The 54,818-nt window shown below is 70.0% G+C and carries 64 protein-coding genes and 3 pseudogenes (1 of these 67 running past the window's edge); 24 read left to right on the top strand and 43 right to left on the bottom strand.

What is annotated here, in order from left to right:
* Both ATM97_RS12205 and ATM97_RS12200 read left to right on the top strand, forming a co-directional pair.
* Positions 1–391, top strand: the final stretch of a protein-coding gene (locus ATM97_RS12205) for an alpha/beta fold hydrolase (RefSeq protein ID WP_218718106.1). The gene continues 479 nt to the left of window position 1, outside the view; only the last 391 of its 870 coding nucleotides appear in the window; its start codon lies off the left edge, out of view; its stop codon occupies positions 389–391.
* A gap of 152 nt (positions 392–543) precedes the next feature.
* Positions 544–1,512 carry a hypothetical protein gene (locus tag ATM97_RS12200; RefSeq protein ID WP_255587604.1) on the top strand — a complete coding sequence of 323 codons (969 nt, stop codon included), beginning with the start codon at positions 544–546 and terminating at the stop codon, positions 1,510–1,512.
* A 28-nt stretch (positions 1,513–1,540) separates the two neighbouring features.
* Here the strand turns inward: ATM97_RS12200 and ATM97_RS12195 are convergent, their stop codons facing one another.
* The 9 genes from ATM97_RS12195 to ATM97_RS12155 form a co-directional block, all read right to left on the bottom strand.
* A complete protein-coding gene (locus ATM97_RS12195; protein WP_218718105.1) occupies positions 1,541–2,113 on the bottom strand; it encodes an alkaline shock response membrane anchor protein AmaP in 573 nt (190 codons plus the stop codon).
* Positions 2,110–2,646 (bottom strand): DUF6286 domain-containing protein, encoded by a 537-nt coding sequence (locus tag ATM97_RS12190; protein WP_218718104.1) that lies wholly within the window; start codon positions 2,644–2,646, stop codon positions 2,110–2,112. Before ATM97_RS12190 ends, ATM97_RS12195 begins: the two co-directional genes overlap by 4 nt.
* A complete protein-coding gene (locus tag ATM97_RS12185; protein WP_218718103.1) occupies positions 2,643–2,960 on the bottom strand; it encodes an Asp23/Gls24 family envelope stress response protein in 318 nt (105 codons plus the stop codon). Before ATM97_RS12185 ends, ATM97_RS12190 begins: the two co-directional genes overlap by 4 nt.
* Positions 2,957–3,145: a hypothetical protein gene (locus tag ATM97_RS12180; protein WP_019050519.1), complete on the bottom strand. Its 189-nt coding sequence runs from the start codon at positions 3,143–3,145 to the stop codon at positions 2,957–2,959. Before ATM97_RS12180 ends, ATM97_RS12185 begins: the two co-directional genes overlap by 4 nt.
* A gap of 1 nt (position 3,146) precedes the next feature.
* Complete coding sequence (locus ATM97_RS12175) at positions 3,147–3,626, bottom strand: Asp23/Gls24 family envelope stress response protein (protein ID WP_218718102.1); 480 nt, start codon at positions 3,624–3,626, stop codon at positions 3,147–3,149.
* A 73-nt stretch (positions 3,627–3,699) separates the two neighbouring features.
* Positions 3,700–4,035, bottom strand: a complete 336-nt coding sequence (locus ATM97_RS12170) for a hypothetical protein (RefSeq protein ID WP_218718101.1) — start codon at positions 4,033–4,035, stop codon at positions 3,700–3,702.
* Positions 4,032–4,409, bottom strand: a complete 378-nt coding sequence (locus ATM97_RS12165) for an Asp23/Gls24 family envelope stress response protein (RefSeq protein WP_218718100.1) — start codon at positions 4,407–4,409, stop codon at positions 4,032–4,034. The genes ATM97_RS12170 and ATM97_RS12165 overlap by 4 nt, the downstream gene beginning before the upstream one ends.
* Entirely contained in the window at positions 4,406–4,981 is a 576-nt protein-coding gene (locus ATM97_RS12160; RefSeq protein ID WP_218718099.1) for an Asp23/Gls24 family envelope stress response protein, read from the bottom strand. The genes ATM97_RS12165 and ATM97_RS12160 overlap by 4 nt, the downstream gene beginning before the upstream one ends.
* The gene (locus ATM97_RS12155; protein ID WP_218718098.1) at positions 4,972–5,538 is read right to left on the bottom strand and encodes an RNA polymerase sigma factor; all 567 of its coding nucleotides are present in this window, start codon (positions 5,536–5,538) and stop codon (positions 4,972–4,974) included. The genes ATM97_RS12160 and ATM97_RS12155 overlap by 10 nt, the downstream gene beginning before the upstream one ends.
* A gap of 217 nt (positions 5,539–5,755) precedes the next feature.
* Between ATM97_RS12155 and ATM97_RS12150 the strand changes: the two genes are divergently transcribed.
* The 5 genes and pseudogenes from ATM97_RS12150 (at position 5,756) to ATM97_RS34330 (ending at position 8,435) form a co-directional block, all read left to right on the top strand.
* Positions 5,756–6,076 (top strand): plasmid stabilization protein, encoded by a 321-nt coding sequence (locus tag ATM97_RS12150; RefSeq protein ID WP_218718097.1) that lies wholly within the window; start codon positions 5,756–5,758, stop codon positions 6,074–6,076.
* A gap of 20 nt (positions 6,077–6,096) precedes the next feature.
* On the top strand, positions 6,097–7,056 hold the full coding sequence (locus tag ATM97_RS12145) for a TIGR03557 family F420-dependent LLM class oxidoreductase (RefSeq protein ID WP_218718096.1): 960 nt from the start codon (positions 6,097–6,099) through the stop codon (positions 7,054–7,056).
* Positions 7,057–7,105: 49 nt separating this feature from the next.
* Positions 7,106–7,717 (top strand): UdgX family uracil-DNA binding protein, encoded by a 612-nt coding sequence (locus ATM97_RS12140; RefSeq protein ID WP_218718095.1) that lies wholly within the window; start codon positions 7,106–7,108, stop codon positions 7,715–7,717.
* A 105-nt stretch (positions 7,718–7,822) separates the two neighbouring features.
* Positions 7,823–8,083, top strand: a pseudogene (locus ATM97_RS34995) (ATP-binding protein); the annotation flags it as partial.
* A gap of 136 nt (positions 8,084–8,219) precedes the next feature.
* Positions 8,220–8,435 carry a hypothetical protein gene (locus ATM97_RS34330; protein WP_255587603.1) on the top strand — a complete coding sequence of 72 codons (216 nt, stop codon included), beginning with the start codon at positions 8,220–8,222 and terminating at the stop codon, positions 8,433–8,435.
* Between the two features lie 6 nt (positions 8,436–8,441).
* Here ATM97_RS34330 and ATM97_RS12130 read toward each other — a convergent pair whose 3' ends face one another.
* Positions 8,442–8,633, bottom strand: a complete 192-nt coding sequence (locus ATM97_RS12130; protein ID WP_218718093.1) for a DUF1508 domain-containing protein — start codon at positions 8,631–8,633, stop codon at positions 8,442–8,444.
* A gap of 105 nt (positions 8,634–8,738) precedes the next feature.
* Here ATM97_RS12130 and ligD point away from each other — a divergent pair, with 105 nt between their 5' ends.
* Positions 8,739–9,689: a non-homologous end-joining DNA ligase gene (gene ligD / locus ATM97_RS12125; RefSeq protein WP_218718124.1), complete on the top strand. Its 951-nt coding sequence runs from the start codon at positions 8,739–8,741 to the stop codon at positions 9,687–9,689.
* Positions 9,690–9,708: 19 nt separating this feature from the next.
* On the opposite strand, the gene ATM97_RS12120 is transcribed toward ligD, so the two are convergent.
* The 5 genes from ATM97_RS12120 to ATM97_RS12100 form a co-directional block, all read right to left on the bottom strand.
* Positions 9,709–9,876, bottom strand: a complete 168-nt coding sequence (locus ATM97_RS12120; RefSeq protein ID WP_218718092.1) for a hypothetical protein — start codon at positions 9,874–9,876, stop codon at positions 9,709–9,711.
* A gap of 295 nt (positions 9,877–10,171) precedes the next feature.
* Positions 10,172–10,636, bottom strand: coding sequence for a CinA family protein (locus tag ATM97_RS12115; protein WP_218718091.1), 465 nt, complete (start codon positions 10,634–10,636; stop codon positions 10,172–10,174).
* 58 nt (positions 10,637–10,694) lie between these two features.
* Positions 10,695–11,282: a hypothetical protein gene (locus ATM97_RS12110; protein ID WP_218718090.1), complete on the bottom strand. Its 588-nt coding sequence runs from the start codon at positions 11,280–11,282 to the stop codon at positions 10,695–10,697.
* 58 nt (positions 11,283–11,340) lie between these two features.
* A complete protein-coding gene (locus ATM97_RS12105; RefSeq protein WP_218718089.1) occupies positions 11,341–11,595 on the bottom strand; it encodes a hypothetical protein in 255 nt (84 codons plus the stop codon).
* Positions 11,592–11,888, bottom strand: coding sequence for a three-helix bundle dimerization domain-containing protein (locus ATM97_RS12100; RefSeq protein WP_218718088.1), 297 nt, complete (start codon positions 11,886–11,888; stop codon positions 11,592–11,594). The genes ATM97_RS12105 and ATM97_RS12100 overlap by 4 nt, the downstream gene beginning before the upstream one ends.
* A 266-nt stretch (positions 11,889–12,154) precedes the next feature.
* On the opposite strand from ATM97_RS12100, the gene ATM97_RS12095 reads away from it, so the two are divergent.
* Together ATM97_RS12095 and ATM97_RS12090 are read left to right on the top strand one after the other, a co-directional pair.
* The gene (locus ATM97_RS12095) at positions 12,155–12,787 is read left to right on the top strand and encodes a hypothetical protein (protein WP_218718087.1); all 633 of its coding nucleotides are present in this window, start codon (positions 12,155–12,157) and stop codon (positions 12,785–12,787) included.
* A 125-nt stretch (positions 12,788–12,912) separates the two neighbouring features.
* Positions 12,913–13,167 carry an SHOCT domain-containing protein gene (locus ATM97_RS12090; RefSeq protein WP_218718086.1) on the top strand — a complete coding sequence of 85 codons (255 nt, stop codon included), beginning with the start codon at positions 12,913–12,915 and terminating at the stop codon, positions 13,165–13,167.
* A 101-nt stretch (positions 13,168–13,268) separates the two neighbouring features.
* Here ATM97_RS12090 and ATM97_RS12085 read toward each other — a convergent pair whose 3' ends face one another.
* Positions 13,269–14,177, bottom strand: coding sequence for a universal stress protein (locus tag ATM97_RS12085; protein WP_218718085.1), 909 nt, complete (start codon positions 14,175–14,177; stop codon positions 13,269–13,271).
* A 225-nt stretch (positions 14,178–14,402) separates the two neighbouring features.
* Between ATM97_RS12085 and ATM97_RS12080 the strand changes: the two genes are divergently transcribed.
* Entirely contained in the window at positions 14,403–15,734 is a 1,332-nt protein-coding gene (locus ATM97_RS12080; protein WP_218718084.1) for a wax ester/triacylglycerol synthase family O-acyltransferase, read from the top strand.
* Between the two features lie 64 nt (positions 15,735–15,798).
* Here the strand turns inward: ATM97_RS12080 and ATM97_RS12075 are convergent, their stop codons facing one another.
* From ATM97_RS12075 to ATM97_RS12055, 5 genes are all read right to left on the bottom strand, one after another.
* A complete protein-coding gene (locus ATM97_RS12075) occupies positions 15,799–16,311 on the bottom strand; it encodes a GNAT family N-acetyltransferase (RefSeq protein ID WP_218718083.1) in 513 nt (170 codons plus the stop codon).
* Positions 16,311–17,366 carry a zinc-dependent alcohol dehydrogenase family protein gene (locus ATM97_RS12070; RefSeq protein ID WP_218718082.1) on the bottom strand — a complete coding sequence of 352 codons (1,056 nt, stop codon included), beginning with the start codon at positions 17,364–17,366 and terminating at the stop codon, positions 16,311–16,313. The genes ATM97_RS12075 and ATM97_RS12070 overlap by 1 nt, the downstream gene beginning before the upstream one ends.
* Before the next feature lie 12 nt (positions 17,367–17,378).
* Positions 17,379–18,017 carry an SRPBCC family protein gene (locus ATM97_RS12065; protein ID WP_218718081.1) on the bottom strand — a complete coding sequence of 213 codons (639 nt, stop codon included), beginning with the start codon at positions 18,015–18,017 and terminating at the stop codon, positions 17,379–17,381.
* Positions 18,014–18,931 (bottom strand): universal stress protein, encoded by a 918-nt coding sequence (locus tag ATM97_RS12060; protein ID WP_218718080.1) that lies wholly within the window; start codon positions 18,929–18,931, stop codon positions 18,014–18,016. Before ATM97_RS12060 ends, ATM97_RS12065 begins: the two co-directional genes overlap by 4 nt.
* Positions 18,932–19,565: 634 nt before the next feature.
* Positions 19,566–20,012, bottom strand: a complete 447-nt coding sequence (locus ATM97_RS12055; protein ID WP_218718079.1) for an NUDIX hydrolase — start codon at positions 20,010–20,012, stop codon at positions 19,566–19,568.
* A 202-nt stretch (positions 20,013–20,214) separates the two neighbouring features.
* On the opposite strand from ATM97_RS12055, the gene ATM97_RS12050 reads away from it, so the two are divergent.
* From ATM97_RS12050 to ATM97_RS12035, 4 genes and pseudogenes are all read left to right on the top strand, one after another.
* Positions 20,215–20,484: a hypothetical protein gene (locus ATM97_RS12050; protein ID WP_218718078.1), complete on the top strand. Its 270-nt coding sequence runs from the start codon at positions 20,215–20,217 to the stop codon at positions 20,482–20,484.
* Positions 20,481–21,728, top strand: coding sequence for an SMI1/KNR4 family protein (locus tag ATM97_RS12045; protein ID WP_218718077.1), 1,248 nt, complete (start codon positions 20,481–20,483; stop codon positions 21,726–21,728). Before ATM97_RS12050 ends, ATM97_RS12045 begins: the two co-directional genes overlap by 4 nt.
* A 46-nt stretch (positions 21,729–21,774) precedes the next feature.
* Positions 21,775–21,906 (top strand): annotated as a pseudogene (locus ATM97_RS12040) (VOC family protein); the annotation flags it as partial.
* 48 nt (positions 21,907–21,954) lie between these two features.
* Positions 21,955–22,842 carry an aminoglycoside phosphotransferase family protein gene (locus tag ATM97_RS12035; protein WP_218718076.1) on the top strand — a complete coding sequence of 296 codons (888 nt, stop codon included), beginning with the start codon at positions 21,955–21,957 and terminating at the stop codon, positions 22,840–22,842.
* A 13-nt stretch (positions 22,843–22,855) separates the two neighbouring features.
* Here the strand turns inward: ATM97_RS12035 and ATM97_RS12030 are convergent, their stop codons facing one another.
* The 12 genes from ATM97_RS12030 to ATM97_RS11975 all read right to left on the bottom strand — a co-directional run bounded on the left by ATM97_RS12030 (position 22,856) and on the right by ATM97_RS11975 (position 32,634).
* Positions 22,856–23,290: a VOC family protein gene (locus ATM97_RS12030; protein WP_218718075.1), complete on the bottom strand. Its 435-nt coding sequence runs from the start codon at positions 23,288–23,290 to the stop codon at positions 22,856–22,858.
* Between the two features lie 70 nt (positions 23,291–23,360).
* Positions 23,361–23,948, bottom strand: coding sequence for a CPBP family intramembrane glutamic endopeptidase (locus tag ATM97_RS12025; RefSeq protein WP_308248454.1), 588 nt, complete (start codon positions 23,946–23,948; stop codon positions 23,361–23,363).
* A 68-nt stretch (positions 23,949–24,016) separates the two neighbouring features.
* The gene (locus tag ATM97_RS12020) at positions 24,017–24,913 is read right to left on the bottom strand and encodes an NAD(P)H-binding protein (RefSeq protein ID WP_218718073.1); all 897 of its coding nucleotides are present in this window, start codon (positions 24,911–24,913) and stop codon (positions 24,017–24,019) included.
* A gap of 166 nt (positions 24,914–25,079) precedes the next feature.
* The gene (locus tag ATM97_RS12015) at positions 25,080–25,604 is read right to left on the bottom strand and encodes an OmpA family protein (protein WP_218718072.1); all 525 of its coding nucleotides are present in this window, start codon (positions 25,602–25,604) and stop codon (positions 25,080–25,082) included.
* Between the two features lie 310 nt (positions 25,605–25,914).
* Positions 25,915–26,835, bottom strand: coding sequence for a TAXI family TRAP transporter solute-binding subunit (locus tag ATM97_RS12010; protein ID WP_218718071.1), 921 nt, complete (start codon positions 26,833–26,835; stop codon positions 25,915–25,917).
* Positions 26,832–28,271: a HAMP domain-containing sensor histidine kinase gene (locus ATM97_RS12005; RefSeq protein WP_218718070.1), complete on the bottom strand. Its 1,440-nt coding sequence runs from the start codon at positions 28,269–28,271 to the stop codon at positions 26,832–26,834. The genes ATM97_RS12010 and ATM97_RS12005 overlap by 4 nt, the downstream gene beginning before the upstream one ends.
* Before the next feature lie 16 nt (positions 28,272–28,287).
* Positions 28,288–28,947: a response regulator transcription factor gene (locus ATM97_RS12000; RefSeq protein WP_218718069.1), complete on the bottom strand. Its 660-nt coding sequence runs from the start codon at positions 28,945–28,947 to the stop codon at positions 28,288–28,290.
* Positions 28,948–28,993: 46 nt separating this feature from the next.
* Positions 28,994–30,364 carry an MFS transporter gene (locus ATM97_RS11995; protein WP_218718068.1) on the bottom strand — a complete coding sequence of 457 codons (1,371 nt, stop codon included), beginning with the start codon at positions 30,362–30,364 and terminating at the stop codon, positions 28,994–28,996.
* A gap of 140 nt (positions 30,365–30,504) precedes the next feature.
* Entirely contained in the window at positions 30,505–30,891 is a 387-nt protein-coding gene (locus ATM97_RS11990) for a hypothetical protein (RefSeq protein ID WP_218718067.1), read from the bottom strand.
* A gap of 91 nt (positions 30,892–30,982) precedes the next feature.
* The gene (locus ATM97_RS11985) at positions 30,983–31,351 is read right to left on the bottom strand and encodes a VOC family protein (RefSeq protein WP_218718066.1); all 369 of its coding nucleotides are present in this window, start codon (positions 31,349–31,351) and stop codon (positions 30,983–30,985) included.
* Positions 31,352–31,614: 263 nt separating this feature from the next.
* Entirely contained in the window at positions 31,615–32,082 is a 468-nt protein-coding gene (locus ATM97_RS11980) for an SRPBCC family protein (RefSeq protein WP_218718065.1), read from the bottom strand.
* 141 nt (positions 32,083–32,223) lie between these two features.
* A complete protein-coding gene (locus ATM97_RS11975; protein WP_218718064.1) occupies positions 32,224–32,634 on the bottom strand; it encodes a hypothetical protein in 411 nt (136 codons plus the stop codon).
* Positions 32,635–32,795: 161 nt separating this feature from the next.
* Between ATM97_RS11975 and ATM97_RS11970 the strand changes: the two genes are divergently transcribed.
* From ATM97_RS11970 to ATM97_RS11950, 5 genes are all read left to right on the top strand, one after another.
* Complete coding sequence (locus ATM97_RS11970; RefSeq protein ID WP_218718063.1) at positions 32,796–33,881, top strand: mechanosensitive ion channel family protein; 1,086 nt, start codon at positions 32,796–32,798, stop codon at positions 33,879–33,881.
* A 59-nt stretch (positions 33,882–33,940) separates the two neighbouring features.
* Positions 33,941–35,407, top strand: a complete 1,467-nt coding sequence (locus ATM97_RS11965; RefSeq protein WP_308248453.1) for an FAD-dependent oxidoreductase — start codon at positions 33,941–33,943, stop codon at positions 35,405–35,407.
* Positions 35,408–35,728: 321 nt separating this feature from the next.
* Positions 35,729–36,949: a fused response regulator/phosphatase gene (locus ATM97_RS11960; protein WP_308248452.1), complete on the top strand. Its 1,221-nt coding sequence runs from the start codon at positions 35,729–35,731 to the stop codon at positions 36,947–36,949.
* A 26-nt stretch (positions 36,950–36,975) separates the two neighbouring features.
* Complete coding sequence (locus tag ATM97_RS11955; protein ID WP_218718122.1) at positions 36,976–38,589, top strand: CHASE3 domain-containing protein; 1,614 nt, start codon at positions 36,976–36,978, stop codon at positions 38,587–38,589.
* Positions 38,586–39,047: a response regulator gene (locus tag ATM97_RS11950; RefSeq protein ID WP_218718061.1), complete on the top strand. Its 462-nt coding sequence runs from the start codon at positions 38,586–38,588 to the stop codon at positions 39,045–39,047. Before ATM97_RS11955 ends, ATM97_RS11950 begins: the two co-directional genes overlap by 4 nt.
* On the opposite strand, the gene ATM97_RS11945 is transcribed toward ATM97_RS11950, so the two are convergent.
* From ATM97_RS11945 to ATM97_RS11925, 5 genes are all read right to left on the bottom strand, one after another.
* Positions 39,044–39,406, bottom strand: a complete 363-nt coding sequence (locus ATM97_RS11945) for an STAS domain-containing protein (RefSeq protein WP_218718060.1) — start codon at positions 39,404–39,406, stop codon at positions 39,044–39,046. The genes ATM97_RS11950 and ATM97_RS11945 overlap by 4 nt on opposite strands.
* Before the next feature lie 173 nt (positions 39,407–39,579).
* Positions 39,580–40,251, bottom strand: a complete 672-nt coding sequence (locus ATM97_RS11940; protein ID WP_218718059.1) for a PAS and ANTAR domain-containing protein — start codon at positions 40,249–40,251, stop codon at positions 39,580–39,582.
* A 67-nt stretch (positions 40,252–40,318) separates the two neighbouring features.
* Positions 40,319–40,501 (bottom strand): hypothetical protein, encoded by a 183-nt coding sequence (locus tag ATM97_RS11935; protein ID WP_218718058.1) that lies wholly within the window; start codon positions 40,499–40,501, stop codon positions 40,319–40,321.
* On the bottom strand, positions 40,498–40,968 hold the full coding sequence (locus tag ATM97_RS11930; protein WP_218718057.1) for an STAS domain-containing protein: 471 nt from the start codon (positions 40,966–40,968) through the stop codon (positions 40,498–40,500). Before ATM97_RS11930 ends, ATM97_RS11935 begins: the two co-directional genes overlap by 4 nt.
* A 131-nt stretch (positions 40,969–41,099) precedes the next feature.
* Complete coding sequence (locus ATM97_RS11925) at positions 41,100–41,879, bottom strand: SigB/SigF/SigG family RNA polymerase sigma factor (RefSeq protein WP_218718056.1); 780 nt, start codon at positions 41,877–41,879, stop codon at positions 41,100–41,102.
* Between the two features lie 286 nt (positions 41,880–42,165).
* Between ATM97_RS11925 and ATM97_RS11920 the strand changes: the two genes are divergently transcribed.
* Positions 42,166–42,600 carry an anti-sigma factor gene (locus tag ATM97_RS11920; RefSeq protein ID WP_218718055.1) on the top strand — a complete coding sequence of 145 codons (435 nt, stop codon included), beginning with the start codon at positions 42,166–42,168 and terminating at the stop codon, positions 42,598–42,600.
* Positions 42,601–42,710: 110 nt separating this feature from the next.
* Positions 42,711–43,127, top strand: a complete 417-nt coding sequence (locus tag ATM97_RS11915; RefSeq protein ID WP_218718054.1) for an ATP-binding protein — start codon at positions 42,711–42,713, stop codon at positions 43,125–43,127.
* Between the two features lie 386 nt (positions 43,128–43,513).
* Here the strand turns inward: ATM97_RS11915 and ATM97_RS11910 are convergent.
* Positions 43,514–43,909: pseudogene (locus ATM97_RS11910) on the bottom strand (SDR family oxidoreductase); the annotation flags it as partial.
* 86 nt (positions 43,910–43,995) lie between these two features.
* Between ATM97_RS11910 and ATM97_RS11905 the strand changes: the two are divergent.
* On the top strand, positions 43,996–44,217 hold the full coding sequence (locus tag ATM97_RS11905; protein WP_218718053.1) for a hypothetical protein: 222 nt from the start codon (positions 43,996–43,998) through the stop codon (positions 44,215–44,217).
* Between the two features lie 58 nt (positions 44,218–44,275).
* Here the strand turns inward: ATM97_RS11905 and ATM97_RS11900 are convergent, their stop codons facing one another.
* From ATM97_RS11900 to ATM97_RS11885, 4 genes are all read right to left on the bottom strand, one after another.
* Complete coding sequence (locus ATM97_RS11900) at positions 44,276–45,829, bottom strand: acyl-CoA carboxylase subunit beta (RefSeq protein ID WP_218718052.1); 1,554 nt, start codon at positions 45,827–45,829, stop codon at positions 44,276–44,278.
* A 167-nt stretch (positions 45,830–45,996) separates the two neighbouring features.
* A complete protein-coding gene (locus tag ATM97_RS11895) occupies positions 45,997–47,184 on the bottom strand; it encodes a lipase family protein (RefSeq protein WP_218718051.1) in 1,188 nt (395 codons plus the stop codon).
* 35 nt (positions 47,185–47,219) lie between these two features.
* Entirely contained in the window at positions 47,220–48,428 is a 1,209-nt protein-coding gene (locus ATM97_RS11890; protein WP_218718050.1) for a lipase family protein, read from the bottom strand.
* Positions 48,415–49,320, bottom strand: a complete 906-nt coding sequence (locus ATM97_RS11885) for an oxidoreductase (RefSeq protein WP_218718049.1) — start codon at positions 49,318–49,320, stop codon at positions 48,415–48,417. The genes ATM97_RS11890 and ATM97_RS11885 overlap by 14 nt, the downstream gene beginning before the upstream one ends.
* Positions 49,321–49,505: 185 nt before the next feature.
* Here ATM97_RS11885 and ATM97_RS11880 point away from each other — a divergent pair.
* Positions 49,506–54,818 (top strand): type I polyketide synthase (locus tag ATM97_RS11880; RefSeq protein ID WP_218718048.1); only part of this gene is annotated, 5,313 nt, incomplete at its 3' end.

Raw genomic sequence — 54,818 nt, 5'->3', positions numbered from 1 at the left:
TTTCATCGCGATGACCTCCTGGCAGGGCGAATTCACCGACGACTACTTCGCCGCGCCCGCCGCGGATCCCGCGTTGTTCGGCCTGCCGGCCGAAGACGACGGCGCCCGCGACCACCCGCTGCTCTCGGAGCGATCCCGCCCGGTCCTCGACTTCCGCGCCGACCTCCCCGCGCTCACCGCGGCGCCGACCCGGATCGTGCTCGGCTACGGCGAGGAGTCGACGGGCACGGTCACCGAGCGCACCTCGACGGCGATCGCCGATCGACTCGGCAGCCGACCGGTCGTCTTCCCGAGCCACCACGGCGGCTTCACCGGTGCGGAGTCCGGCTATCCGGGGCAGCCGGAGGCTTTCGCTCGTACCCTCCACGGAGTCCTCGACAGCATCCGGTGATCCAGTGTGTCCCGACGTCGCCGCCACGCCGGGCGAAGCTCACCACGGGTGTCGAGTTCCCCGCGATCGGTTCGGAAGCGCGACGTCGGGTATGCGCGAGGTGACGCCGCTGGATTCGGCGGCGTCGCCGACGGCCGATAGAGGAGGTCGAATTGGATATCGAACGAGGCAACACCAAGCATGGACCCGCCCACGACGCGGAGTTGGCCGACGAACTGGACAAGGCTCTCCGAGGCACGGGCCGGGTCGAGGACTGGCGTGAACCGGAACCGCTCTCCGGCGACGACACCGAGAGCGACATCGGATCCGACTACCGCAACCGTGCGTTCCCCGCCCCCACTGCTTCGCCGCGGCCTCGCGCGAGCACGCCGACGAAGGCGGACGGCGACGAGCGCAAGAAGGCACCGCTGATCGATCTCCGCGGGCTCACCGACCTGCCGAACGCCGTCGTGTCCGCCGCGTTCCAGACCGCGGCGCGGGTGCGGCACGCGCGGGTGTTCCACCCGCGGGGAATCCGCCTGGCCGGGCGATTCCGGCCGACGCAGCAATACGAACAGTGGTTCGGGGCCGGTGATCGGGCGGTCATCGCCCGACTGTCGAAGGGACTGGGTAGTCCGGTCGGGGTGCCCGACGTGCTCGGGTTGGCGTTTCGGGTGCTCGATCGCGACGATCACCCGTGGGATTTCGCGCTGGCGACCACGGGCCGCGGCACCCTCGGCCGATTCGTCTTCACACCGGCGCGCGGCTGGTCGACGGCCTGTTTCGGCTCGCTGTTGCCGTACCGGTTCGCCGACGCCTCACCGGCGTGGTTGTTCGCCGAGCCGCTCGACCCCGAGGCGCTGCCGAACACCGCGTCGTTGCAGGCGGTGGGCGACTACCTCGACAGCCAGGTGATGCGCTACACCCTCACCGCCGACGGGCTGGGCGGCCCCGCCGAGACGATCGGTGAGCTGGACCTGCGCCGCGCCGAACCGGGGGAGCACCGCACGGACTTCTTCGACCCGGTCCTCAACCATCCCGCCGAGGTGGCGTTGGTCCCGAACATGGTCAACCGGATCCGCGAGAGCGCCTATACCGGCAGCCGGCGCGGCCGCGATGACGAGGGACCGCGGCCCGGCTGAGGCGAACGTGGCCGCGGCCCCACAACGGCTACAGCGCGCGCCGGGTCCGGCCCCGATCCGCGATGCGGAATTCGACGGTGACGGGGATGGCGGCGAGGTCGAGCGCGGTGCGCAGGCGCGGCACGGCGTGGCCGAGGATGCGCCTGCGCAGGGCGGGCAGGTCGGCGGCGGGATCGGTGTCGATGAGCAGATGCAGGTCGGGGGCCGTCGCGCTACCCGCGAGACGTGCTGTCGCGGAACGGACTCCCTCGTAGGTCGCCACATCGGCGGCCACCGCGTCGGCGGCGGTGCCGGAGCCGAGAATCGTGCCGCCGTGCCCGGCGGTGTCGCCGAGCTGCCACACGGCACGCTTGGGCAGCCGGGTGAACTGGGCAGCCAGCCAGCGCAGCGAGATCAGTGCGAGCACCACCGCGCCGGCGATCACGAGGTAGAAGACGATGCTGGGCGGCTCTTCGGTGCCGGGAACCAGCGGGGTCGCGGGGGAGACCCGGAAGGCACCGAAGTGCGCCGCGATCAGCAGTCCGCCCGCCGTGGCGAGCACGATGCCGAGCAGTGCGAGCACACCGCGGTTCAGCCGGGCCGGCCGGTTGGCGGTGGTCATCGCGCACCCCCGGGGCCGATGGTGCGCAGGCTGGTGCGCAAGCGGGGGACCTCGGCCGGCTTGATCCGGTCGAGCCGCTCCGCGACCGCCACCCCGACGTCCTGGGCGGTCTGCTCGGCCGTGTGGTGGGTATGGCCCGACACCTGGATCTTCTTGCGACGCAGTCGGACCCGGGATCTGTCCAGGCCGTCCACCCCGCCGGTGGCGTCGGCGAGCGCGTTGCGCAGGCTGCGGCGGGCGATGCCGGCGTCGATGCCGTCCCCGGCTTCGAGCGCCAGCACCACCGGCTTGCCCGGCAGCGCCGCTACCGCCAGCAGGGCCAGGCCGAGTACCGCGACGACGATGCCGACGCCGAGCACCCATCCGCTACCCCACGCCGTCTGGTGCAGCCGGGTGGCGATGCTGTCGTAGGAGACCCATTCCCGTGTCCCGGTGAGCCGCTGGACCAGCGACACCACCACGAGCACCGCGACGGCGCACAGCGCCAGCGCGGCGACGACGGCCGGGACGACCCGGCGTGGGCGGCGTGTCATCGGACTCTCCTTTCGGGCGGTTCCGGCACCATGGCCGAGACCTCGATGTCGACTCGTGGCACGGTGAGCCCGGTCAGCTCCTCGGTCCTGGTGATCAGATGCGCGCGGCACTGCTCGGTCACGCCGCGCACCGACAGCGGATAGCGGACGGGGAGCCGGACGCGCAGGGTCGCGCCGGTCCCGACAACCTGCGCGCTCACCTGCACCTCGGGCCCGACTCCGGTCACCTCGGCGGCGGCCCGCTCGGCGATGCGGCGTACCGCGCGCTCGCCGATCGTGGTCGTGCCGGGGAGCGGGGCGGCGGCGCTGGTCACCGCCTGCCCCGATCCTGCGCCGAGCGCAACAGCCCGGACAGGTCGACCTCGCCGTCGAGCCAGCGCCCGATCAGCAGGCCGAGGCCACCGAAGATCAGCACGACAGCGAACGCGCCCAAGCCACCGAAGGCGGCGGCGAATCCGAGGGACAGACCCATGACGAGGCAGATCGTGGTGGCGTTCATGTCACTGCACCCGGTCGCGGCTCGGCGCCTGCTGCTCGGCGGAGTCGTCCTCGATGTAGACATCGTTGACGTTGATGTTGACCTCGACGACCTCGAGCCCGGTCATCTGCTCGATGGCCGTGATCACGTTGCGGCGCACCGCGATCGCCAGTTCCGCGATGGCGACGCCGTATTCGACGACGAGTTCCAGGTCGACGGCGGCCTGCTTCTCACCCACTTCGACCGAGACGCCCTGGCCGATGCTCGAGGACGCGCCCGGAATGCGGTCGCGCAGTGCGCCGATCGCGCGAGCGGTGCCGCCGCCGAGGTCGTGGACGCCCCTGACCTCCCGCGCCGCCAGACCCGCGATCTTCTGGACGACGGCGTCGGCGATCGTGGTGGTGCCCTGATCGGTCACCAGGGCGCTCGGGCGGTTCGACCCGTCCCGGCCGGCCCCGGCCTTCTCCACGGCCTTGGCGTTCTCGGTGGTCGTGCTGGACATGATGCCTCCCGATTGTCTTGTGTTCCAAGGGTTGACGAACTGTCATAGGTAGGACACCGCCGTCGGGCGATCGTCACGGTCCCGATGAGTGATCTGGATCGCTGTCGGCGGCGAAGGCGTCGACGTCGAGATCCACAACGTGCACGCGCAATCCGGCGCCGGCCCAGCTGGTTCCGGCCAGGACCGGCCGCACGGCCGAGTCCAGCTTCTCGAGCAGGGGCGCCAGCGGCAGCGTGGTGGCGACGACCCGGATCTCGACCGTCTCCTCGCCCAGGTCGACGGCGGCTCTGCCCGCGTTCCACGGCAGCCAGCGGCTGTTCTGCAGACCCATCGGGACCGCGGGGTGGGCGCCGTCGATGGCGTCGATCGCCGCGATGATCCGGTCGGTCAGGTCCTCGTCGCCGCTCACGGCCGCCCCGGTTCGATGTCGAGCACGTACACCCGCACCGAGTCGACCTCGGCGCCGGTGGATTCGGTGACGGCCTCGGCCACGGCCCGCTGCACGGCGCCGCCGACCTCGACGACGTTGCCCGATGCCGAGAGCGCCAGATCGATCTGGATGTCGAGCAGGCCACCGGCGCGGCGCACCCTGACTCCGGCCGACGCGGCCGGTTCGCGGCCGATCCACAACTGCCGCCCGGAGCGGGCGAGATGCCCGACCAGTCCGAGGACGCCCGGTTCGAGCCTGGCCACGCCCGGCACCTGCGCCGCCGCTCGGGCGGCCACGCCGGCGATCACCGCGTCCCCGACGACCAGCTCGGTCGCGGGGGCCGGGCCCGTCACCTGTCCTCCTCGTAGAGGTCGACCACGGTGATGTCGAGCCTGCCGAGCCGTACCCCGACCCGCGCGGTGGTCGCGGCCCGCGCGCGTTCACGCACCGCGGCGACCAGTGTGTCGATGGCGTGGGCGCCGTTGCGGACGGCGATGGTCATCTCGACCGTGATCTCCTGTTCGCCGTCGGATCCGGGTTCGCTGCTGCGCACCCGGCAGCCGCGTGCGCGCACGCCGTCGACGGTGTCGGCGGCGAATCGCAGCACGGTGGCCACGGCCTGCTCGCTGACCTGGACGGCGCCGGGGTGGGGCGTGTCGACGGACAGGGTGCGGCCGCGGCGCACATCGGCCCGCACAGCGGACATGATCCGGCCGAACAGGTCGGGCGGCGGCGGGTCGGGTTCGTCGATGAGCTCCCTGGTGGCGTTGCGCAGGGTGAGCAGGCTCTCCCTGGCCCCGGCGCAGTGCGGGCACGAGGCCTCGTGCTGGTCGGCGTCCGGCGCGTCGAGCCGATCCCAGACCTGCTCCAGGCCGCGTCCGCAGGGGAGCAGGTAGTCGTTGTCGGTCTGGTTGGTCACCGCCATGGCTTCATCACCTCTGCCAGTTGGGCTCGGGCACGTGCGATCCGCCCGCGCACCGCTGTGCTGTTGGCGCCGACGATCTCGGCGATCTCGTCATAGGACCGGCCGTGGACCTCGCGCAGCAGCCAGCACGCGCGCTGCTCCGGCGTCAGCTGCTGCAGCGCGTCGGTGAGCGCGGCCATCTGGCTGTTCACCTCCGTGGCGTGCTCGGGCCTGGTGTCGGTGCGGGTCGAGGCCGTCGTGTCGGGGTCGACATCGGCGGGGACCCGCCGTGCGCGCAGGACGTTGAGGCACCGGTTGGTCGTCATCCGGTACAGCCAGCCCGCGAAGGCCGCGTCGTCCTGTAGTCGGGTGATCGTGCGCCAGGCTTTGAGGAACACCTCCTGGGTCACGTCCTCGGCCTCGGCCCGGTCGGCCAGCATCTTGGCGGCCAACCGGAACATCGGTCCCTGGTAGCGCAGCACCAGCTGCTCGTATGCCCGGACATCGCCGTCACGCGCTCGCCCGGCCAGGGTCGCGTCGTCCAGCTCTGTCTCGGGTGCGGGCGACGTCGTGGTCACACCGGCACCTCCTCCGCTGCTCCTGTGATGGACACCGATGCGCAGGAATTCGTCACGGCAAACTATCAGTGATCGTCGTCTCACTCCGGCTGCCGACGAGTTCCGGGGGTGTCGCGGTCACCGGCCCTCGCGCCGGTGCACGAGCGGCGGTTTCCCGGGCGGATCCGCGGGTAGGCGCGGAAGAGAACGTCGTTCCCGGACCCAGGAGGTGTATGTCATGCCCCAGCAGACGTGGAGTGCGAAACGCGAACGGCAGTACAAGGACATCAAGAAGTCCGAGCGTGACCGTGGTCGCAGTGAGAAGCGCGCCGAGGAGATCGCCGCGGCGACGGTCAACAAGACGCGATCCCGGCACGGCGAGACCAAGGGCTCGGGCGGCAAGTCCGCTTCGGGGGCGTCGTCCAAGCGCGGCGGGCAGCGGGCCCAGGGGAGTGGGAAGACCCGCGATCAGCTCTACGAGGAAGCCCGCCGCCGCAATATCGACGGCCGCTCGAAGATGAACAAGCAGGAACTGGCCCACGCCCTCGGTCGCGCCTGACCCGCTGCGAAAGGTTCGCCATGCAGATCGGATTCAAACTGGCGGCCGAGGCCTTCGACCCGAACGAACTGGTGCGCCAGGCCGTTCGGGCCGAAGCGGTGGGCTTCGACTTCGTCGAGATGAGTGACCATTTCCATCCGTGGCTCGACAACCAGAACCACTCACCGTTCGCGTGGACCGTGCTGGGCACGATCGCGGCACGCACCGAACGGATCGGCTTGGCCACCGGCGTGACCTGCCCGATGATCCGCTATCACCCCGCGATCATCGCCCAGGCCGCCGCGACGACCGCGCTGCTCTCCGACGGGCGGTTCACCCTCGGCATCGGTTCGGGCGAACGGCTCAACGAGCACATCGTCGGCGGGGACTTCCCGCCGGTGCGGGTGCGGCATCGAATGCTGCGCGAGGCGCTCGAGATCATCCGGTTGCTGTGGCGGGGTGGCTATCGCAGCTACGACGGGCGATATCTGTCGCTGTCGGACGCCCGGGTGTTCGATCTGCCCGAGACCCCACCGGAGATCGCCGTGGCCGCCGGTGGTCCGCGCGCGGCCGAACTCGCCGCCGAGCTCGGCGACGGGCTGTTCGCCACCGAACCGAAGCCCGAGCTGGTACGGGCCTATCGGCAGTCGGGCGGTGACGGGCCGCGCTACCTCGAGGTGGGCGTCGCCTTCGCCGACGACGAGCGCGCGGGCGCGCAAGCCGCGCTGTCGACCAACCGGTGGTCGGTCGGCGGCTGGAAAGTGATGAGCGAGCTGCCCAACCCGGCCAACTTCGCCGCCGCCACGACCACCGTGCGCGTGGACGACATGCTCGATGCCATGGTGTGCGGCAGCGACCCGAAACCCTATGTCGACGCGGTGCGCGACGCCGTCGAGGCCGGCTACGACCGGGTGGTGTTGATGAACGCCGGACCCGACATGGACGCGTTCCTCGATTTCTACCAGGGCGAACTGAACGATCTGCTGCGCGCGGAGGTCTGAGGGAGGCGGGGATGGCGATGCCGATCGGCCCGGCCGAGGCGGTGGCGTCGTGACGGTCTACCCCGGCGCCGCCGAGTACGTACCCGACACGGACGACCTGGAAGCGGTCCGTGCGGCAGCGGGCACGTGTCATGGTTGCGACCTCTATCGCGACGCCACGCAGACCGTCTTCGGTGCCGGCACGCCGCACGCGCGCACGGTCCTGGTCGGCGAGCAGCCCGGCAACGACGAGGACCTCGACGGCCACCCCTTCGTCGGTCCGGCCGGCCGACTGCTCGACCGCGCCCTCGACGACCTCGGCGTCGACCGGGCCGCACTGTATCTCACCAACGCGGTCAAGCACTTCCGCTTCGAGCGGCGCGGGAAACGACGCATCCATCAGCAACCCCGCCGCACCGAAATCGTCGCCTGCGCCCCCTGGCTGCGCACCGAACTCGACCTGGTCGCTCCCGACCTGGTGGTCTGCCTCGGCGCGATCGCCACCCACGCGGTCCTCGGCCCGCGGGCCGAGGTCACCGAACTCCGTGGCCACACCGTCGAACTCGACGACTTCCGGGTGGGCGTGACCGTCCATCCGTCCGCCGTCCTGCGAGCACCCGATCGCGCACGGTCCTACACCGAATTCGTCGACGACCTGGCGAGGGTATTCGAGATGCGATGACCGTGCGGCGGTGAACCTTGCATCACGTGCAATTCGGCAGTGTCGGCACCGAGTTCGGAGCAGCGGGCCGGGAAAGACAAGACTGCTTCTCGCCTGGTCGGGTGAATGGGGTCGGTGGACCTGAGTGGTGAAGTGTTCGTCCTGACCGGACCTCCCGCCGCGGGAAAAACGTCAGTCGCCCGGTTGCTCGCCGGGACGGCCGATGTCCCCACGGTCCATCTCGAGACCGACGTGTTCTACCGCTCGATCCGTACGGGGTTCGTCCTGCCGTTCCTCCCCGCAGCGCATCGCCAGAACGAGGTCGTGATCGAGGCGATCGTCGCGGCGGTCGAGGCGTACTCACGCGGCGGCTACGACGTGGTCGTCGACGGCATCGTCGGGCCGTGGTTCCTGCCGCTGTTGCGCGCACTCGCAACGGACGTGATTGACGGAGCTGCAAGTGGGAATAGCCGCGTCGATACAGGCCACCACAGTAGGGGGGTGGCCGCAGCAGGAGGTCATCATGCAGTTCGTGACGCCCGAGGACACCCCGTCCGACGAGGCCGACCCGCAGTCCGACCACGCTCTGGTGACAGCACTCCACGATCACCATCTGCGCGGCCTGCTGGTCACCGCGGCGGGACTGTCGACCGAGTCGCTACTGCGCGTCGGCGCCGCGGCCGAGACACTGCGCCGGACCGAGGGCCTGCATCCACTCGGCCTAACCGCCCAGCTCTGACCGACGTCAGGTGGCCGCGACGGTGAGATCGGTGATCGTGGCGCCGGGGGCGCTGTTCTGCACCGAGGCGATGCCTTTCTTCGCACCGTCCTTGGACTCATAGGCCTGCGACTGCGCGACGACCTCGTTGTTGCCCGCCTTGAGCCGCCACCGGAACTTACCCGCCGCGTCGGCGAAGATCTCGAACTTTCCTGCCATGACCGGGCCTCGCTTTCGTTCGCCGGGAAAACGTGCCTACCAGGGCAGAATACCCACTCGGACGGGTCTATTCTCGATCTTGTGGGTCTGGCGGTGCCGGCACCGATGCTGGCCACACCCGGACGGCCCCCGCGGCCGCCAGGTGGCTGGTGCGCGGAGATGAAGTGGGACGGCGTCCGCGCGATCGCTCGCTGCACCGGCGACGGGGTGAGCTTGTGGAGCCGGAACCTGCGCGAGATCACCGCCTCCTACCCCGACGTCGTCGCGGCGCTGACCGAGCTCACCGACGGACGAACCCTGCTGATCGACGGCGAGCTCGTCGCCCTCGATGCCGCCGGGGCCCCGTCGTTCTCCCGCCTGCAGCGGCGAATGCATGTCCAGCGGCCCGCGCCCGCGCTGCTCGAGCAGGTGCGCGTGGACTACCTCGGTTTCGACCTGCTCGCCCTCGACGACGACATCCTGCTCGCGGACCCGTACTCGTCGCGACGGGCCGAGCTGGCCGATCTGCGCCTCGACGACGGTGTGCGCGTGCGGGTTCCGCCGAACTGGTCGTTGGCCGAGGTCGACGCCGAGCGGCTGCTGCGCACCGCCGCCGAAACCGGTCTGGAGGGCATTGTCAGCAAGCGGATCGACTCGATCTATGAGCCTGGTCGCCGCTCCTCGGCCTGGATCAAGACCGTGCTGCGCGCCACGACCGAGGCCGTCATCGTCGGCGCGGTCCCCGGAACCGGCGCCAACGCCGCCACTTTCGGCGGTCTGATCCTGGCCGGACACACCCCTGACGGACACCTGCGCTGCATCGGCGGGGTCGGGACCGGATTCACCACCGAGGCCCGCCGCAGCCTCCACGCTGCCCTCGAGAAGGTCCGCCGCGACACCAGCCCGCTCGACGACCCGCCGCCTGCCGCGGCGGTGCGGGCCGCCTGGTGGGTCGAGCCGGTGTTCGTCGCCGACATCGAGTACCGCGAGATCAGCGCCGACGGAATGCTGCGCCACCCCAGCTTTCGGGGGATCCGGACCGACAAGACACCCGACGACGTCGCCGTGCCCTTCTAGGACCCGCGCGGTGCGCTCGTCACCAGGGCACGATTCCGGCGTAGTCGAAGAGTCCGCCGTCGGGCTGACCCAGCTGATCACGCTCGGACGGGCCTGCGCGAGTGGTGCCCGAGTCGTTGCGGGCGCAGCTCCGCGACGGCCACGCCACCGTGCCGGTGCCGGACGCACCGTCCGTCACCACCGTCATCGCCTGGCCGTCACACAGCAGATCGCGCGCCGTCGCGATCTCGTGCGGACGGCGATACGCCGGTAGCGGCGGCTACGAGCAGCTGTCGGGCGGCCGGGGAGCGAGCCGAGCACACCGCCCGCGACGACGCCGTTGGCGTCGCGAGTAGTGCGCGTCGGCTCACTCCCGCGGTCTATCCGGTGTCGACACCGTCCAGCGAAACGCAGGGAGCGGTCGGTGCCGTACGCATCCGGTCGACCGGCTCCACACAGCCGGGATGCCCGCTCGGCGTGGTGTGAAACGACGAAGCGGAGAGTTATGTCGCGATCGTTGTCGCCATCGACAACAGCAGCTCGAGCGCGTACCGCACCGATTGATCGAGCACCTGCGCCGGATCGCCGTCGAAGTGCCGATGGCTAGCTCGCGCGGCGCTGCGCGAAACGACGCAGAACCACACCGATCCGGCGGGTTCCCCGTCCTGCGGCCCCGGACCACCGACACCGGTGGTGGCGACGGCGATGTCGGCGTCCATCAGGGCCCGGACGCCCTCGGCCATCGCGGTGGCCGCGACCTCGGAGACCACCGGAACATCGGGAACACCCAGGACACGCTGCTTGACCTCGGTGGCGTAGGCGACGACGCCACCGCGGAACCATACGGCCGAATCGGGCGCGGCCCCCAGGGCGGCCGCGACATTGCCCGCTGTCAACGATTCGGCGACGGCCACCGTCAGGCCCCGCCGTTCGGCCAGATCTGCGAGCTGACGGGCGATCGCGCTCATGATCTCCTTCGACGATCGAGTCGTATCGGTGCGCTCCGTCAGCCTAGTGCGCCGGCACTCACGCTCGCGGCTGCCTGACGCCCGGCAGGAAGGTGGTCCAGTCGATTCGGGTGAGTCCGACGACCGCGGCGAGCAGCGCGATCTGAACGGCGATCCCGGCCGGCGAGGTCAGCGAGGAAACGAGCGTGGTACCGAGACTCCGCTCGGCCACCCCGGTCGCGCCGACATAGAAGGCGAAGCTGACCGTTCTTCCCGCGACGTGCGCCGCGGTGAGCGGAAGCAGGCGAAGCCCCATCAGACCCGCGGCCACGAACATCTGCGCCGACGGCAAGGGGGAGACGAGGAAGACCCCCAGCACCGCGACGGTGCGACCGCGCCGCCGCGTGAGATAGTCGCCGGCCGTTCGCAGGTTGGCTCGTCGGCGTGCACCGAGATGGTCGCCGAGATGATGGGTGGCGGTGGCGAGGAGGTAGCGACCCGCGCCGGACGCGACAGCGGCGACGACGACGAGCGGGACCGGATGGAGGTGCCAATTCAACGCGAAGAACACCACCAGCACCGCATTGGGCGGTCCGAACGCGGGCAGCAGATTCACCGCGAACACCACGGCGACAACGATCAGGAAAGGCAGGACTGTCACGTTCATGACGAGACCGTGGTGATCGGCGCGCGGCGGCGAGACAACTCCGCGGCCCGCGACCGGATCAGCGGCGCCGGGCGAGCCGGCGCAACCGCTCGTGCTCGAGAACGAACACCGCGACGGCGGCGGTGAAGCACAGCGCGGTGGCGATGGCGCCGAGCCACGCCCAGCCGGCGAAGCCGTAGCCGGCGGCGGTGAGTGTCGATGCCAGGCCGACGACGCCCGCGAGAAAGAGCAGAATGCCGGGGATGTTGTAGGGATCGGCGAGGCTCTCGCCCGGCTTGCTGTGGTAGACCGCGTCGGACGTGGTGTCGCTCATGGTGTTTCTCCGATTTCGTCGTCTTGCGCCAACCGCGACCTGGACAGGTTGAGGGTCAGCGGTATCAGGTGGGAATGGATGCGTGCCGTCCGGGCGAGTTCGCGATAGGTCGACTCGACCACGTAGCGCACGTACGTGCCGGGAACGTCGGGGAATCTGCGGGTTAGCAGTTGCGCGATGGCTTCCAGTTCGTCGGATGCCATCGGCGGTACCGTTTCCGCGACGGTGGAGACAGGCGCCGATCTCGGCGTCGCGTCCGTGGTGAGCGACTCGTCGACCGTCGGCGTGCTCATGAACTGTCACCTCTGCCGTCGGCGTGGACAATCCGTTTCGCGTACCCGGCGGTGTTCATCTCGGCCCCTTTCTGCCGGTCTCAGCGTGCACCGGGCGGCGCTTGCCCCGGCAGGGTCCGGAGACCCCGCGCGGGGGGCCTTTCGTCGTGTCCATCGGTGATGTCGGCAGGGACCCGCACGGGGCGAACGGCACTGCCGCCGGGGCTGCCCGAGAAGCGATGGTGACAGGGACGAATACCGATTGTCCGACCGTCGAGGAGGTCCCGATGCGCATCGAGACGGGAAAGCCGATGTGGCACCGCTGGATCGCCTTCGTCACCGTGGGCGAATTCCTCGGCTTCTCGCTACCGGCGATCGTGGCGACGGCGGTGTGGGAGCGCGGCGGATGGCCGGCGACGACGGCCCTACTGGCGGCAGGCCTGGGCGAGGGCATCGTGCTCGGCTGGTTCCAGGCGCGGGCACTACGCCCCGCGCTTCCCGAACTTCCCGGCCGCGCCTGGATCGCGGCGACCGCGCTCGGCGCGGCGATCGCCTGGTCCGTGGCGATGGTGCCGGTGGGCACCGACGGTTTCCGTGGCTGGCCGACAGCGGCGGCGATACCGGTGCTGTGCGCGGGCGGCGCCGTGGTGGTTTCGGCTATCGGGGTGGCTCAGTGGAGCGTGCTGCGCCGATATCTGGCACGGGCAGGCTGGTGGATCGGCGCGACCGCGCTGTCGTGGGCGGCGGGCCTGGTCGCGTTCGCGCTCTTCACCAGCCCCCTGTGGCAGCCGGGCCAGCAGCCGGCCGAGATCGCCCTGATCGGCCTGGCCGGGGGATTGCTGATGGCGTTCGTGATGGCCGGTGTCTCGGGCGGATTCCTGGTGTGGCTGTTGCGTGCACAGGCCGAGGACGGGCGCTGATTCGACCCCGCAGCGGGGGCCTTGGTACTCGCTCATGGTGCCTGTCGACCCTTCTCCCGGCAGCTCCCGCCGGCACATGGTTGACGGAGTCGGCCGGTCGGCCGCGATTCGGTAGGAGGCGGAGAATGTACTGGTATGACCACGACGTCAACGGTTGGGGATACGCGTGGATGGGAGTCGGGATGGTCTTGTTCTGGGCCCTGTTGATCGTCGGCTTCGCGCTCGCGCTGCGATACCTGTTCCGAATGGACGGCGAGCACCGGCACCCGGCACCACCCGGTCCGGAACATGTCCTGGCGGAGCGGTTCGCGCGCGGCGAGATCGATGCGAAGGAGTACGCGGACCGCTTGTCCGTCCTCCGGTCCGTCGACCGTCGATGAGCCGGTCCCGAACGCCTCCGGCACCCTGTCCGCCCCGCCTGCCGTGACAGGTGGGGCGGACAGGGTACCGGTGGCCCTTCGGGAGCCGGACAGTACGGGGGTCAGTCGTGGTGGACGACCATGACCGGGCAGTCGGCGTGCTGCACGAGCCAGTGGCTGGTCGATCCGAGCAGCAGGCCCCGGAATCCGCCGCGACCGCGGCTGCCGACGACGAGCAGCTGGGCGGTTCGTGACCAGCGCGCCAGGTTTTCGCGTGGACCGAACACCTCGACCTCGCGGCGCACGTCCACCTCGGGGAACTGCTCGGACCATCCCGCCAGGCGTTCGGCCAGCAGCGCTTCCTCGGCGACCGTGAAATCGTCGATGGGCAACTCGAGGTAACTGGTGCCGGCGAACTGGCCCTGGGCCAGATCGCTCCAGGCGTGCACCGCGACCAGTCGACTGTGGCGCAGCGCGGCTTCGGCGAACGCGGCGCCGATGGCGGGCTCGCCGACGCTGCTGCCGTCGACACCCACGACGACAGGACCGCTGTCGCGCTCGGGATCGGACCCGCGCACGATGACGACCGCGCCGTGCGCGTGCGCGGTCACCGCCAGCAGCGTCGAACCGAGGTGGGCGATCGGACCGACCGCAGCCGCCGCGCCGAGCACCAGCAGATGCGCGTGCGCCGAGGCATCGATGAGGGTGCGCGCGGGGTTGCCGGTGGTGAGTTCGGTGGTCACCGTGACCGACGGCGCGGCGGCGAGCGCGTCCTGGCGGGCGGTGGCCAGCGCCTGCTCGGCGGCCGACCGGATGTCGTGCATCGTGGTGTAGATGAACGCGTCGTAGGCGCTGCGGGGTGTGCGGTCGGCGACCGGGTCGGTGCAGTGCACGATGTGCAGGGCACGGCCGCGCGCCGCGGCGGTGCGGGCGGCCCAGCGCACGGCGGCGGTCGATCCGTCCGATCCATCGATTCCGACGACGACCGCCGCCGAGGCGACGCGGTGGGGGTTCTCGCTGTGCTCGGTCATGGCCTCAGCGTGGCACGCGGGCACTTCGCCGGTCAGAGCCGTGGTGCCCGGAACACGGGGACCAATGGCATCGGCTGGACCGCCGGCCGTGGGGGAGGAAGAGCAGTTCGGCCGCTGTTCGTCGACCATGGTCTCTCGCCGTTTCCGACTGTCCCGGCGAGGATCAGATCACCGGCTGCGCACCAGAAACGGGCCGGGCACCACATCGCCTACGTCGAGGTCGAGATGACAGAGCTACACCCCCTGGACTGGGGATTCATGGAACTGGAGGACGCTGATCGCCGCATCAGCCTCGGCATCGGCGCCGTCGCGATCGTGGCCGGGCCCGCGCCGACGCGCGCCGAGTTCGTCGCGTGGCTGCGGGAGCGGATCGACCACGTCGAAATCCTGCGCAGGCGAGTGCGCAGAAGGCCGCTGGACCTGTCCGCACCGGTGTGGGAGCGCGACCCCGGTTTCGACCTCGCACACCACATCCGGTGGACCGCTGTGCCCGGCCCGCGGGACGAGTCGGCCTTGCGGGAGCTCGTCGCCACCGAACTGGAGCAACGGCTCGACCGGGACCATCCCCTGTGGCAGTGCGTGGTCGTCGAGCAGCTGACCGGCGACCGATGGGCATTGATCGTGAAGGCCCACCACAGCATGGTCGACGGCCTGTCGGGAATCGCGTTGTTCGAGCAACTGTGCGATGCCGCCGTCGACCGCGCCGCATCGGCGAGCACTCCGACCTCGGGCACCTCGGGCGCCGGCCTCGGGGAATGGGTGAGCAGGGCGGTTCGGCTGCCGGTGACGGCGCCGCGCTTCGCTCTGTCGATGATGCGCGCGCTCGTGCCGGTGGTGTCCGCCGCGGTGGCTCCGGGCAGCCCGTCGTCTTTGAACGGGCCGCTCGGCCGCCAGCGCCGCTATGCCGTCGCGCGGGCGTCGATGACCGACATCCGCACGATCGAGACGGCGTTCGGCACATCGGTCAACGACGTGGCCTTGGCCGCCGTCACCGCGGCCTACCGGCGGCTTCTGCGTGACCGCGGCGAGGACCCGGCGGTGGGCGGAATTCGGATTCTGGTCCCGGTGTCCATGCGTGCCACCGATGCCGAATTCGCCTTGGACAACCGCATTTCGGCGATCATCCCGCATCTCCCGGTGGAGTTCACCGATCCGGTCGAGCGGTTGAGCGCCGTCCATGAGCGCGTCGCGCGCCACCGTGCGCGGGGCGAAGCCGAGGCCGAGAAGTCGATGTTGGCGGTGGCGCAGCTGCTGCCGTTCGCCGTCGGGGCGTGGGCGTTCCGGCTGGCCGGTCACTTCCCGCAGCGCAGTGTCGGCGCGCTGGCCACCAATGTGCCGGGACCCCGTGGACAGCTGAGCCTGGACGGTCGCGCGGTGACGGAGATCTGGCCCTGCATTCCCCTCGCGATGCGCCTGCGCACCACGATCGCGATCCTGAGCTACGACGACCGCCTGGTCTTCGGCATCACCGGGGATTACGACTCCACACCCGACATCGACCTGATCGCCGCCGGTATCGAGGACGGTGTTGCGGAACTACTGGCCCGCGCGCGATAGAACCGAGAGCGATCCGAGGACGCGGACGCGTTCCGGCCGCGACGATGGCGCGAGCTCGGCTCGACTACCGCCGTGGCGCCTGGTTCGCCGAGCGGCTCGGGGTGCGCAGATGGAGCGCGATCTGGATGACGCCGTCGCTGCGGTGAGCCGAGATCGGCAGGTCGGAATCGATGATCAGCCGCATGGCTTTGGAGTTCGTCGGCAGCACCTCGGCGATGAACCGGTCGAGGCCGCGGGCGCGACCGAGCTCGGTGAGCCGATGGAACAGCACGGTGCCGATGCCGTGGTGTTGTTCGTCGGCGGCCACGACCAGAGCGATCTCGGCGCTGACCCCGTCGTCGAGGACGACGAAATTCGCGACACCGACCAGCCGGTCGTCGAGGAACGCGCCGACCGCGCAGTGTGTGGGGTCGTGCGACGCGATCGAGCCGACCACCCGGTCGAGGTCCTTGGGCGGTGGGGCGAAGAACCGGAAGTAGCCGTCGGTCCGGTCGAGCCCGGCGTGGAGTTCGCGTACCGCGTCCCGGTCGGTGGGGCCGAGTTCGCGCAGGACGATGTTCCGCAGGGCGGTGGTCATCACGATCCCGCCTTCGACCGGGTGACGGCGACCTTCAGCGCGCCTGTCTCCGCGGCGCGCGCGAAAGTGTCGTAGGCGTCGACGAATTCGCCCATTGCGAAACGGTGCGTGATCAGCGGGGTGGGATCGAGGTGCCCGGATCGGATCAGTTCGATCAGGCGCGGGGTCGAATGCGTATCCACCAGGCCGGTGGTGATCGTCAGATCCCGGCTCCACAGGTTCTCGAGGTGCAGCGTGGCCGGTGCGCCGTGCACCCCGATATTGGCGACGTGACCGCCCGGACGCACGAGATCGACGGCCAGTTCGAAGGTCTCGGGTACCCCGACCGCCTCCATCGCCACATCGGCGCCTCGGCCACCGGTGAGCTCGGCGACCCGGGCGCGCACCTCGTCGCGTCGGCTGTTGAGCACCGGATCGGCACCGAGTGCGTGCGCGGCGGCCAACCGGGAGTCGGCGAGGTCGACGACGATGATGCGGCTCGGGCTGTAGAGCCGCGCGGTGATCACCGCGGCCAACCCGATCGGCCCCGCGCCGACGATGACCACGGTGTCGCCCGGCCGCACCCTGCCGTTGCCGACGCCGACCTCGTAGCTGGTGGGCAGGATGTCGGCCAGCATGAGCATCTGCTCGTCGCTGATGCCGGGTGGGATCGGGTGGGTCGACAGGTCGGCGAACGGCACGCGCACCGATTCCGCATGGGTACCGTCGATTTCGTGGCCGAGCAGCCATCCACCGCCGCCGGTGCACTGCCCGTAGCGGGCCTCCCGGCACGATGCGCACGCTCCACACGCGGAGATACACGACACGAGAACTCGATCCCCGACCCGCACGGTGCGCACCGCGCCACCGATGGCGGTGACGGTGCCGACGGCCTCGTGGCCGAGGATCCGCCCGCGCTCGACCTCGGGCACATCACCCTGGAGAATGTGCAGGTCGGTTCCGCAGATGGTGGCCGTGTCGACGGTGACGACGGCGTCGGTGCTGTCGAGGATCGTCGGATCGGGTACCTCGCGACGGTGTGGACGTCCTGGACCGTCGTAGACCATGGCGAACATCGAGGACTCCTTTCAGATCGCCGACGACCGGGCGAGTGACTCGGCACGGGTTCGGATGCCCGAGAGCATCTTTCGCTCCATGACCAAGCTGCCCGGCTCGGCGACGAGGCGGGTGAACAACCGTGTCCCCAGCGACGCCTCGGTCAGCGAGATGAGATTGCGACTGATCAGCCGGGTGCCTGCGGGTTCGGGATAGAGGGCGAACGACCAGACCCAGGCGCCGTCCTCGGAGGCGAACACCAGTGACCGGTCGGGTTCGAGCACGCGGATCCGCAGGCGGGGTCCGCGCGCGCCGAGGGCGATCACGTCGCCCAGCGCCGGATGCTGGAATCGCGGCAGGATCTCGTCGGCGCTGTGCATGTCGAGGCCGAACAGGTTCTCGATCCAGTCGTAGGTGTACGCGCCGCCGCGCCCGGGGCCGATCTGCACGAGCCACGGCCAGATCGCCGCGGGTTCGGCCGCGACGGTGATCGCCCTGGTCGTGCGAATATCGGGGTGCGGGAGCAGTTCGTCGCCGGGTATCGTCCGCTGCGCCTCGTCGCGGGTCGCGCCCCAGGTCGCGAACCGTTTGCGCAGCAGAACCGAGTACCCGAGTCCGAGTCCGGCGGCGTAGATCGCGGCACCGACGGCGAAGGCTGTCGTGTTCTTCATCGCAGGTCCTCGCCGACGGGATGCGCGACCATGACGGGGCAGTGGGCGTGCTGGACAAGCCAACTGCTGGTCGAACCGAGGACGAGACCGCGCAGCCCACCCCACCCGTGGCTTCCGACGACCACCATCTGTGCCGAGTCCGACCACTCCTGCAGGTGTTGACGCGCATCGGCGGGGTAGACCCGATGCGTCACCGGGACATCCGGGTACTTCTCGTTCCAGCCGGCGAGCCGCTCGGCCAGCAGCGCTTGGTCGGAGGCCTGCTGATCGTCGACGCTGAACTCACCGGCGAACTCCCCGAAGGACGTGTCGTTTCCGGCGAGTACGGCGACGAGGGGTGCCGTTCGCTCCGAAGCTTCGGTGAACGCCGCGGCGATGGCCTGCTCGCTGGTGGGGCTGCCGTCGACACCGACGACGATCGGCCCGGTGCGGCGGGGCGCCTGCCCCGTGCCGGTGTCGACCACCACGATCCGGCCCGAGCCATGGGCGGTGACGGCCAGCAGCGTCGATCCGAGATGCGCGAGCGCGCCGACATCCGGTGTCGCTCCGAGCGCGACCAGATGAGCACGGCGCGACAGCGAGATCAGTGTCCGCGCCGGGTGCCCCGCGACGAGCTCGGTCCTGACCTCGACTCCGGGCGCGGCCTCGCGGGCCGTGCGCTCGGCGTCGGCCAGGACGGCGGTGCCGTGGGCGCGCACCGCGTCGATCACCGCCGGTGTGACGACAGCGTAGGGGTTGACAGCGGCGGTGCGGGCCAGGTCGAGTCCGTGCACGATCAGCAGGCGGCGGCCCCGCTCGGCGGCGGTCTGCGCGGCCCAGCGGACAGCGACGTCGGCCGCTGCCGATCCGTCGGTCCCGACCACGACGGCGGACGTCGCGAGCTCGTGTGCTTCCTCGGTGCGATGCGTGCTCATGGTGGTGTGCCCCTATCGGCGTGCGGTACGAATAGGTCGACCGTACGAACCACCGGGGTCGGGTGACTGCTGGCGTAGGTCCCCGACCGAAGGGCCGATCGGACACACCTGGACCGCGCGGGCTGATCGAAGTCGTCGCCCTCGACCGGGTGCTCGCGGCCCCGTGAGCCCTGGCGCTGGGTGCCTGCTACGCCTACGCACCCCGCGTTCTCGGCTACTGCGGTCGCTCGGACGCGCGGGCACTACACAACGGGTCAGCCGCCGACGTCGGCGCCTGGCCCGGCACCGACTGCCCGGCGGCGCCCACGAGCAGTCGATCCGCATCCTGGACAGCTGCCGCATCACCTGGGGCAGGTGAGGTAACGACGGTGGTGCCGCGGCGATCCACTGTCGGCGGTCGGTGTCCGATGCTGCGGTCGTCCGCTCCGGGCCTGCGGCGCGCCGAGGTGGACGACAGTCGCCTCGTGACCGAGGTGACCGACGGCGACCAGGGGCCCCGGTGCACCGGGGCGCGCGCCCCGACGCCGGGCGGGCGCGGGCGCCGGCCATCAGTACGGCACGACAAGGACAGGTGACCGATCGGCGATCGACCGGTGTCCCTGCGAAGAGCTCGACCCCGGCCCGACAGGGGATGTCAGGGGTGCACGAGATTGCGGTAGGTCTCGAGGATGCGGCGAATGGACGAGGTCACCGGCAGATCACCGTCCAGGGGCGCCCAGACATAGCGGGCGTGGACGGAGAGCCGGATCGGTTCGGTCGCCGCGACATCGACCGCGAAATGCAGGCGGCGCACCGGGTGGGCGTCGGGGGACAGGTAGTCGAAATCCCCGACATGGTGCCGAATCCCGGTGACGACCAGGCCCGTTTCCTCGTGCACGCCCCGGACGACCGCCTCGGCGAGAGGCTCCCTCGGCAGCACGGTGGTTCCGGGAAGCTTCAGAGTGGCCTTGATCGGACCGGTGTCGTGGCGCGCGAGTAGTAGGACCTGTCCGCCGCGATCGATGATCGCGCCGACCCGAGGTGCGGTACCGTCGATTTCGGCCTGGCGAGACATTTCCTCGAACTCCGACTCAGACACCATAGGACTCACCGACTTTCGACTCCGACACCCATCGCCACCGCCGCCGGATCCGGCGAAGGTGGTCGGTGATTACGGTACGTGCCGGGCACTGTCGGCGTGGGCGAATCGGCCTGCCAGGCTTGCGAAGCCACGCCCGAATGTCGGGGCGTCACGGTCGGCGCGTCGAGTGGCACGTGAGTCCGATGTGGTCAGCCGAGGACTTGTGCGGACGTTCGAGTCCTACGATCTCGACGATGGTGATACAAAGCTGGCGGTGCATCTGCCGTTCGAACTTCGTGACTGCCCCAGTTACGGCTACGACATCAGCGCTGTTGAAACGCCGGGATCGGTTGATGTCACTCTGTCTCGCGGGCTGCACAAAGGGACGGAGCCGTGCCAGCAGGAGCCGTTGACGGGGCAACGTGGCTTCCTCATCATCGATCTGGAACGGCCGTTGGGTGACCGGGTCGTCCGCAGCATGGACCGCAAATGACCGAACGAAACGTCGAGGACGGAACTACCGTGTTGCAGTGGCAGACCATCGAACTCAGTGAGGCCGCGCTGTACATCGAACCCGCCGAATATGAGTGGCCACCGATGATCGACAGCGCCGCAGCTGGGTCACTGCTGGGAATCACGCGGGATTTCAAAGGCAACGAGAACGCCCAGATATGGGTCGGCTGGACCCACGGATTCATTCAGGTAGGGATCGGGTCGAGCCCCGTCGAGCCGGGCATGTCCCAGCTCGACGAGTGGGAGACCGTCGAGGAAGGGGCGATCGAACTCGGCGCATCCGCAATGCTGACCCGAACCACCTTGTCACACATACGGCCACCGGAACTCGATCAACTCCTACCGTTGCCCAGTGGGTTGCACCGTGTCAGGGTCAGCGCCCGAGGCCGGGCTCGGAACCGCAACGACGTAGCGATCGCGATCCAGCTTTGGCCCACCACGCAGCGAACCCCCCTCACCCAGATAAAGCACACCGACGCGTTCGACGTGGACGAATACGCGCGACGCCTGTCGAATCGCAGTCGCCATCCCGACCCCGACAGCGTGCTCACCACAACGCTCGCCGCGGCTGACTCACCGACGATCCGGCCGCCGGTCTCGGCTACCGTTGCGAACTCGATAAACGCCCAGTGGGCACGTTTGCGCGACACTATCGTGGCCGGTAGCCCCGACACGTGGGTGCAGCTTGTCCGCCCCGCTGCGCAACCGCGAGCCGTGGTCGATGCCGAGCAGCGTACCGGCGTCGAGTGGCCCGCCGAACTACGTGAATGGTTCTTCTTGCACGACGGCGGTGGTGCCGCTGAACTGCTGCCCAGCATGACGCTGCTCGGACTTGACCACATGATCGACATTCATGCAATGCAATGCGAAATCTGGGCAGACCTCGCCGCAGAGGACCCTGACCTTGGGAACGGCCGGACCTCTCCCGATGCCTACGCGCAAGCGCCGGCCAGTTCCGAGGCCGGTCAGTTCATCCCGCAATTCATCCCGATCGCAGAACGCGACGGCACAATGCTGATCTGCGACACCCGATCTGGCCCGCTACAAGGCTGTATCACCGAGTTCGGCAAAGACACCGCAGACGACTACCCGCCCACCTGGGCCTCCCTGAGTGCCATGCTCGCCGATCTCACCAACAGCATCGCCTCCGGCGCTCCCTTCCAAGCCCAGTACCAACCCGAACTCGACCACACCGGCCTGCACTGGACGCTTCCTGCGGTGTAGACCAGCACATCTGAACTCGATCAGCCGATACCGACCGGGAGGATTCCAGGCCATCCACGACGCACTCGCCGCCGACGGCCACACCATTGTCGCCGCACCCGTCGACGGCCCCTTCGGCCGGACCTTCACCTTCGCCGACCCCGACGGCTACCGGATCACCCTCCACGACCGCACCTGACAGGCGACGTCATCGAACGATCATGGACCGCCGCTACGATGCTCAGCCATGGCCGCGATCGAGTTCGGGCAGGACTTGGTGAAAGCGCTACTGCGCGAGCAATATCCGGATCTCGCCGACCTGGAGCTCCGAGATGTCGAGGGCGGCTGGGACAATCGGCAATGGCGCCTCGGACCGGAACTGGCGGTGCGGTTGCCCCGCACCGAGCGAGCACCTGCCCTGCTGCGGATCGAGCAGACCTGGCTGCCTGTGCTGGCGGAGCGCCTACCGTTGCCGACGCCCACACCGGTGCGTGTCGGCCACCCGTCGTCCCTGTTCCCGCACCCCTGGACGATCGCGCGATGGGTCGAGGGAGAGCCCGCCGATCGCGCGCCCATCACGAGTCTCGACTCCGCCGAGATCCTGGCAGGATTTCTGCGCGTGCTGCACGGCGACGCGCCCGCCGGCGCTCCGAACAACCCCACGCGCGGAATCCCGCTGGCCGATCTGCGCGAAAGCTCGGGCCTCTGGTTCGAGGTCATCGCCGATCCGGCGATCGCCGAGCACGCACGGGAAGTCTTCGACAAGGCGGTCGATGCCCCGACGTGGCAGAGTGTGCCGCAGTGGCTGCACGCCGACCTGCACCCGGCGAACGTGGTCGTCGATGCGGGGACGCTCGCCGGGGTGATCGACTTCGGTGAGATGTGCGCGGGCGATCCCGCGACCGATCTGTCGGCAGCCTGGATACTGTTGCCGACAGGCGGGGCGAGCCGATTCTTCGACGCCTACGCACGGGCGGACGCGGCCGCCGTCGCGAGAGCTCGGGGCTGGGCAGTGCTGCGCGCGCTCGGCCTGATCATGGTCGGGCGCAACGGCAGACTAGGTCTGCCCGGTGGCAAACCGAGCTGGGAACCGGCGGGCTACGCGACCCTGGAACGGGTCCTGGCGGCGGACTGACCGCCCGACGTACTTATCCGAGTTCTTCGGCCAGCCCGATGAGCAGGCCTTCGGGGCCACGGATGTAGCAGAGCCGATAGACGTTCTCGTACTGGACCACTTCGCTGCTGACGAGGTGCGCGCCGTGCTTGCCGAGGCGGGTGAGGGTCTCGTCGATGTCGTCGACGGTGAACATGACGCGAAGGTAGCCCAGCGTGTTGACCGGGGTTTGGGGAGCGGCGATCACCTGCGGCGCCAGGAAGCGGGAGAGCTCGAGTCGGCTGTGGCCGTCCGGTGTGCGCATCATGGCGATCTCGACGCTCTGGTCGCCGAGGCCGGTCACGCGCCCGGCCCACTCGCCCGCCACCATGGCTCGACCCTCGAGTTCGAGGCCGAGTTCTTCGAAGAACTCGATCGCCGCCGTGAGGTCTTCGACGACGATGCCGACGTTGTTCATCGCGACTGGCATGAGGTCATCCTAGGGAACTGGAGTCGGCCGTGCCCATCGATCGCCGGCAACGCGTGCCGCCGCGGTGTCGTCAGGACGGGTGGTTGTCGAGGAACAGCGGCGGCATGAAGTGCAGCATCAGGGTGGACCAGGTCAAATGCGTGATCAGGGAGGCCTGGATGCCGCCCGTGTGCTGACGCTGGATGCCGAACAGTGTGCCCATGACCGCGCCGGCCAGCACCAGCGCCGGGTTGCGCGTCGCGGTGGTGGCGAGGATGTAGGCGCCGGTGGAGACGGCGACGGGCGCACGCGGGGCCGCGTGGTAGACCGCGCCCCGGAAGTACACTTCCTCGGCGGCGCCGTTGGCCAGCGCGGTCAGCAGGACCGCCGGCGTCCGGCCCCGGTCGGCGTAGCGCAGGAGCCTCGTGATCGCCCTGCGTAGCAACGGGATTCGTCGGGCGACGAGCGCGCATCCGTAGAACACCCCGAACGCCGCGACGCCGGTCGTCGCCGGCGCGAGCACACGCCGGTCGGGCTGGTCCTCGATCGGCGCCGGAGTGGTGGCCAGACCACCGAGGGTCAGTGTGGTTGCGGTGGCGAGGGTGAGCCCGTAGAAGCGCCTGCTGGCGGGCGGCGCGGCCAGGGACGCGCCCAGCAGGCCGGTGCCTGCCAGACCCACGGCCGCGACCGTCAGTGGCCGCTGCCCATCCTGCCTCGGCCGCACTCCACGCGACCACGAGCGGGCCGTCATTCGTCGTACCGCATCCGGACGCGCTCGCCGAGCGCGCGCAGGACCGCTTCGTCGTAGCCGATCGTCTCGAACGGCAGCAGGTCCCGGATGGTGGTGTCGTGCACGACGACCTCGTTGACCATCGAGTCGACCAGCGACCGGCCGGTCTGGACATCGACGTCGGTGACCAGCGCGAGCCAGCGGGAGGACAGCCGCGGGGACAGGAACGGCACCGGCACGATCGGCGTCGGCCGTCCCTGGATCCGCGCCACCCGCCGCATCATGTCGATGTAGGCGAGGACGTCGGGACCGCCGATCTCATAGGTCCGGCCGGTGGTGCGTGGCTCGTCGAGCACACCGGTGAGGTACCGGATCACGTCGTCGACGGCGATCGGCTGGGTGCGGGTGCGAACCCAGCGTGGGGTGATCATCGCGGGCAGGTGCTCGACCAGCTGCCGGGTGATCTCCCAGGAGATGCCGCCGTGCCCGACGATGATCCCGGCGCGCAGTGTCGTGACGGGTACCCCGGCTTCGCCGAGCAGGGTTTCGACCTGCCTGCGGCTGCGCAGGTGCGCCGAGAGGCGATCGGTGTCGTCGCCGAGCCCGCCGAGGTAGATGATGCGCTGCACCCCGGCCTGTGCGGCGGCGCGGCCGAAGTTCCGGGCCGCCGCCGCGTCGCGCCGCTCGAAGTCCTCTTCGGCGAGCGAGTGCACGAGATAGTAGGCGCTGTCGCAATCTTGCATGGCCTCCGGCAGCGAGGCGGGGTCGGCGACGTCGGCACCGACGGGCGTGCCCGCCCCGTGATACCTCTCCGGGTGCCTGGTCATGGCCCGCACGGTGTGTCCGGATTCCTGCAGTTCCGGGCAGAGGCGCCGCCCGATGAACCCGGTCGAACCGGCTACGAGTACCTGCACAACGGATCCTCTCCACGCGGGCGGACATGCGGCCGGGCGTTTCGACGCCGACGGTGGAACCGGCGCCAGGCTACCCGCGCGGGGCGTCTCGGCGCCGGATCCCCGCCGCGAGAGTCGGGCTTCGCGTGTGGTCCGGGTGGACGTGTGCCGTCGATGACGTCCTGTCTCAGCTACCGACGACGGTGATCTTGGCCTGATCCGGGTTGATCTCCGAATCGGAGGGATTCGCGTCGGACTTCACCGTGATGCGCGACTTGTCGATGCCGTCGGCCTCGAGTTCGGCCGCGATGTTGTCACCGCGCGCTTGGGCCAGAGACTTGGCATCGGCCACGTTCGAATCCTTGGCGTAGGTCGAGACTTCGATCTTGGTGTCGTTGCCCTGCAAGGCGGCCGCCACGGCTTTGAGCGTGACGGTGTCGGTGGTCCCCAGGTCGGAACTGCCCGGGTCGAAGGTGATCGGGGCGGCGACCAGGACCTTGTTGATCGCGTCCTGCACTGTTTGCTGCACGCTGTCGCGTGCCGAACTCACCGCCGAGGACGCCGTCGCGGCGATACTGCTCCGCATGGTGTCGACCTGGGTGGTCGGGGTGGTCGTCGGTGTCGACGACGTGTCGTCGGAGTTGCAGGCCGCGGTCATCAGTACGACCGCCGCGATCGACGCTATCCCAAGGACGCTGCGTGTGCGCTTCACCGGAATCTCCTGGTCTGTGAATGTCGGAAAAGTGGGTCGTGCTCGACTGCGTCGCGCGGCAAGGGAACATCCGGGGCCGCTGCACCGCTCGCCCCGGACGTGGCGGCCGACAGTCGTCGGCCCGAGCGTGCGGGGACGCCGGACCACTGCTGTGCGGTCAAGCGGGTCGGTCCCCTCTCGTCGAGATCGCCGCCGTGCCCGCCGCGTCGGAGGACAGCACCGGGCCCTGCACTGGAGTTGATCCCATAGGCGCATCGTGCGCCGCCGCCAGGGCGCGCGCCTCACCCGAATCGGGTGAACCCAGCGAGCGTCATCCGTGTCGGCGCCGGTACGCGGCGCCGGCACCGGGGTGCAGGGGGATGGTCCCGGTGCCGATGAGGAAGCGGCCGTCGAGGAACTGGGCGCCTGCGGCCTCGGCGGGCACGAGCGAGTCCGCGTGCCGGACCAGCAGGTCGACGATGGCGGCGGCGAGCTCGTCGGGCAGCGTCGCGGTGGCGAGCAGGAGGTTGGCGACGCCGATCGTATGGACCGCGGGGCTGCCCGGGTAGGCATCGGCGGGGAGGGCGACGCGGTCGTAGACCGGGCCGTACCGCTCCCGCATCGGCGCGGCCAGGGCGCCGAGATCGATCAGCCGCATCGGGTCCGGGACGGTGAGCGCGCTGGTCGGCACGCCACCTGCCCACAGCAGGGCGTCGATGGTGCCGTCGGTCAGTGCCTGAGCAGCCTCGCGCAGCGGGCGGTGTTCGACGGTGACCTTGGCGGGGTCCAGACCGGCGGCGCTCAGCACGCGCTCACCGGTGACCGCGGCTCCGGACCCTGCGGCGCCGAGGTTGACGCGGCGCCCGCGCAGATCGCCGACCTGCGTGATCGGTCCGTCGGTGCGGACCGCCAGCTGCAGATAGTTCTCGTAGACCCGGCCCAGCGCGACCACGCGTCCGCCGAAGTCGTCCGCCGAGTCGGCCAGCGCGAGCGCGGTGTCGACCTCGCCGGTGGCGACCATCCGCAGATTCTGTTGGGAGCCCGCGGTTTCCACCGGCTCGATGCGCAGGTCGTCGGAATGTCCGGCGGCGGCGGTGGCCAGCAGCTGGGCGAAGGCGTAGTAGAAGCCGCCGTCCTCGCCGGAAGCGAGCCGTATCGTCGCGGGATCGGTCGTGCCGCAGCCGACGACGCTCGCCGACGCCAGCGCGGCCAGGGCCAGCATCCGGCGACGGCTGATCGACGGGCCGCTCATCGGGTCACCGCGGGGACGCGGACCAGGACGGCGAGCCCGTGCGGGTGCACCGCCTCGACGGACAGCGTGCCGCCACGCGCCTTGGCCAGCGCCTGCGCGATCGACAACCCCAGACCCGTCCCGCCGGCGGCGGCTGTCGAACCACGGAAGAACCGGGCGGTGAGCCGGTCGAGCTCGTCGGGTACCGCGCCCGGCCCGTCATCGGCGACCCGCACCGTCACCCCGTCCGGACCGGCCGTGACGCCGACGATCGTGTGCGCCCCGGATCCGGCGTAGCGGCATGAATTGCTCAGGGCCACATCGAGGATCTGGGCGAGGGCGGCCGCGCTGATCGCGGCCTCGACCCGATCGGCGCCGGGGCCAGGTCGGACCGTCGCCGTGGGGGAGTCGTCGGTGGGTGTCGCCGTCAGCCGGATCCCCGCATCGTCGAACGCCGAGGTCCAGGCGTCGACGCGGTCGGCGGCGACCTGGGCCGGATCACAGTGTTCCTCGGCGCAGGCCACGGTGCCGAAGGACGCGGGCGCCTCGGCGACGGCCAGCTGCAGCAGGTCGTCGAGGAGCGCGGTCAGCCGTTCCACCTCGGTGGTGGCGCCGCGGAAGGTCGCCGCCGCGCTCGCGGGGACCGCGGATTCCAGCGAGTCGAGCCGAATTGTCAAGGCGGCGAGCGGATTACGCATGGCATGGGCGGTATCGGCGACGAGCTGGTGTTGCGCGTCGGCGGAGTCGGCGACGGCCGTCGCCATCGCGTCGACGGATTCGGCGAGGGCACGGACCTCGGGCGGACCGCCGTACCGCCGGGTGATCGGGGCCCGGCCGCGTGGCTTGGGCAGCGTCGCGGTGAGCTCGGCGACCGCGTTCGACATGGCGGCCAGCGGGCGCAGCACCCAGCGGCTCAGGACGAGCGCCAACAGCACGAACACGACCATCGCGCCCAGTGCCCCGACCGCGATCAGCGCCCACATCCGAGCGATCGCCGAGCGGGCCGCGGCCGTCGACGCCTCGATCACGACGGCGCCGTTCACCTGTACGCCGGTGCCGACGGGACGCGCGACGAGCATCGCCGGCGCGCTCCACGGCGTCAGCCGGTCCACCTGCTGCGGGCGCTGGTTGCGCCGGGCGGCGGCCACCGCCGCCCGGATCCGCGGATCGTCCACCGCGACTCCGGCATTGACGATCGGCGCCCCGCGCGCATCGACGACCAGGACGTTCTCCCCGTAGAGCTCGTGATAGCGGGTGACCTCGTCGGCGAGTGCCCGCACCCCGCCCGCCGACCCGGCCGCGTCGGCGAGCGTGGCGAAACGATCGGCGTCGCCGGACCGGCCGAGCACCAATTGCTGGGTTCGGCTGGTGGCCGCGGTCAGCGACAACGGCACCGCGAACGCCAGCACCGCGAGCGCGGCGAAGACGGTGAGCGCGATCAGCAGTCGGCGCCGCATGCGCGTTCCCGGGAGGTCACTCGCCCCACCGATATCCGTAGCCGCGAATGGTGGTGATCAGCCCGGGCCGGTTCAGTTTCGCGCGCAATCCGGTCATGTGGACATCGAGCGAGCGCGAGACCGCGACGAAGGCGTCGCCCCAGATGCGGTCCATCAGCTGTTGCCTGCTCACCGCGGCACCCGGCCGTTCCACCAGCACCTCGACCAGTTCGAACTCCTTCTGGGTGAGCGGGATCGGGGTGCCGGCCACCTCGACCACGCGGGCGCGCAGGTCCACCCGGACATCCCCGGTGACGACCTCGGTCCTCGCCTGCCGGGCGACGGCGGCGGCCCGGCGCAGCACGGTCTCGAGCCGCGCCATCAGCTCGGCGATGCGCGGCGGTTTGACCACGTAGTCGTCCGCGCCGCCACGCAGGCCGCGCACGATGGAACGTTCGTCGCTGCGGGCGGTCAGGATCAGCACGGGGACGGCGCTGACCTCGCGCAGCCGGCGCAGCACCTGCAGCCCGTCGGCGTCGGGCAGGCCGAGATCGAGCAGGACCGCGTCGTAGTCGCGGTGGGCGATGAGCAGATCGGCGCCCCGGCGCAGGCGCTCGGCCCGGTAGCCGCGCGCGGTCAGCGCCTCGACCAGGGCATCGCCTACCCCGTCGTCGTCCTCGACCACCGCAAGCCGCACGCGCCGATCCTCCCACAGGGGCAGGACCGGCGCGGTTGCCGGACGGTCAGCCACGAACGGTGGCCATCGCCCGCTCCGGCTCGACCGGGTCGGCCTCGACGGCGGCTTCGGCGTCGATGGTCGACTCGGCCGAGGTCTCCCGCATGAAGTAGTAGGTGAGCAGCGAGATCGCGACACATCCGGCGACGTAGAAGAAGTACAGCGACTCCATCCCGGCCTTCTTCAACGCCAGGGCGATCATCTCGGCGGTGCCGCCGAACACCGCGACGGTGAGCGCGTAGGGCAGCCCGACGCCGAGCGCACGGATCTTGGTGGGGAACAGTTCGGCCTTCACGATCGAGTTGATCGAGGTGTAGCCGGTGACGATCACCAGCGCGGTCATCATCAGGCCGAACGCCGCGAACGGGTTGGCGGTGTGCGCCAGCGCCGACATGATCGGCACCGTCAACAGTGTGCCCGCCACACCGAAGAAGATGAGCAGCTTGCGACGGCCGATCCGGTCGGAGAGCCCGCCGGCGATCGGCTGCAGCACCACGAAGACCAGCAGCGCGACGAAGTTGATCCAGGCCACGGTGTCCTTGGAGATACCCGAGGTGTTGATCATGAACTTCTGCATGTAGGTCGTGTAGGTGTAGAACGCGACGGTGCCGCCCATGGTCAGGCCCACCACCAGCAGGCATTCCCTGGGGTACTGCAGCAGCACCCGCAGCGATCCGCGCGAACTGCCGACCGCCGCCGCCGTGGTCTCGCCGGAGTCCGCGACGGCCTTGAACGAGTCGGATTCGTCCATGCCGCGGCGCAGCAGCATCACCACGATGGCGCCGCCCGCGCCGATCAGGAACGGGATGCGCCAGCCCCAACTGTGCATCTGCTCGGAGGTGAGCACCTGCTGCAGGATGATCTGGACGCCGAGGGCGGTCAGCTGACCGGCGACCAGGGTCACGTATTGGAAGCTCGAGTAGAAGCCGCGCCGGCCCGGGGAGGCCACCTCCGACAGATAGGTGGCGCTGGTGGCGTACTCGCCGCCGACCGAGAGACCCTGCAGCAGCCGGGCCATGAGCAGCAGGACGGGTGCCGCGATGCCGATGGTGCCGAAGCCCGGGGTCACCGCGATCATCAGCGATCCGGCGGCCATCACCGTGACCGACAGGGTGAGCGCGGCGCGGCGGCCGAACCGGTCGGCGTAGCGCCCCAGCGCCCAGCCGCCGATCGGCCGCATGATGAATCCGACCGCGAAGACCGCCGCGGTGGAGAGCAATTGCGCGGTGGGGTCCCCATCGGGGAAGAAAGCCTTCGCGAAGTAGACGCTGAACGCGGCGTAGACGTACCAGTCGTACCATTCGACGAGGTTGCCGATCGAGCCACGCAGCACGTTCGCCACGACTCGCCGTTCACCGCCGGCCTGTGTTGTCGTCACCTTGAACCCTCCTCCATCGGCGCGGCCCTGCGCCGTCGGAGACCACTGTGTCGCCTGTCACAGGACGAGTGGAAGCAGTGGGGACGGTTCCTAACACTCCCTTAGGGCAATTCCTGCCGGACGGACCGCGCAGGCGCGGATCAGGGCATATCCAGCACGCTCACCGGAACTCCGTAGGGGAGGAATCGCACGCGACGGCGTGCGTCGGTGTTGTCGCGATGCGCCCGCAGGGCCTCGAGCTCGTTCGGAAAGACCTGGTCGACCCTGGCCTGCCCGTCGTCGTCGATGGTGTAGGCCGCCCACACGCCGCTGCCGGTCTCACCGGTCGTCGCCCCCTCGGGCGCGGCGGGGCGAGGTTGTTGCGTGAATTGGCCGAACAGCGACGTCAGCGCGCCGAGCCCGCCCTGATCTACCCGACCCAGATAGTCACCGGCTTTGCCGAGCAGGTCGCGAAGTTCGTCGCCGGTATCCCGGAGCACGCGTTCGAATTCCTCGGGATCGATATCGAAAGGCCCGAAATTTGCCATCGCATATTCTCCTCGCGGGACGACTCTGCCTGAGTGGGGCGCTACGCCACAGTGTCCTCGCGAAATGACGGCTTCGCTACAAGCCCCGGTATCAGCTGGTCCCCGAGACGACGCAGAACTCGTTGCCCTGGGGGTCCTGCAGAACGGTCCAGGCGAAGCCGGGCAGTGAATGTTCACCGAGGACACTGGCGCCCAGCGCCGTCAACCGATCGACTTCGCTCTCCCGGGCGGAGGTCTGGAAATCGACGTGCACCCGGTTCTTGGTCGCTTTCGATTCCGGGACCAGCTGGAACGCCAAGTAGCGACCCTCCCCGAAACCCACACCCGGCGGCGCGATCATGATGTAGTCCCCGGCGTCGGCCAGGACCGAATAACCGAGGGCCGACGTCCAGAACGCGGCGAGCTCGGCAGGGTCGGTGCTGTCGATGGTTACGCCACCGAAGGCGATGGTCTCAGACACGCCGCCGACGATAGACGATGCCACCGACACACCGGTCGAAGGCGCTCACCGCCCGGCGGAGCCTTCTGCGGCTCTCGGCCGCGGGCCGCTGACAGGCTTCGCGTGCTCTCGGCGTATGCCTCAGGGCCGCGCCGGACAACGTCGGCGCGGGAGGATTCGAAAAGCAGCGCTTCGCTTCGGCGTGACCGCCCGCCGCCGGAACGCCCCGTACTCGAAACGAGTACGGGGCGTTCGTTGTTCGGACGAGGGAGTTCGGCGCCGACTCAGATCCCGGCGTCGGGCCGCGGGATGTCGCCCCGCCAGGCCCCGGTTTCGCGCCCCTCGCTCTCGATGAACTGCTTGAAGCGCTTCATATCACCGTTCACGCGATGCTTCAGCACACCGAGTTTGTCGGCGGCGGTTTCGACGAAGCCCTCAGGGTCGACCTCCATCTGCGCGGTGATCCGGGTGTGGGTGTCGTCGAGGCGATGGAAGGTGATGACCCCGGCGTGGTCGGGTCCGCTGTCGGATTTCCACGCGACGCGTTCGTCGGGGTGCTGTTCGGTGATGGTGGCGTCGAATTCGCGCGTCGACGGACCGACGTGGATGCGCCAGTGGGTGTGCCGGTCGTCGAGCTGGCTGACCTGCTCGACGCCCTCCATGAAATACGGGAATGTCTCGAACTGTGTCCACTGGTTGTAGGCGGTGCGGATCGGGACATCGACATCGACAGTCGCGGCTACCGTGCTCACAGGTACTCCTTCCCCGGTTCGTCGGCGTCACCGCCACGGACCGGCTTCGGTCACTGCCGACGAGCCGTCGCAGGCTCGTCGACTCGTACAGTGCGGGCCATACCCTGGGTCCGAAAGGGCAAACAGGAGTGGGGAACTCGGTCAGAATCCGGCGAGACCGGAGGCGAGGTCGGGGACGTCGAGCGTGTGGATCACCTGATCGCGCACGTCCGGGCACTGCTCGAGGGTCACCGTGTCGAGGACCTCGCGGTGGCGGGCCAGCGAGATGTTGATCGCGCCGTTGCGCAACGCCCAGTTGTGCACGGCACCGTTGAAGCTCGTGCGGGCCACGGCGGTGCCCTCGGACTGCCAGTTCCCGACATCGGCGCGCAGGGCGTCACACAACTGGGTGCTCGCGTCCGCCCCGATCATCGGCGCCTCGGTGGGGCCGGGATCCTGCCCGGGGCCGCGGGGTTCGGTCGTGGTGGCGCACCCCAGCAGGCTCGCCGCGGCCAGGGCGGTGAGCACTCCGACGCTGATCGGGCGGTGGTCGGTGCGGCGATGGCGGGTCATGGACTTCCTCCGATCGACAGCTCGGCAGCTGTGTCATCGAGTCGCATGCCCGCGATCGCCGCCGCCAATCAGTTCGGGCAACGGGATCGTCATGTCGGCCGTGCGGGGGGAATGGGTATGCGGGCGGCAGATCGCGTTGACATCGAGAGGAGTTCGATCTCGTGGAGGACATTGTTCGGCCGATGATCGTCGTCGTGGTGACGGTGGCGATCACGGTGTCGGCGGGGCTGGTGATCGACCGGCTGCTGCGCTACGGCGCGCGTCGCCGGCCCGGCACCCATCTGCCGCTGCTGCTGCGCCGCACCCGGCTACCGCTGCAGGTGTTGCTCGGCGTGGTGGTCCTGCGCGCCGCCTATCCCTTGGCGGAGCTGGACTCGCGCCACGACGCCGTGATCGGCAATATCCTTGCCGCCGCGGCGATCCTGGCCGTGACGTGGCTGGTGGTCCGGGTGGCCGACGCCGTCGCGGAGAATCTGTTGCGCCGCTATGCCGCGCGCACCAGCGAGATCTCGCGGGTGCGGCAGTTGCGCACGCAACTGGGGCTCGTGCGCCGGGTCGTCACGTCGATCCTGGTGGTGACGACCGCGGCAGTGGCCATCCTGTTGCTGTTCCCGAGCCTGCGCACGCTGGGTACGTCGCTGCTGGCCTCGGCCGGGGTCATCGGCATCATCGCGGGCGTCGCGGCGCAGTCGACGCTGAGCAATCTCATGGCGGGATTGCAGATCGCCTTCGGTGACTCGGTGAAGATCGGTGACACCGTGGTGGTGGAAGGTGCATGGGGGACCGTGGAGGAGATCACCCTGGCCTTCCTGACGGTGCGGATCTGGGACGACCGCAGGCTGACTATGCCGGTCTCCTACTTCAACAGCAAGCCGTACGAGAACTGGTCGCGAGGCGGGCCCGAGGTCACCGGCACGGTGCTGCTGCACCTGGACCACAGCACCCCGGTGCCGCTGCTGCGGGAGCACCTGCACGACTACCTGCGTGGCTGCCCGGAGTGGGACGGGCGCAGCTGGAATCTGCTGGTCACCGACAGCACGCCGACGAACATCGTGGTGCGGGCGGCGATGTCGACCTCGAACGCCGACGACGCGTGGACGCTGCGGTGCGCGGTGCGGGAGGAACTGCTGGACTGGCTCGGCAGGCGCCACCCGAACGCCCTGCCCAAGATCCCCGCCACGATCATCTCCGCCGGTGACGGTGCGGCGGCGGAGGAGCCCGAACGGCCGGAAGTGCGCGTGCGCTGACGGCCGTGGCCGTTTCGTTCGGCAGGCGTGGGTATGCCCCGAACATGACGTCGTTCTGGTTGACCGATGCAGTTCTGCCCACCCGATTGCCGCTGGCCGGTGATCTCGAAGTCGACACGGTCGTCCTCGGCGCCGGCATCGTCGGCCTCACCACCGCGCTGCTGCTCGCCGAGAGCGGCCGGGAGGTGGCCGTGCTCGAAGCCAGGCAGGTCGGTGCGGGCACCACCGGCGCGTCGACCGCGAAGATCTCGCTGCTGCAGGGGACCAGGGCACAAACGATCGCGCATCGGCACGGGACCGCCGTGCTGGAGCGGTACCTCGCCGCGAATCGGGCGGGCTTCGACTGGTTGCTGGAGTTCTGCGCCACCCACGACATCGCTGTACAGCGGGTTCCCGCGCTCACCTACGCGCAGAACACCGAGGAGCGTGACGCGGTGCGCGCCGAGTACGAAGCGACCCGCGCGGCCGGCCTGCCGACCGAGCTGGTCGACGACCTCGAGGTGCCGTTCCCCGCGTACGGCGCGGTGCGCCTGCGGGAGCAGGCACAGGTCGATCCGGTCGCGGTCCTCGCCGCGCTGGCGGCCGACGTCGAGGCGCACGGCGTGCCGGTGTTCGAGTCGACGCGGGCGCGGCGGTTGCGCCGTCGTCGCGGTGGGGTGGTGATCGGCACGGGTCAGGCGGAGGTCTCGGCGGCGCACGTCGTCGTCGCGACCGGCACCCCGATTTTCGATCGGGGCGGCTACTTCGCGCGGCTGGTCGCCGAGCGGTCCTACGCGGCGGCGTTCGAGCTGACAGGGCCGGTACCCGAGCAGATGTATCTCAGCGCCGGGGGACCGACCAGGTCGCTGCGACGGTATCCGACGGAGACCGGCGAAGTGCTGCTCGTCGGTGGCAGCGGCCACGAGGTGGGGCGTGCCGGGTCCGAGGCCGGTCACGCCGAGGAACTGCTCGACTGGGTGAACCGGTGGTTCCCGGGTGCGCGGTTGCTCGATCGCTGGTCGGCCCAGGATTACCACCCGATCGGCGAATTGCCCTATGTCGGGCCGCTGCTGCCCGGGATGAACGAGGTGTCCGTGGCGACCGGCTTCGCGAAATGGGGCATGACCAACGGCGTCGCGGCGGCGCTGGTCTCGGCGGGGCGGCTCACCGGACGATCACCGCGCTGGGCCGGTGTCTACGACGCCTGGCGGCCGGGCGAGGTGACGGCGCTGCCTGCCGGCGTGCAGGCCAATCTCGCCGTGGCACGGTACCTGTCGACCGGGTGGCTGAACCTGTTCGGGACCGTCGCGGGCCCCGTTCCCCGGGAGGGTTGCGGCCGGGTCGAACGCCGGGGGCTGCACCCGACCGCGGTGTCCACGGTCGACGGTGAGACCACGGCGGTCTCCGCGGTCTGCCCGCATCTGCGGGGCATCGTGGAGTGGAACGACGCGGAGCGGACCTGGGATTGCCCGCTCCACGGATCCCGCTTCGCCCCGGACGGTTCCGTGCTGGAAGGACCCGCGACACAGCCACTTTCGTCACGCTGAGGCGCGCGCACGCACCGCGACACGCAGCGCCACCGGGGGCGAGGGAATCGGTGAGATCGGCATCGTCGGCTCGGTCGCGGCGGTGGGCATCGCGATCCACCACGCCCCGGAGTGCGCGTGACATTCGTCTCTGTGCGCGCCCGCGGTACCCCGTAGCGCGCGTCCGAACCATACGAGGTCATCCCCGCCCGCCGGATCGGATAACATCACTGCACCCTCTCGGTCCAGAAACCGGCCGGCAGAGTGAGTTTGCGCTCTGGCGCTCGGGATCGGAGGCTGCGTGCACACCGTGATTTTGTGCTGTCCGGAAGAAGTCGCGCGGTGAGCACGGATTCGCTGGCCTTGGAGGCCACGTTGCCACCGCGACGGCCGGTCTCGCTGCTGCTCGTCGAGGACGATCCCGGTGACGCGCTGCTGGTGGAGGAGATGGTCGCCGACCTCTCCCCGCGGCCCCGCCTGGACTGGGTCCGCACCCTCGCCGAGGTCGGTGACCGGCTGCGCACCGATGTCCCGGACTGCGTGCTGCTCGACCTCCATCTGCCCGACGCGCACGGGCTCGAGGCGCTGGCCCGGATCAGGGGCCACAACGACCACGTCCCCGTGGTGGTGATGACCGGTCTCGACCAGGAACACACCGGACTGGACGCGCTGGCCTCCGGCGCGCAGGACTATTTGGTGAAGGGCCGGGTCGACCCGGAACTGTTCGGGCGGGCCGTGCGCTACGCCATTCAGCGTAAACAGGCCGAACGCACCAGCGCCGCGCTCCAGGCCAGCCAGATGCGGGCCCAGGAGAACTCCCGGCTCGAACGTGGCCTGCTGCCCACCCCACTGCTCGGCATCGACCGGGCGGTCGATGTGGTGTCGCGATACCGGCCCGGTCGCGATCACTCGTTGCTCGGCGGCGACTTCTACGACGTCGTCCAGTCTCCCGACGGGATCGTGCACGCGATCATCGGTGACGTCTCCGGCCACGGTCCCGACGCCGCCGCCACCGGGGTGGCGTTGCGGCTGGCCTGGCGCACGCTCGTGCTCAGCGGGGTGACCGGCGCCCGGCAACTGGGTCTGCTCGAGGAGGTGTTGCTCGCCGAGCGCGCCGATCAGCAGACCTTCGCGACCGCGACCAGCCTGGTGCTCGATCCCGCGACCGAGACCGTGCTCGTGCGCCGGGCCGGACACCCCGGCATGCTCCGGCACAGCGCGGCAGGCCTGCGCTGGGTGGAGGTGCCGGGCGGACCGGCGCTGGGCTTCGTCCCGGGCGTCGCGCAGTGGCCCGCGCAGGAAGTCGCGCTGTCGGCGGACGCGGGGCTGATGCTGTTCACCGACGGACTGTTCGAGGGACGTGTCGGCGACGGGAGCGAGCGGCTCGGCGAGACCGGCCTGCTGGAGTTGGCTCACTCCCTGCGCGGCGAGCAGCCCGAGGCCTTCGTCGACGCGGTGATCGCGCGCGTGGAGGACTTGTCGTCGGCCGCAGGCGGTTTGGACGACGATGTGGCCATTCTGTACGTGCGGTGGCGTGCAACGATGCGGCGGACCCTGCCGTGACGACCGACGAGAGAGCAGGCCTGGCCATGCCGCGAACCAGCGGGCGTCCCCGTATCGATTCCACCCTGACCGCGCAGGCGTGGTTCCAGCTGGTGCTGGCCCTGATGATCTTGGTGGTGATCGCCGGTGCGGCAGTGGGCGCGCAGATCATCGCGAACACGACCCGGGTCACCGATCGCCTGCTGGAGCAGACCGTGCCTGCCACCGCCGAGGTCTACCGCTTGCAGGGCGCCCTGGTGAACCAGGAGACCGGTATCCGCGGCTACGCGGTGACCGGTGACCCGCAGTTCCTCGAGCCCTACGACGTGGGCAGGCGGGAGGAGACGGCCGCCGCGACGCGCCTGCGCGAGCTGCTCGCCGGGCGTCCGGAACTGCTCGGCGACCTCGATGTGGTGGAGGCCGCGGCGGATCGGTGGCGTACCGATTACACCGACCCCCTCGCCGCGGCGGTCGCCGCGGGTACGCGGGGGATCGACACCGCGACGGCGGTGCGCGGCAAGACCCTCTTCGACGGACTGCGCGCTCGCTTCGTCACCCAGACCGACAATCTGCTGGCCGCCGTCGCCGTCGACAACGCCGAGCTGGACGCCGCGCGTACCCAGCGTGATGTCGTGTTGTCGGCGGTGGTCGCGGTGTTCGTACTGACCGGCGTGCTGCTCGTCGTGCTGGTGCGGCGACTGGTCGTGCGGCCGCTGGGCTATCTCACCGATTCCTCGCGCCGGGTGGCAGCGGGGGACTTCGGTTCGCGGATCGAGGCGGTCGGACCGTCCGACATCGCGCTGGTCTGCGAGGCGGTGGAGAACATGCGGCACCACATCGTCGCCGAACTCGACTCCTCGCGGGTCCAGGAGGCGACTCTGCAGCAGCAGAAGCAGGACCTCGGGGTCCAAGCCGAGGAACTGCGCCGCTCCAATGCCGAACTCGAGCAGTTCGCCTACGTCGCCTCCCACGACCTGCAGGAACCGCTGCGCAAGGTGGCCTCGTTCTGCCAGCTGCTCGACAAGCGCTACGGCGATCAGCTCGACGAGCGCGGTAAGCAGTACATCGATTTCGCGGTCGACGGCGCCAAGCGCATGCAAATCCTGATCAACGACCTGCTCACCTTCTCCCGGGTCGGCCGGGTGTCGGAGGGCACCGAACCGGTCGAGCTCGACGCGACGCTGGACGAGGCGCTGTCGGCGTTGTCGGCCACCATCGAGGAATCCGGCGCCGTGATCGAGCGCCCGGCGACGTTGCCCCGGCTCGTCGGCGAACCGACATTGCTGATCATGTTGTGGCAGAACCTCATCGGCAACGCTGTCAAATTCCGCACCGCCGGCCTCACGCCGGTGGTCCGCGTCTCCTACGAGCCGGCGGCCGACGACCCCCAGGAATGGCAGTTCTCGGTGTCGGACAACGGAATCGGCGTCGCCCCCGAGTTCGTCGAGAAGGTTTTCGTGATCTTCCAGCGCCTGCATCCGCGCGACGCGTACGGCGGGACGGGTATCGGCCTGGCCGTGTGCAAGAAGATCGTGGAGTTCCACGGCGGCCGGATCTGGATCGACACCGACTACCGCGACGGCACCCGGCTGTGTTTCACCCTCCGGGCCGACGCGCCCGCCCTGACCGCACCGCCCATCGAGAAAGAGGTCTCCGCATGACCGATCCCGGCCAGCCGATCGACATCCTGCTCGTCGAGGACGATCCCGGCGACGAGTTGATGACACGGGAAGCGTTCGAGGACAACAAGATCGGCAACACCTTGCACGTGGTCCGCGACGGTGAGGAAGCGCTGGACTTCCTCTACCGTGGTGGCGCCTACGCCGAGGCTCCGCGACCGGATCTGATTCTGCTCGATCTGAATCTGCCCAAGTACGACGGCAGGCAGGTGCTGGAGAAGATCAAGGCCGACCCGGAGCTCTCGCACATCCCGGTGGTCGTGCTCACCACCTCCGCGGCCGAGGAAGACATTCTGCGCAGCTACAAACTGCACGCGAACGCCTATGTCACCAAGCCGGTGGATCTCGATCAGTTCATCGCCGCCATCCGGCAGATCGACGAATTCTTCGTGCAGGTCGTGCGGCTCCCGCGCGTGCGGGAGCCGCGTGTACGGACCTAGCCCGCGGAGCTGCGCGGTTCGTCGGCGATCGCCGCCGCGAGGGTGTCGTAGACGGCGAGCAGCTTGTCCAGCCCGGTCAGCTCGATCGGCCGGGCCACCTCGCGGGAGGCGACGACACGCAGCTGGTCGGGTGCGGACTTGGACACGATCAGCAGTGCGCTGAGCCCCGCCGAGCCGAGGAACCCGACCTGGGTCATGTCCACGACGAGCGTCTTCCCGCGCTGCCGCGCCTGCTCCAGCGCGGCTTGCAGCTGGGGAGCCGATGCCATGTCCACTTCACCGCGGACACTGAGGATTTCGAATCCGTCCTGCGCGCGGCTCTGGACATCGAGCTCACGGAATCTGTCTTCGACGGTCACCGGAAGTCTCCCTGGTTGCGCTTGGCCACTGTGTACCCCTTGCCTCTGGCTTCGCCGGGTCGACGAGTCCTGCGAGCCGATTCTCGCGTAGGCAACCTACCCTATCCGCTCGGCGGTAAACGCCGCCCACGCGCCGTATTCGGCCGCCGCGGGCGACGGGCGGCTCGACCGGGTCAGGTGTCGCATCGTCCGGTCCGTTCGTGGCAGGTCAGCAGCAGATGGTCGAAGGCGCTCACGACCTGTGGCGCCGGTCGCGGCACCGATTTCAGGTCCGAGATCACACAGGTGGCGATGTCACGCAACTTGGTGTTGGTCTCCTGCGAACGCCAGACCAGGACCTTGAACGCCTGCTCGGCGCTGATCCCGTACATGTGCATGAGCACGCCCTTGGCCTGCTCGATGACCGCGCGCGATTCCACCGCGCTCGAGATCGCGGCGTTCACCGCGGCTTTGGTCGCAGCGTCGACCGTCTCGGTCAGGTCCAGGTAGTAGCCGGTGGTGCCGACGGGCACGTCGTCGTCGTCGAGGATGCGGTCGGCGACGACCATCGCCGTGTGCGTCCGGCCGCCGGTATCGAGGAAGCGGTGCCTGCTCGAGAACGGCTCGCCGCGCTCGATGGTCCGGGCGATGAGGTCGGCGACGACGTCACGGTCGTCGGGATGCTTGTGCGACAGCAGCAGCTCGGTGGTGGGTTCGACCTGGCCCGGAGTGTAGCCGTGCATGCGGTAGACCTCGGCCGACCACTCCCAGCGCTGCGTGGTGAACCAGAACGTGAACGCGCCGACCGCCGACGGGGCATGTGCCTCGTCGACCGCGTCGTCCACACCGGGAAAATCGGATGACATCACCATGACACTACCGTCGTCGGGATCGTCGGCCGCCCGCTCGGCCGGGTCCGGCGGGCCCGCGCCGTCACGCCGTGCGGAATCGGCCCGGTCCTCTGCGCGCGGTGTCGTCGGGGGCGTCGAGGTGGTCCATGATCGACTCCCACCAGGACTGCAATGGGCTCGGTTCGGGCCAGCTGATGGTTTCGCCGGCGACCTCGTTGTCGTCCGGGTCGGGCGGTGTCGTCCGGCCGCGCTCGCGCTGGGTCATGCCGGTTCCTCCGTGGCGACCGGCTCCGCCCCCACCGGGTGGTGGACCTGGTGCGGATAGGTCACCAGCTCGCCGGCCGGGTCGACCACCTCGAGGACGCGCCGCGACCACCCACCGTCCTCGACCACGAACAAGGAGCATCCGTGCGCGCGACACCGGGTCGCGGTCCGCACCAGTTCCCCGAAGCCCCGGCACGAGACGAAACCCAGTCCGCGCAGGTCGACGACGAACTGCCCGCCCGGGACCACCGTGTCGGCGCCGTGGTCGAGCATTCGCCGCCAGCGCGGCATCGTGAAGGCGTCGACCTCGCCGCGCGCTCGCAATCGCGTCGATCGGCCGCGATGCTCGAACTCGGCGCTCAGCCGTAGGCAGGCATCGCGAGGCTCATCGAGGAAAGCCGGAAAAGGGCTGTCGACGGCGGTCGGGAACGGGCCGTTGCGGCGCCGGTCGGGGAAGGGCAGAGACATCGGTGTGCTCGATTCGTCGGCACCAGCGGCCTACGGCCGCCCACCCACACCCTGCATGTTGAAGGTCGGGAGGACCTCCCATTGCACCACACATTCCGCCGACGGGTCGCCCAACAGGCGATACGGGCCGGTCAGGCCGCCTCGATATCGCCTGCCTGGGCACGCAGTCGAGTCAGGATCCTGGTGAGTTTGCGCGAGACGCTCATCTGCGACAGACCCACTCGTTCGGCGATGTCGGACTGGGTCAGCGAGTCGTAGTAGCGCCACGACAGCAGCTGCCTGTCCTCGTCCGACAGCTGCGCCAGCAGCGGTCCCACCGTGAGCGCGTCCTCGGTGAGCGCGTAGAACGGGTCCTCGTCACCGATGCTGTCGGCGATGGACATGCCCGGCCCGCCGTCGGCGTCGGGCACCGGGAGATCGAGACTGCGGGTGTGGTGGGCCTCGGAGGCGGTCATCGCTCGGGTGACATCGGTGATGTCGACGCCCAGTTCGTCGGCCAGCTCGTAGGCGGTGGGGGACCGGTCGAGCTCACGGGTGAGCTTCTCGGTGGCGGGCCGGAGCCAGCCGTAGAGCTCCTTGTCGCGGCGCGGCACGTGCAGCGCCCAGGTGCGGTCGCGGAAATGCCGCCGGACCTCGCCCATCACCGTCGGAACCGCGAAGCCGAGGAACGGCGCGCCGTGGGTGACGTCGTAGCGATCGACCGCGATCACCAACCCGACCCGCGCGGTCTGCAGCAGGTCCTCGAAGGTCTCGCCGCGACCGGCGAACCGGCGGGCGACGTTCTCGGCCAACGGCAGGCAGGTATCGATGATCCGATCCCGCAGCGCTTCGTGCTCGGCTGAACGTGGGTCGGTCAGCGACAACTGGACGAACAGCGGTTCTGGCTTGTCGTAGGTGACGGTCTGGCTCATCGGGTCAGCTCCTGGCCTTCAACTGTGAGTACCGGTCGACTGGCAGGCTGGCAAGTCGGAAGGTATGGACCTTGTTGATCGAAGAGTTACCGTTTCGTGTCGTTCCCAAACCTCGTTGTCGATCGTCGGTCCCGGCGAGCCGGTCGATGCGCCGGGGCAGGGATGCGAAGCGGGACAGCCAGGTTGGCCGGCGTTCGCCCGGCTGCCCGAGCTGTCGGAGGCCCGCGTACCCTGTGGCCCGTGGCGGCCCCGCTCGGGCCACGTCAACGCCACGAGGGGAGCCACGATGACGAACCCGCTCGACAGAGCGCTGGCCGAACGGCAGGTCCGGAACACGCGGCTCGGATGGGATGTGCAGGCCGAGATCAGTCAGTTGCTGATGCTGCGCGCCGTCGCCGAGACCGCCGCCATGGTCGCCGGATTCCTGATCGATGAGATCACCGACCTGCGTGTGGCGTTGGACGAGATCGCCACTTGCCTGATGGTGCACGCCGTGCCCGAAACCCGGATCCGGTGTGAGTTCTCCGCCGATAAGCGCGGCATGCGTATGGAGGTGGGCGCGGTGTCGATGGTGGCCGACCCCATCGACGAGACCGGCCTGGGCTGGCAGGTGCTCGAGGCGAGTACCGATCGCCTCGCCGTGGAGACGGGTCCGCTCGACCCCGACACCGGCGGACGTTCGGTCACCGTGGTGTTCGAGCGGGCGCGCACCCGCGCCTGAGGCGCTCCCGGCCGCTCGCGCCATCTCCGCCGCTGCCGCCGCTGCCGTTTCCGCCGAGCGGCTCCGGGTATGTCCGGTCGGACAGCATGATGAGCGCGAGGAGGATTCCGGTGAACGATGTGACACCGAACCGAACACGCGCCGAACACCGCGCGAGGACGACGACGGTGGAGCTCGACCTCGAGACCGTGTCGCTGGGTCAGGTCCGCCATATGGTTCGCCGTCTGCTGACGCAGTGTGCCGGCGTCGGAGTCGAGGACGCGGTGCAGGTGTGTGACGAGTTGGCCAGCAATGCTGTTCGCCACAGCGCGCCGGAGCGATCCTGCCGGTTGATCGTGGCAGGTCCGGCCCGATTCCGGGTGGAAGTCGACGACAGTTCGGCCACCCGACCCCGCATCCGCCGCCCGGACGGCACCGGCGGCACCGGGTTACGGCTGGTCACCCAGCTGTCCGCCCGCTGGGGCGTCGAGTATCGGGAGGCCGGCAAGACGGTCTGGGCGGAACTGGGCACCCCGAACCCGTGCTGAGTGGGGTCGCCGATCCGTCGTGCGGGTCGCCGTGCCGGATCCGGTCGACCGAATCGCCGGTGAGGTCGATGCGGTGCAACGGTCGTGATGGCGGCCCTCGGAGTACCCGCGTCTACCGCCGCGCGGACGGATCGGGGAGGGTGGGCTCCGGAGTGGGGATCGGGGGAATCGGTTCGCCCGGACGAGGTAGGGGCGGCACCGGGTCACCGGGAGTGGGCGGGACGGGGTCCGGCGCGGGACCGGGCGGGAAGGGGGCCGGCGGCGGGGGTTGGGGGGTCGGTTCGACCGGGGTCATGATCGCCTCCTCGACGGTGGTGAACGGCGGATGATCGCCATGTCCCCGCGATGCCCGCGTCCCGCCGCGCGAAACCGGAACGCGCCGCGAATCAAAGGAGCGGACGGCCGCCGGTGACCGCGAGCCTGGCGCCGGAGAGGTAGCTACCGTCGTCGGCGGCGAGCAGGACATAGGCGGGTGCGAGCTCGGCGGGCTGTCCCGCCCTGCCCAGCGGGGTGTCGTCCCCGAACTTCGCGACCTTCTCCGGTGGCATGGTGGACGGAATCAGCGGCATCCAGATCGGGCCGGGCGCCACACTGTTCACCCGGATGCCCTTGTCGCCCAGCAATTGCGCCAGGCTCGCGGACAGATTCGCGATCGCGGCTTCGGTCGCGGCATACGGTGCCGGCGTCGGATTGGGCATGTCGGAATTCACCGACGAACTGCCGATGATCGACGACCCCGGCCGCATGTGCGAAACCGCGGCCTGGACGAGATGGAAGGACGCGTCGGAGCCGTCGTGAATTCGGGCCGGGTAGTTGTCGATTCGATGATCACGGTTTGGCAACGGGCGCCGTGGTCAACCCTGGGTGTATGACCAACTCACGTAATCGGACAACGAGTACGCCGAGCATGGATCTGACCAGCACCATCATCATGTTGGCCACCTGCGTGTTCTTCCTCTTCGGGCTGGTGACACTGACGTCCTCGCTGCCGCTCGCGTTCGCCGGCTCGATCGGGCTGGCCGCCGCGATGGTGACGACCACCAGAGCCCTGGACTCCGCCCGGCCCTCGGTCGACGTCCGCGACAGCTAGCCCGACCGCCGATGTCGGCGGTGGACAGCGCTTCCTCCGCGACCGGGGGACGGCGGGCTCACATCGGGTAGATCCCGTGCTTGCGCGGGTTGAATTCGGGGGTGACCGGAGGTTTGTCGCGCAGCAGGCGCAGGGCGTGGCGGATCTCGAGGCGGGTGCGGGACGGCTCGATGACGGCGTCGATGTAGCCGCGTTCGGCCGCGATCCACGGGGTGGCGACCGTCTCGTTGTACTGGTTGATCATGAAATCGCGGGCGGCGGCGCGATGTTCCTCGGGCACGGCGGCCAGCTGGCGCTTGCCGATGAGGTCGACAGCGCTCTCGGCGCCGATCACCGCGATCCGGGCGGTCGGCCACGCGAAGCTGATGTCGGCGCCGACCTGCCGGGCGGCCATCATGCCGTAGGCGCCACCATAGGACTTGCGCACCACCAGATTGATGATCGGCACCGTCGCCTCGATGATCGCGCGGGGGACCCGACCGCCGCGGATGATCACACCGGCGGCTTCCTGTTCGAGGCCGGGCAGCACGCCGGGGGTGTCGACGACGAAGACCAGCGGGATGTTGAACGCGTCGCAGAGCCGGATGAAGTAGGTGGACTTGTCCGAGCAGGCGGCATCGATCGAACCGCCCAGCACCAGTGGCTGATTGGCGATCACCCCCACCGGGTGGCCGTCGACCCGGGCGAAGCCGGTGATCAGGTTCGGGGCGAACAGGGCCCGGATCTCGTGGAATTCACCGTCGTCGAAGATGCGCAGCAAGATGTCGTGCATGTCGTAGCCTGCGCGGTCGGAATCCGGGATGATCGCGTCGAGTTCCAGGTCGTGGGCGGTGATCTCCGACTCCAGCCCGGGATTGACGATCGGTGGCTGTTCGAGGCAGCTCGTCGGCATGTAGCTCAGGTAGTTGCGGGCCCAGTCGTAAGCCTGCTGCTCGGTGTCGGCGATGTGATGCAGGGTGCCGCGCTTGGCCTGGACCTCGGCGCCACCGAGGTCCTCGGCGGAGATGTCCTCACCGTTGACCGCCTTGATCACCTCCGGCCCGGTGACGAACATGTAGGAATCCTTGGTGCCGATGAGCACATCGGTGTTGATCGGCCCGTAGACCGACCCCGCCGCGCACTTGCCGAGGATGATCGACACCTGCGGCACATAGCCGGACAGTTTTTCCAGCACGCGGGAGATGTCGCCGAAGGAGGCGATCGAGCCGACCGCGTCCTGGATCCGCGCTCCGCCGGAGTCGTTGATCGTCACCACCGGGCAGGCATTGTCGAAGGCGAGTTTCAACGCGCGCATGAACTTGCGCGCCGCGGTGACGCCGACCGACCCGCCGTAGACGGTCTGGTCGTGGGCGATCACCACGACCGGCCGCCCGTGGATGAGTCCCCGACCGGTGACCAGGCCGTCGCCGTAGAGGGCGTCGGGCTGGTCGGGCTGGCGGGCGAACGCGCCGATCTCGACGAAGGTGCCCGGGTCCAGGAGCATGCGCAGACGCTCGCGGACGCTGGGAATGCCCTTCTTCGCGCGCTTGGCGACGCCGGCCTCGCCGGCGGGCTCTGCCGCGATCGCCAGGATGTCGACCAGTTGCTCGAGCTTCGCCTGCGTACTCGCCACGCCTACCGCCACCTTTCAGCTACTACTGTGCTGGCGCAGACGTTAGGCGGATTCGGGGCGCTCGGGCTCGAAGCGCCGAGTCTCAGGGACAGTTCACAGTCGGTCGTCATGTCGTCTTCCCGTCACTGTCCGGTCGAACACAATGGACTACGTCGGCCATGTCGCGCTCAGCAGCGCGCGGGCGCGGGTTCGTTCCGGAAGCGCGCCTCCAGAAAGTTCCAGGCTTCGGGCAGACCCGCGACCGCGGTGGTCATGTGTTCGGCTATCTCGTAGCGGGAGAAGGTGATCGGTGCCCCCGCGCGGCAGTACCGGTCCGCGACGTCGGCGACGGCGTCGAACGGGGTCAGTTCGTCGAAGACGCCCTGCCAGAAGAAGGTGGGGGTTTCGGGGATGCCGGGGTAGTCGCGCAAGCTGTTCTCGCGCAGCACGGCGCGGGCGTCGGGATTGTCCATCAGGCTCTTGGTGGCGGCGAGCTGTTCGGCGTTGCGCAGTGCGCCGTGCAGGAGCAGGAAGCGGCGACATTCGTCGTGGGTGAAGTCCCGGAACCACAGGCCCTCGGCGTTGAGCTGGTCCGAGATCGGCAGTCGCTCGGGGTATTCGCGTTCCAGGCCCATGGCGGCCGCCCACGCGAGACCGAACCCGGGGTGCGGGCCGAAGCCGATGCCCAGGGCCATCTGCTCGAGGTCGGCCGGAATACCGCCCGCGGCGACGCCGGCGAGTGTCAGATCGGGCGCGTAGGTGGGTTGCAGAGCGGCGGCCCACGCCGTGGCCATGCCACCACCGGAGTACCCGGCCAGTGCGATCGGTGACTGACCCAGGCTGAGTTCGGTCGCGCGTTGCAGGGCCTGCACGCTGTCGAGGGTGACCATGCCACTGAGCTTGGCGGCGCCGTAGGCGACGGTCGGGCCGAGGTAGTCCGGCAGCGCGACCGCCCAGCCCCGGCTCAGCGGCAGCACCGCGCCGAAGGCGTCGAGGGTTTCCTCGTTGAGCAACGAGTACGAGGGGTTGCACTTGGTGCCGAGAGAGTTGATCAGGGCCTGGTAGGACACCAGCGGTGGGTTGTGGACGCCGACCGGGATCAGCACGGTGGTCACGCCCATGATGGGGTGCCCCGCGGAATTGGTGGAGCGGAAGGCGACGTGCCAGATGTCGGTGCCCGCGTAGAGCCCGGTGTCGAGCTTGCGCGTACGGACCACGTCACCGGGGGCGAGGTCGCCGAGGGTGTCGGGTGCCGTGAAGAACGGGTCCGGGTTCGGTGTGGGATAGAGGGGTTCGGCGGCCGCCGCGGGGGCGAACAAACCGGCGGACAGAGCGCAGAACAGCACCGTCAGGGCGGCCGTCCAGATCCGGCGCATGGTGGATCCTTGTCATCGGTGGAGCGGGCGGGTGGTCAGCAGTTGGTCGGCGCGGGTTCGCCGCGGAACCGCGCGTCGAGCCATGCCACGGCGGAGGGGAATCCCATGACCGCGGTGGCGAGGTGGTCGGGACTGGGGTAGAGCTCGGACAGGACCGGGGTTCCGGCCCGGCAGTAGCGCTGGTTGGTGTGCACGACCGCGTCGACGGGGATCAGCGGATCGACCGGGGTGTGCCATTCGAAGATCGGCATCGTCGGCACCCCGTCGAAGAGTTCGAGGCTGTTCTCGTCGCCTACCGCCCACGCCCTCGGGTCGTCGATCAGGGACACGGTCGAGGCCAGGTCGCTCGCGCTGTGCATGGCGCCCGCGGCGATGAGTTCGACCGTGCAGCCGTTGGACATCGCCTCGCGCACCGCCAGGCCGGTGTCGTTGAGCTGTCCGCTGATCGGCAGCCGGTCCGGGTATTCGCGTTCCAGCCCGAGCGCCGCGGCCATGGCCAGCCCGAACATGGGGTGCGGAGCCAAGCCCAGGGCGCGGGCCATCGTGGTGATGTTCATCGGCACACCACCCTGCGCGGCCCCGACCAGCCGGAGTTCCGGAGCGTACCGGGGCGCGAGGGCCGCGGCCCAGCCGGTCGCCATTCCGCCGCCGGAATAGCCGAGCATGGCCGCCGGGCTGTCGGCGAGGCCGAGTTCGGGCACCCGGAGCGCGGCGCGGATGCCGTCGAGGGTGATCTGGCCGCCGAGCCGGGCCGCGCCGTAGGCGGCGTTCGGTCCGAGGTGATCGGGCAGCGCGATGCTCCAGCCTCGCAGCAGCATCGTGTTCAGCAGCGGAACGGCCCGGTAGAGCAGGTTCGGGTCGTAGGCGTAGAGGGCGCGCGAGACCGCGCACTGCGTGCCGAGACCGTTGATGATGTGCTGGTAGGACAGCAGCGGCCCGCCGGGGCGGTGGTCGTTCGGGGTGAGGATCGTGGTGGTCGCCGCGATCGGCCTGCCCTGGGAATCGGTGGACCGGAACTTGATCAGCGTGACCGTGGCCGTGGGGAAATACGGCAGCGGATCTTGCGTGCGGACCGCGAGGACCGCCCCGGGATCCCGGCTCGCGAGGTCGGCGGGCGCGGAATAGAAGGGGTCGGGGTCCGGCGTCGGATACAGCGGCACCGCGGCGGTCGCGGGCTGAGCGCCCGCGACGAGCAGGCCGGCCAAGACGGCGCAGGCCAGTGCGCGGGCGTCAGCGATCCTCATGGCTCACCCCCGGCGCGGGAATCCGGAAACCGATACCGGTGGCCCGCTCGGAGACCTCCCACAACTGCTGCCAGCGGGAGCGCTCGCGCGAGAGCGCGCTCGACGGGCACGCGCCGATCGCGCCCCGCGTGTTGAACAGCTTGGTCGGCCCCCAATAGGTGTGCGGGTCCGCGTCGGGCGAGGTCGCGGCGTACAGAATGGATTGTGCCGCGGCGGCGCGTGATTGACCGACGAGGCGGATGAACGGCTCGGCGACGTAGTCGAGCGGGGTCTCGGTGTGGGCGACGAGGCCGGTCGGGGAGACGCCCGGATGCACCACATACGACCGCAGACGCGACCCGTGCTCGTCGAGCCTGCGCTGCAGTTCCCGGCCGAACATCAACGTGGACAGTTTCGATTCGGCGTAGGCCGTCGAGCGCGAGTACCGGCGGCGTTCGAAACGCAGGTCGTCGAGCTGCAGGGAACGCGTCCAACCGTGCGAAATGCTCGACAGCGAGACGACCCGGTCGCGGACTCGGTCCAGCAGGAGCCCGGTCAAGGCGAAATGGCCGAGATGATTGACCCCGAATTGGGTCTCGAAACCATCGGCCGTGCGCGCGAACGGCACATTCATCAGGCCCGCGTTGTTGATCAGCACGTCGAATTCGCCGCATTGCCGGGCGAATCGCGCGACGGCGGTCAGGTCGGCCAGATCCAGTTCGGCCACCGTGACATCGCCCCCCACGCGTGCCGCGATATCGCTGCCGCGCCGCGGATCACGGCAGGCCATGACCACCGAGGCGCCGTGGGCGACGAGAACGCGGGTCACCTCCGCGCCGAGGCCACCGTTGGCCCCAGTGATGACGAATCGCCGGCCGTGCTGATCCGGTATCGGATCGGGAGTCCTTGCCATGGCGCCCGACATTACGAATTGCGGAATCCCGATGGCAATGCGTTTGGAAAACGTCAAACGCGGCGCGGCGCGGGCTGGTCGTTTCCCAAAGACGGCCTGCGCGTCCGGAATTCGGTCATCGGCTGACATAGCGTGACGCCGTCAGTGCCCGAGCAGCTGCCGATTAGCTAGGAGATGTTTGCCGTATGGCTCGCGAAGACGAACTACGCACGTATATGAAGAAGGCCGTCCGGGAATTGCAGGTCACCCGGCAGCGTCTCGACGACGTGGAAGCGCGAGCCACCGAGCCGATCGCCATCGTCGGAATGGCGTGCCGTTACCCGGGCGGGGTCACCTCGCCGGAGCAGCTGTGGCAGGCGGCCGTCGAGGGGCGCAGCCTGGTGTCGGAGTGGCCCGCCGATCGGGGCTGGGACGTCGAGGGACTGTTCGATCCCGAACCCGGGCTGCCAGGCAAGTCGTACGTCCGCACGGGCGGCTTCCTCGACGGCGCCACCGCGTTCGACGCGAACTTCTTCGGCATCAGTCCGCGCGAGGCCCTGGCGATGGACCCGCAGCAGCGGCTGGTGCTCGAGACCGCGTGGGAGGCGTTCGAGCGGGCCGGCATCGATCCGACCACGGTGCGCGGCAGCGCCACCGGTGTGTTCGTCGGCCTGATGCCGGATATGCAGGGCCCGTCCTCGCGCGATATCGACGAACGGGTGCGCGAGACGATCGAGCACTTCCTGATGACCGGGCAGGCCTCCAGCATCGCTTCCGGCCGGGTGTCCTATGTGCTCGGGCTGGAGGGGCCCTCGGTCACCGTGGACACCGCCTGCTCGTCGTCGCTGGTCGCGATCCACCAGGCGGTGCGATCGCTGCGTTCCGGCGAGTCGACGCTGGCGCTGGCCGGCGGTGTCACGGTGATGGCGACACCCGCCGCGTTCGTCGCGTTTTCCACCCAGCGCGCCCTCGCCGCCGACGGCCGGTGCAAGTCCTTCGCCGCGGGCGCCGACGGTACCGCGTGGGGTGAGGGCGTCGGCATGCTGTTGCTCGAGCGGGTCTCCGAGGCCCGGCGTAACGGCCATCGAATCCTGGGCCTGGTGCGCGGCACGGCGGTGAACTCCGACGGCGCGTCCAACGGCCTGACCGCGCCGAACGGACGATCCCAGCAGCGGGTGATCCGCTCGGCGCTGGCCGACGCGGGGCTGGCCTCGCACGAGGTCGACGTCGTCGAGGCGCACGGCACCGGGACCCGGCTGGGCGATCCCATCGAGGCCGAGGCGCTGCTGGCGACCTACGGTGCCGAGCGCGACGGGGCGGAGCCGCTGTTGCTCGGGTCGCTCAAATCGAACATGGGCCATACCCAGGCCGCCGCCGGTGTCGGCGGGTTGATCAAGATGGTCATGGCGATGCGGCACGGGCTCGTGCCGCCGACGATCAATGTCGACGAGCCGACGCCGCACGTGGACTGGTCCGCGGGCGCGGTGCGGCTGGCGACCGAGACCCAGGCGTGGCCCGCGACCGGTCGTCCGCCGCGTGCGGCGGTGTCGTCCTTCGGTATCAGCGGCACCAACGCGCATGTGATCGTCGAGCGCGGCGACTCCGAGCAGGACGTGGCCCGGTCCGCTGATGCCCTTGTGCCGCCGGTGATTCCGTGGGTGCTGAGCGCCCGTTCGGCCGACGGCGTCGTGGCGCAGGCGGCGGCGTTGCTCGGCGCGGTCGAGTCCGGCGTCGCCACCGACGCCGTCGACATCGGCTTCTCGCTGCTGGATACCCGGGCGCGGTTCGACCATCGCGCCGTGATCGTGGGACACGATCTCGACGAGTTGGCCGCGGGACTGCGATCGGTCGCCGAGGATCGGTCCGCGCACAACGTCGTGCGCGGCACGGCCGGTGCGGCGGTGACGGCGGCGATGTTCCCCGGGCAGGGCGCGCAGCGCGTCGGCATGGGGCGCGAGCTCTACGACAGCTATCCCGTGTACCGGACGGCCTTCGACGAGGTCTGCGAGGAGCTGGACAAGCACCTCGAGCTCTCGTTGCTCGACGTGGTCTTCGCCGCGCCGGGCACCGAGCGGGCCGCCCTGCTGGACCGCACCGAGATCACCCAGGTCGCGCTCTTCGCCACCGAGGTGGCGATCTACCGGCTGGCCGAATCCTGGGGCCTGCGACCGGCATTCGTGCTGGGCCATTCGATCGGGGAGATCGTCGCGGCGCAGGTGGCCGGCGTCTGGTCGCTGCCGGACGCGTGCGCGCTGGTGGCGGCCCGAGGACGGCTCATGCAGTCCGGACCGGCGGGTGGGGCGATGATCGCGGTCGCCACGGACGCCGCGACCGCCGCCGAGCTGGTCCGGGAATACGACGACGTGAGCATCGCCGCCGTCAACGGGCCCGCGTCGGTGGTCCTGTCGGGCGCGAGCGCGTCGATCGACGCGCTCGCCGGTCAGCTGACGGCCGAGGACGTGCGCACCACCCGGCTGCTGGTGAGTCACGCGTTCCATTCGGCCCACATGGACGCGGTCCTCGCGGAATTCGACCAGGTATGTCGCGGCCTGACCTATCATCCGCCGACGGTGCCGGTGATCTCGGCGCTCACCGGCAAGGTCGCCGAGGTGACCGAACTGTGCTCCCCGGACTACTGGGTCAACCATCTGCGCGAACCGGTCCGCTACCTGGACGCGGTGCGGTGGGCGCGCGAGCAGGGCGGTGTCGACTGCTTCGCGGAAATGGGGCCGGGCGCCGCCCTGACGGCGATGGTGCACGAGATCGTCGACGACGGTGAGGCGGTGACCGCCGTCGCGCTGCAACGGCCCGGCCTGGCCGGTGACCTCGCGTTCGCCCTGGGACTGTCGGCGTTGTATTCGGCAGGGACGTCGCTGGATCCGGTCTCGGTGTTCGACGGTTCCGGGGCCCGCCGGATCGACTTGCCCACCTACGCCTTTCAGCGTGACCGGTACTGGCTCGAGGTGACCGAGGGCAGCAATGTGCGCGGCGCCGGACTCGACGCCGCGGACCATCCGCTGCTCGGCGCCAAGGTCGATCTCGCCCAGGACGGCGGGCTGCTGCTGACCGGGCGGCTGTCGCCGCACACCCACCCCTGGCTGGCGGGTCACCGGATCGGCGGCGCGATTCTGCTGCCCGGGACGGCCTTCGTCGAACTCGCCTGGCACGCGGGACAACGGGTGGACTGCCCCGAGGTCGGTGAACTCGTGCTCGAAGCGCCGCTGGTGCTGCCCGAGCCGGGCGCGGTGGAGATCCAGGTGCTCGTCGGCGCGGCGCGGGAGTCGGGGGAGCGCACCCTGGGGGTGTACTCCCGCCCGCAGACATCGACCGGGTCCGACCTGCCGTGGACCTGTCACGCCACGGGCACCGTGCGGGCCGCGACCGATCCGGCCGCGGCCGCCACCGGTGCGTGGCCGCCGCCGGGAGCCGTCGCGGTGGCTCTCGGTGACCCGTACGAGGCGATGGCGGCGGCGGGATACGACTACGGCTCCGCCTTCCGCGGGCTCGGCCGGATCTGGCGTCACGGTGCCGAGGTGCTGGCCGAGGTGGCCCTGCCCGAGGCCGACGCCGGCGCGGCCGGGCAGTTCGGTCTGCACCCCGCGCTGCTGGACGCGGCGCTGCACGCGATGATCGCGACCGGCACCGTCGGACCGACCGAGTCCGGCACGGTGCGGCTCCCGTTCGCCTGGGAAGGCGTGTCGCTGTTCGCGGTAGGCGCGGCCGAACTCCGGGTCCGGCTGACCCCCGCCGGAACGGACCGGATCGCGCTCGAACTGACCGATACGACGGGCAGGCCGGTCGCCCGCGCGGAATCGCTGGCGCTGCGCGAGATCTCGCTCGACCTCCTGGAACAGCGGCCGTCGGCGACCGACGGCGGCCTGTTCGAACTGAACTGGGTGACGGTCCCCGCACCCGACGGGATCGGCGACGACGGCGAATGGCACACCCTCGCCGAGGGCGCGGTCGTCGTGGAGCAGTGCGCACGCGGCGCGGGCGACCTCGTCGTCGTGCGGGTGCCCGGTGCCGCCCCCGACCCGGCGACCGCGCACGAGCAGGTGATCGCGGTCCAGGCCGTCGTCCAGGACCTGCTCGCCGACGAACGGTTCACCCGGGCCCGGATCGTGTTCGTGAGCACCGGCGCGGTCGCCGTGCACAGCGCCGAAGACATCGGCGATCTCGCGGGCGCGGCGGTGTGGGGTCTGCTGCGGACCGCACAGAACGAGCACCCCGGCCGGATCACCCTGCTCGATCTCGACGGGCGGACCGACTATCGCGAGGCGGTCCGTGCCGCCGCGGCGCTCACCACCGAACCCCAGCTGGCGATCCGGCACGGCGAATCCCACGCGCCCCGCCTGGTTCGCGCCGGCGCGGATACGGTCGGATCGGCCGACGCGCTCGACGGCGGCGACTGGCAGCTCGTCGATCGCGGTCGCGGCACCCTCAACGGGGACAACATGTTCCTCGCCGAACAGTCCGCGCCCACACCGCTGGCACCGGGGCAGGTCCGCATCGCGGTCCGCGCGGCGGGCGTGAACTTCCGTGACGTCCTGATCGTGCTCGGGATGTACCCGATCCCGAACACCGCCATCGGCGGCGAAGGCGCCGGTGTCGTCATCGAGGTCGCACCCGACGTGGTGGACTTCGCGCCCGGCGACCGGGTGATGGGCATCTTCACCGGCGTGAGCGCCACGGTGGTGGCCGACCGGCGGACGGTGATCCCGATCCCGACGGGCTGGTCGTTCGAGGACGCCGCCGCCGCGCCGATCGTGTTCGCCACCGCCTACTACGCTCTGGTCGACCTGGCCGGGGCGCGGGCAGGGGAGTCGCTGCTCATCCACGCCGCGACCGGCGGTGTCGGGATGGCCGCGGTGCAGCTGGCCCGTCATCTCGGGCTCGACCTGTTCGTCACGGCCAGCCCCGGGAAATGGGATGTGCTGCGGGCGAACGGTTTCGGCGACGAGCGTATCGGCAACACCCGCACCACCGAGTTCGAGGGCAAGTTCCTGGCGGTCACCGGGGGCCGCGGTGTCGACATCGTGCTCGACTCGCTGGCGGGCGAGAAGGTCGACGCGTCGCTGCGCCTGCTGCCGCGTGGGGGGCGCTTCATCGAGATGGGCCTGACCGATCTGCGCGACCCCGACGAGATCGCGGCGCGGTACCCGGGGGTCGGCTACCAGAACTTCCTGCTGATGGAGGCGGGCCCCGACCGGTTGCACGAGATCCTGACCGACCTGCGCGGCCTGTTCGAATCCGGTGTCCTGCGCCCCCTTCCGGTGACGCGCTGGGATGTGCGTCGGGCGCCGGAGGCGTTCCGGCAGCTGAGTCAGGCCCGCCACGTCGGCAAGTACGTGCTGACGGTCCCGGCCCCGCTGGACCCCGACGGCACCGTCCTGGTGACCGGCGGCACCGGCGGCCTGGGCGCGCTCGCCGCCCGGCACCTGGTCACCGCCCACGGCGTGCGGCATCTGCTGCTGGCCAGCCGGCGCGGACCCGCTGCCGACGGCGCCGCCGGGCTCGCC

Source organism: Nocardia sp. MH4 (genome assembly GCF_019266065.1).
Classification (GTDB): domain Bacteria; phylum Actinomycetota; class Actinomycetes; order Mycobacteriales; family Mycobacteriaceae; genus Nocardia; species Nocardia canadensis.
Note: the sequence above shows the minus strand (reverse complement) of the source record. Positions and strands in the feature narration are given on the sequence as shown.

Coding starts and splice junctions, on each gene's coding strand:
- ATM97_RS11930 (WP_218718057.1), bottom strand. CDS start 40,968: ATGTCTCTGCCCTTCCCCGACCGGCGCCGCAACGGCCCGTTCCCGACC.
- ATM97_RS12035 (WP_218718076.1), top strand. CDS start 21,955: ATGGCCGCGATCGAGTTCGGGCAGGACTTGGTGAAAGCGCTACTGCGC.
- ATM97_RS11925 (WP_218718056.1), bottom strand. CDS start 41,879: ATGAGCCAGACCGTCACCTACGACAAGCCAGAACCGCTGTTCGTCCAG.
- ATM97_RS12120 (WP_218718092.1), bottom strand. CDS start 9,876: ATGACGGTGGTGACGGACGGTGCGTCCGGCACCGGCACGGTGGCGTGG.
- ATM97_RS11955 (WP_218718122.1), top strand. CDS start 36,976: ATGCCGCGAACCAGCGGGCGTCCCCGTATCGATTCCACCCTGACCGCG.
- ATM97_RS11950 (WP_218718061.1), top strand. CDS start 38,586: ATGACCGATCCCGGCCAGCCGATCGACATCCTGCTCGTCGAGGACGAT.
- ATM97_RS12060 (WP_218718080.1), bottom strand. CDS start 18,931: ATGAGCACGCATCGCACCGAGGAAGCACACGAGCTCGCGACGTCCGCC.
- ATM97_RS12045 (WP_218718077.1), top strand. CDS start 20,481: ATGACCGAACGAAACGTCGAGGACGGAACTACCGTGTTGCAGTGGCAG.
- ATM97_RS12070 (WP_218718082.1), bottom strand. CDS start 17,366: ATGTTCGCCATGGTCTACGACGGTCCAGGACGTCCACACCGTCGCGAG.
- ATM97_RS12105 (WP_218718089.1), bottom strand. CDS start 11,595: ATGAGCGACACCACGTCCGACGCGGTCTACCACAGCAAGCCGGGCGAG.
- ATM97_RS12095 (WP_218718087.1), top strand. CDS start 12,155: ATGCGCATCGAGACGGGAAAGCCGATGTGGCACCGCTGGATCGCCTTC.
- ATM97_RS12190 (WP_218718104.1), bottom strand. CDS start 2,646: ATGACACGCCGCCCACGCCGGGTCGTCCCGGCCGTCGTCGCCGCGCTG.
- ATM97_RS12110 (WP_218718090.1), bottom strand. CDS start 11,282: ATGAACGTGACAGTCCTGCCTTTCCTGATCGTTGTCGCCGTGGTGTTC.
- ATM97_RS11920 (WP_218718055.1), top strand. CDS start 42,166: ATGACGAACCCGCTCGACAGAGCGCTGGCCGAACGGCAGGTCCGGAAC.
- ATM97_RS12100 (WP_218718088.1), bottom strand. CDS start 11,888: ATGAGCACGCCGACGGTCGACGAGTCGCTCACCACGGACGCGACGCCG.
- ATM97_RS12065 (WP_218718081.1), bottom strand. CDS start 18,017: ATGAAGAACACGACAGCCTTCGCCGTCGGTGCCGCGATCTACGCCGCC.
- ATM97_RS11885 (WP_218718049.1), bottom strand. CDS start 49,320: ATGGCAAGGACTCCCGATCCGATACCGGATCAGCACGGCCGGCGATTC.
- ATM97_RS11895 (WP_218718051.1), bottom strand. CDS start 47,184: ATGCGCCGGATCTGGACGGCCGCCCTGACGGTGCTGTTCTGCGCTCTG.
- ATM97_RS12145 (WP_218718096.1), top strand. CDS start 6,097: ATGCAGATCGGATTCAAACTGGCGGCCGAGGCCTTCGACCCGAACGAA.
- ATM97_RS11975 (WP_218718064.1), bottom strand. CDS start 32,634: ATGACCCGCCATCGCCGCACCGACCACCGCCCGATCAGCGTCGGAGTG.
- ATM97_RS11990 (WP_218718067.1), bottom strand. CDS start 30,891: ATGGCAAATTTCGGGCCTTTCGATATCGATCCCGAGGAATTCGAACGC.
- ATM97_RS12030 (WP_218718075.1), bottom strand. CDS start 23,290: ATGCCAGTCGCGATGAACAACGTCGGCATCGTCGTCGAAGACCTCACG.
- ligD (WP_218718124.1), top strand. CDS start 8,739: ATGCTGGCCACACCCGGACGGCCCCCGCGGCCGCCAGGTGGCTGGTGC.
- ATM97_RS11905 (WP_218718053.1), top strand. CDS start 43,996: ATGACCAACTCACGTAATCGGACAACGAGTACGCCGAGCATGGATCTG.
- ATM97_RS34330 (WP_255587603.1), top strand. CDS start 8,220: ATGCAGTTCGTGACGCCCGAGGACACCCCGTCCGACGAGGCCGACCCG.
- ATM97_RS12005 (WP_218718070.1), bottom strand. CDS start 28,271: ATGCGGCGCCGACTGCTGATCGCGCTCACCGTCTTCGCCGCGCTCGCG.
- ATM97_RS11940 (WP_218718059.1), bottom strand. CDS start 40,251: ATGTCATCCGATTTTCCCGGTGTGGACGACGCGGTCGACGAGGCACAT.
- ATM97_RS12175 (WP_218718102.1), bottom strand. CDS start 3,626: ATGTCCAGCACGACCACCGAGAACGCCAAGGCCGTGGAGAAGGCCGGG.
- ATM97_RS12055 (WP_218718079.1), bottom strand. CDS start 20,012: ATGGTGTCTGAGTCGGAGTTCGAGGAAATGTCTCGCCAGGCCGAAATC.
- ATM97_RS12180 (WP_019050519.1), bottom strand. CDS start 3,145: ATGAACGCCACCACGATCTGCCTCGTCATGGGTCTGTCCCTCGGATTC.
- ATM97_RS12085 (WP_218718085.1), bottom strand. CDS start 14,177: ATGACCGAGCACAGCGAGAACCCCCACCGCGTCGCCTCGGCGGCGGTC.
- ATM97_RS12160 (WP_218718099.1), bottom strand. CDS start 4,981: ATGGCGGTGACCAACCAGACCGACAACGACTACCTGCTCCCCTGCGGA.
- ATM97_RS12130 (WP_218718093.1), bottom strand. CDS start 8,633: ATGGCAGGAAAGTTCGAGATCTTCGCCGACGCGGCGGGTAAGTTCCGG.
- ATM97_RS12075 (WP_218718083.1), bottom strand. CDS start 16,311: ATGACCACCGCCCTGCGGAACATCGTCCTGCGCGAACTCGGCCCCACC.
- ATM97_RS12115 (WP_218718091.1), bottom strand. CDS start 10,636: ATGAGCGCGATCGCCCGTCAGCTCGCAGATCTGGCCGAACGGCGGGGC.
- ATM97_RS11935 (WP_218718058.1), bottom strand. CDS start 40,501: ATGACCCAGCGCGAGCGCGGCCGGACGACACCGCCCGACCCGGACGAC.
- ATM97_RS12195 (WP_218718105.1), bottom strand. CDS start 2,113: ATGACCACCGCCAACCGGCCGGCCCGGCTGAACCGCGGTGTGCTCGCA.
- ATM97_RS12090 (WP_218718086.1), top strand. CDS start 12,913: ATGTACTGGTATGACCACGACGTCAACGGTTGGGGATACGCGTGGATG.
- ATM97_RS12080 (WP_218718084.1), top strand. CDS start 14,403: ATGACAGAGCTACACCCCCTGGACTGGGGATTCATGGAACTGGAGGAC.
- ATM97_RS12150 (WP_218718097.1), top strand. CDS start 5,756: ATGCCCCAGCAGACGTGGAGTGCGAAACGCGAACGGCAGTACAAGGAC.
- ATM97_RS11890 (WP_218718050.1), bottom strand. CDS start 48,428: ATGAGGATCGCTGACGCCCGCGCACTGGCCTGCGCCGTCTTGGCCGGC.
- ATM97_RS12010 (WP_218718071.1), bottom strand. CDS start 26,835: ATGAGCGGCCCGTCGATCAGCCGTCGCCGGATGCTGGCCCTGGCCGCG.